This is a genomic window from Pelotomaculum propionicicum (assembly GCF_048984525.1).
Lineage (GTDB): Bacteria > Bacillota > Desulfotomaculia > Desulfotomaculales > Pelotomaculaceae > Syntrophopropionicum > Syntrophopropionicum propionicicum_A.
This window is the reverse complement of the sequence record NZ_JBMGJC010000011.1, coordinates 56290-112520: the sequence shown is the minus strand read 5'-3', so window position 1 is coordinate 112520 and position 56231 is coordinate 56290. Positions and strand designations below refer to the sequence as shown.

68 protein-coding genes and 1 other RNA gene are annotated in these 56231 nt (G+C 47.9%); 9 read left to right on the top strand and 60 right to left on the bottom strand.

Translation table 11 applies throughout. The features are described from left to right. Positions 1-6: 6 nt before the first annotated feature. The 27 genes from ACOBQJ_RS13215 to ACOBQJ_RS13085 form a co-directional block, all read right to left on the bottom strand. Positions 7-912 carry a major tail protein gene (locus ACOBQJ_RS13215; protein ID WP_421072220.1) on the bottom strand — a complete coding sequence of 302 codons (906 nt, stop codon included), beginning with the start codon at positions 910-912 and terminating at the stop codon, positions 7-9. Between the two features lie 2 nt (positions 913-914). After that, on the bottom strand, positions 915-1250 hold the full coding sequence (locus ACOBQJ_RS13210) for a hypothetical protein (RefSeq protein ID WP_421072219.1): 336 nt from the start codon (positions 1248-1250) through the stop codon (positions 915-917). 2 nt (positions 1251-1252) lie between these two features. Further along, complete coding sequence (locus tag ACOBQJ_RS13205; protein WP_421072218.1) at positions 1253-1639, bottom strand: HK97 gp10 family phage protein; 387 nt, start codon at positions 1637-1639, stop codon at positions 1253-1255. Continuing rightward, complete coding sequence (locus tag ACOBQJ_RS13200; protein WP_421072217.1) at positions 1632-1934, bottom strand: phage head-tail adapter protein; 303 nt, start codon at positions 1932-1934, stop codon at positions 1632-1634. The genes ACOBQJ_RS13205 and ACOBQJ_RS13200 overlap by 8 nt, the downstream gene beginning before the upstream one ends. Then, positions 1924-2433, bottom strand: coding sequence for a head-tail connector protein (locus ACOBQJ_RS13195; protein ID WP_421072216.1), 510 nt, complete (start codon positions 2431-2433; stop codon positions 1924-1926). Before ACOBQJ_RS13195 ends, ACOBQJ_RS13200 begins: the two co-directional genes overlap by 11 nt. Before the next feature lie 13 nt (positions 2434-2446). Continuing rightward, a complete protein-coding gene (locus tag ACOBQJ_RS13190; protein ID WP_421072215.1) occupies positions 2447-3379 on the bottom strand; it encodes a hypothetical protein in 933 nt (310 codons plus the stop codon). A 9-nt stretch (positions 3380-3388) separates the two neighbouring features. Continuing rightward, the gene (locus ACOBQJ_RS13185) at positions 3389-4549 is read right to left on the bottom strand and encodes a phage major capsid protein (RefSeq protein WP_421072214.1); all 1161 of its coding nucleotides are present in this window, start codon (positions 4547-4549) and stop codon (positions 3389-3391) included. A gap of 21 nt (positions 4550-4570) precedes the next feature. Continuing rightward, positions 4571-5179, bottom strand: coding sequence for an HK97 family phage prohead protease (locus ACOBQJ_RS13180; RefSeq protein WP_421072213.1), 609 nt, complete (start codon positions 5177-5179; stop codon positions 4571-4573). Next, positions 5130-6374 (bottom strand): phage portal protein, encoded by a 1245-nt coding sequence (locus tag ACOBQJ_RS13175; protein ID WP_421072212.1) that lies wholly within the window; start codon positions 6372-6374, stop codon positions 5130-5132. The genes ACOBQJ_RS13180 and ACOBQJ_RS13175 overlap by 50 nt, the downstream gene beginning before the upstream one ends. 13 nt (positions 6375-6387) lie before the next feature. Next, the gene (locus ACOBQJ_RS13170) at positions 6388-8052 is read right to left on the bottom strand and encodes a terminase large subunit (protein WP_421072211.1); all 1665 of its coding nucleotides are present in this window, start codon (positions 8050-8052) and stop codon (positions 6388-6390) included. Continuing rightward, on the bottom strand, positions 8049-8546 hold the full coding sequence (locus tag ACOBQJ_RS13165) for a phage terminase small subunit P27 family (protein WP_421072210.1): 498 nt from the start codon (positions 8544-8546) through the stop codon (positions 8049-8051). Before ACOBQJ_RS13165 ends, ACOBQJ_RS13170 begins: the two co-directional genes overlap by 4 nt. Positions 8547-8624: 78 nt before the next feature. Then, positions 8625-8936, bottom strand: a complete 312-nt coding sequence (locus ACOBQJ_RS13160) for a DUF6329 domain-containing protein (RefSeq protein WP_421072209.1) — start codon at positions 8934-8936, stop codon at positions 8625-8627. 293 nt (positions 8937-9229) lie between these two features. Then, on the bottom strand, positions 9230-9436 hold the full coding sequence (locus ACOBQJ_RS13155) for a gamma-glutamylcyclotransferase (protein WP_421072208.1): 207 nt from the start codon (positions 9434-9436) through the stop codon (positions 9230-9232). A gap of 18 nt (positions 9437-9454) precedes the next feature. After that, complete coding sequence (locus tag ACOBQJ_RS13150) at positions 9455-10060, bottom strand: virulence-related protein (protein WP_421072207.1); 606 nt, start codon at positions 10058-10060, stop codon at positions 9455-9457. A gap of 69 nt (positions 10061-10129) precedes the next feature. Continuing rightward, positions 10130-11365, bottom strand: coding sequence for a site-specific DNA-methyltransferase (locus tag ACOBQJ_RS13145; RefSeq protein ID WP_421072206.1), 1236 nt, complete (start codon positions 11363-11365; stop codon positions 10130-10132). Positions 11366-11438: 73 nt separating this feature from the next. Further along, a complete protein-coding gene (locus tag ACOBQJ_RS13140; RefSeq protein WP_421072205.1) occupies positions 11439-11747 on the bottom strand; it encodes an HNH endonuclease in 309 nt (102 codons plus the stop codon). A 231-nt stretch (positions 11748-11978) separates the two neighbouring features. After that, positions 11979-12395 (bottom strand): hypothetical protein, encoded by a 417-nt coding sequence (locus ACOBQJ_RS13135; RefSeq protein ID WP_421072204.1) that lies wholly within the window; start codon positions 12393-12395, stop codon positions 11979-11981. After that, on the bottom strand, positions 12385-12621 hold the full coding sequence (locus ACOBQJ_RS13130) for a hypothetical protein (RefSeq protein WP_421072203.1): 237 nt from the start codon (positions 12619-12621) through the stop codon (positions 12385-12387). Before ACOBQJ_RS13130 ends, ACOBQJ_RS13135 begins: the two co-directional genes overlap by 11 nt. A 5-nt stretch (positions 12622-12626) precedes the next feature. Continuing rightward, the gene (locus ACOBQJ_RS13125) at positions 12627-12911 is read right to left on the bottom strand and encodes a VRR-NUC domain-containing protein (protein WP_421072202.1); all 285 of its coding nucleotides are present in this window, start codon (positions 12909-12911) and stop codon (positions 12627-12629) included. 177 nt (positions 12912-13088) lie between these two features. After that, positions 13089-15635, bottom strand: a complete 2547-nt coding sequence (locus ACOBQJ_RS13120; RefSeq protein ID WP_421072201.1) for a DNA primase — start codon at positions 15633-15635, stop codon at positions 13089-13091. After that, positions 15610-16056, bottom strand: coding sequence for a DUF4406 domain-containing protein (locus ACOBQJ_RS13115; RefSeq protein ID WP_421072200.1), 447 nt, complete (start codon positions 16054-16056; stop codon positions 15610-15612). The genes ACOBQJ_RS13120 and ACOBQJ_RS13115 overlap by 26 nt, the downstream gene beginning before the upstream one ends. A gap of 3 nt (positions 16057-16059) precedes the next feature. Next, a complete protein-coding gene (locus ACOBQJ_RS13110; protein ID WP_421072199.1) occupies positions 16060-17985 on the bottom strand; it encodes a bifunctional 3'-5' exonuclease/DNA polymerase in 1926 nt (641 codons plus the stop codon). Positions 17986-18046: 61 nt separating this feature from the next. Further along, positions 18047-18799: a hypothetical protein gene (locus ACOBQJ_RS13105; protein WP_421072198.1), complete on the bottom strand. Its 753-nt coding sequence runs from the start codon at positions 18797-18799 to the stop codon at positions 18047-18049. 76 nt (positions 18800-18875) lie between these two features. Beyond that, positions 18876-19277: a hypothetical protein gene (locus tag ACOBQJ_RS13100; protein WP_421072197.1), complete on the bottom strand. Its 402-nt coding sequence runs from the start codon at positions 19275-19277 to the stop codon at positions 18876-18878. Between the two features lie 33 nt (positions 19278-19310). Next, the gene (locus tag ACOBQJ_RS13095) at positions 19311-20582 is read right to left on the bottom strand and encodes a DEAD/DEAH box helicase (protein WP_421072265.1); all 1272 of its coding nucleotides are present in this window, start codon (positions 20580-20582) and stop codon (positions 19311-19313) included. A 17-nt stretch (positions 20583-20599) separates the two neighbouring features. Next, positions 20600-20806: a hypothetical protein gene (locus ACOBQJ_RS13090; protein ID WP_421072196.1), complete on the bottom strand. Its 207-nt coding sequence runs from the start codon at positions 20804-20806 to the stop codon at positions 20600-20602. Further along, positions 20778-21056, bottom strand: coding sequence for a helix-turn-helix transcriptional regulator (locus tag ACOBQJ_RS13085; RefSeq protein WP_421072195.1), 279 nt, complete (start codon positions 21054-21056; stop codon positions 20778-20780). The genes ACOBQJ_RS13090 and ACOBQJ_RS13085 overlap by 29 nt, the downstream gene beginning before the upstream one ends. Positions 21057-21192: 136 nt before the next feature. Between ACOBQJ_RS13085 and ACOBQJ_RS13080 the strand changes: the two genes are divergently transcribed. From ACOBQJ_RS13080 to ACOBQJ_RS13050, 7 genes are all read left to right on the top strand, one after another. After that, entirely contained in the window at positions 21193-21588 is a 396-nt protein-coding gene (locus tag ACOBQJ_RS13080; protein ID WP_421072194.1) for a helix-turn-helix domain-containing protein, read from the top strand. A 28-nt stretch (positions 21589-21616) separates the two neighbouring features. Further along, positions 21617-22123, top strand: coding sequence for an ImmA/IrrE family metallo-endopeptidase (locus tag ACOBQJ_RS13075; RefSeq protein WP_421072193.1), 507 nt, complete (start codon positions 21617-21619; stop codon positions 22121-22123). Between the two features lie 51 nt (positions 22124-22174). After that, positions 22175-23242: an HNH endonuclease gene (locus tag ACOBQJ_RS13070; protein WP_421072192.1), complete on the top strand. Its 1068-nt coding sequence runs from the start codon at positions 22175-22177 to the stop codon at positions 23240-23242. Positions 23243-23438: 196 nt separating this feature from the next. Continuing rightward, entirely contained in the window at positions 23439-24155 is a 717-nt protein-coding gene (locus tag ACOBQJ_RS13065) for an HNH endonuclease (protein WP_421072191.1), read from the top strand. 115 nt (positions 24156-24270) lie between these two features. Continuing rightward, entirely contained in the window at positions 24271-24693 is a 423-nt protein-coding gene (locus tag ACOBQJ_RS13060; RefSeq protein WP_421072190.1) for a very short patch repair endonuclease, read from the top strand. Positions 24694-24930: 237 nt separating this feature from the next. Beyond that, positions 24931-26055 (top strand): DNA cytosine methyltransferase, encoded by a 1125-nt coding sequence (locus ACOBQJ_RS13055; protein ID WP_421072189.1) that lies wholly within the window; start codon positions 24931-24933, stop codon positions 26053-26055. Next, entirely contained in the window at positions 26052-27134 is a 1083-nt protein-coding gene (locus ACOBQJ_RS13050) for a hypothetical protein (RefSeq protein WP_421072188.1), read from the top strand. Before ACOBQJ_RS13055 ends, ACOBQJ_RS13050 begins: the two co-directional genes overlap by 4 nt. A 145-nt stretch (positions 27135-27279) precedes the next feature. On the opposite strand, the gene drmB is transcribed toward ACOBQJ_RS13050, so the two are convergent. From drmB to ACOBQJ_RS13025, 5 genes are read right to left on the bottom strand one after another with little or no spacing between them, the layout of a single operon-like run. Next, positions 27280-29175 (bottom strand): DrmB family protein, encoded by a 1896-nt coding sequence (gene drmB, locus ACOBQJ_RS13045; RefSeq protein WP_421072187.1) that lies wholly within the window; start codon positions 29173-29175, stop codon positions 27280-27282. After that, positions 29172-32675: a helicase-related protein gene (locus tag ACOBQJ_RS13040; protein ID WP_421072186.1), complete on the bottom strand. Its 3504-nt coding sequence runs from the start codon at positions 32673-32675 to the stop codon at positions 29172-29174. The genes drmB and ACOBQJ_RS13040 overlap by 4 nt, the downstream gene beginning before the upstream one ends. A 16-nt stretch (positions 32676-32691) precedes the next feature. Next, positions 32692-34404, bottom strand: coding sequence for an NERD domain-containing protein (locus tag ACOBQJ_RS13035; RefSeq protein WP_421072264.1), 1713 nt, complete (start codon positions 34402-34404; stop codon positions 32692-32694). Further along, positions 34401-35966: a hypothetical protein gene (locus ACOBQJ_RS13030; RefSeq protein ID WP_421072185.1), complete on the bottom strand. Its 1566-nt coding sequence runs from the start codon at positions 35964-35966 to the stop codon at positions 34401-34403. The genes ACOBQJ_RS13035 and ACOBQJ_RS13030 overlap by 4 nt, the downstream gene beginning before the upstream one ends. Positions 35967-35971: 5 nt before the next feature. Next, entirely contained in the window at positions 35972-36874 is a 903-nt protein-coding gene (locus ACOBQJ_RS13025) for a hypothetical protein (protein ID WP_421072184.1), read from the bottom strand. A gap of 343 nt (positions 36875-37217) precedes the next feature. Here ACOBQJ_RS13025 and ACOBQJ_RS13020 point away from each other — a divergent pair, with 343 nt between their 5' ends. Beyond that, positions 37218-37445 (top strand): hypothetical protein, encoded by a 228-nt coding sequence (locus ACOBQJ_RS13020; RefSeq protein WP_421072183.1) that lies wholly within the window; start codon positions 37218-37220, stop codon positions 37443-37445. A 166-nt stretch (positions 37446-37611) separates the two neighbouring features. Here the strand turns inward: ACOBQJ_RS13020 and ACOBQJ_RS13015 are convergent, their stop codons facing one another. Both ACOBQJ_RS13015 and ACOBQJ_RS13010 read right to left on the bottom strand, forming a co-directional pair. Continuing rightward, positions 37612-37818 carry a hypothetical protein gene (locus ACOBQJ_RS13015; RefSeq protein ID WP_421072182.1) on the bottom strand — a complete coding sequence of 69 codons (207 nt, stop codon included), beginning with the start codon at positions 37816-37818 and terminating at the stop codon, positions 37612-37614. Between the two features lie 24 nt (positions 37819-37842). Beyond that, positions 37843-38223 (bottom strand): hypothetical protein, encoded by a 381-nt coding sequence (locus ACOBQJ_RS13010; protein WP_421072181.1) that lies wholly within the window; start codon positions 38221-38223, stop codon positions 37843-37845. Positions 38224-38445: 222 nt separating this feature from the next. Between ACOBQJ_RS13010 and ACOBQJ_RS13005 the strand changes: the two genes are divergently transcribed. Continuing rightward, complete coding sequence (locus ACOBQJ_RS13005) at positions 38446-39093, top strand: hypothetical protein (protein WP_421072180.1); 648 nt, start codon at positions 38446-38448, stop codon at positions 39091-39093. Positions 39094-39327: 234 nt separating this feature from the next. Here the strand turns inward: ACOBQJ_RS13005 and ssrA are convergent. The 26 genes from ssrA to rpsH form a co-directional block, all read right to left on the bottom strand. After that, positions 39328-39680: a transfer-messenger RNA gene (gene ssrA, locus ACOBQJ_RS13000) on the bottom strand. A 51-nt stretch (positions 39681-39731) separates the two neighbouring features. Then, a complete protein-coding gene (smpB, locus tag ACOBQJ_RS12995) occupies positions 39732-40193 on the bottom strand; it encodes an SsrA-binding protein SmpB (RefSeq protein WP_421072179.1) in 462 nt (153 codons plus the stop codon). Positions 40194-40520: 327 nt separating this feature from the next. Further along, positions 40521-41072: an HD domain-containing protein gene (locus ACOBQJ_RS12990; RefSeq protein WP_421072178.1), complete on the bottom strand. Its 552-nt coding sequence runs from the start codon at positions 41070-41072 to the stop codon at positions 40521-40523. Next, a complete protein-coding gene (locus tag ACOBQJ_RS12985) occupies positions 41069-41503 on the bottom strand; it encodes a PaaI family thioesterase (RefSeq protein WP_421072177.1) in 435 nt (144 codons plus the stop codon). The genes ACOBQJ_RS12990 and ACOBQJ_RS12985 overlap by 4 nt, the downstream gene beginning before the upstream one ends. Positions 41504-41607: 104 nt before the next feature. Further along, positions 41608-43671 (bottom strand): sodium-translocating pyrophosphatase, encoded by a 2064-nt coding sequence (locus ACOBQJ_RS12980; protein WP_421072263.1) that lies wholly within the window; start codon positions 43669-43671, stop codon positions 41608-41610. A 40-nt stretch (positions 43672-43711) separates the two neighbouring features. Next, the gene (gene secG, locus ACOBQJ_RS12975) at positions 43712-43945 is read right to left on the bottom strand and encodes a preprotein translocase subunit SecG (protein WP_421072176.1); all 234 of its coding nucleotides are present in this window, start codon (positions 43943-43945) and stop codon (positions 43712-43714) included. A gap of 61 nt (positions 43946-44006) precedes the next feature. After that, positions 44007-44771, bottom strand: coding sequence for a tRNA pseudouridine(38-40) synthase TruA (truA, locus tag ACOBQJ_RS12970; RefSeq protein WP_421072175.1), 765 nt, complete (start codon positions 44769-44771; stop codon positions 44007-44009). Between the two features lie 233 nt (positions 44772-45004). Beyond that, positions 45005-45802: an energy-coupling factor transporter transmembrane component T family protein gene (locus tag ACOBQJ_RS12965; RefSeq protein WP_421072174.1), complete on the bottom strand. Its 798-nt coding sequence runs from the start codon at positions 45800-45802 to the stop codon at positions 45005-45007. Next, positions 45796-46623 (bottom strand): energy-coupling factor transporter ATPase, encoded by an 828-nt coding sequence (locus tag ACOBQJ_RS12960; RefSeq protein ID WP_421072262.1) that lies wholly within the window; start codon positions 46621-46623, stop codon positions 45796-45798. Before ACOBQJ_RS12960 ends, ACOBQJ_RS12965 begins: the two co-directional genes overlap by 7 nt. Positions 46624-46699: 76 nt before the next feature. Then, on the bottom strand, positions 46700-47542 hold the full coding sequence (locus ACOBQJ_RS12955; protein WP_421072261.1) for an energy-coupling factor transporter ATPase: 843 nt from the start codon (positions 47540-47542) through the stop codon (positions 46700-46702). Positions 47543-47661: 119 nt separating this feature from the next. Further along, on the bottom strand, positions 47662-48000 hold the full coding sequence (rplQ, locus tag ACOBQJ_RS12950; RefSeq protein ID WP_421072260.1) for a 50S ribosomal protein L17: 339 nt from the start codon (positions 47998-48000) through the stop codon (positions 47662-47664). A gap of 17 nt (positions 48001-48017) precedes the next feature. Further along, positions 48018-48965 carry a DNA-directed RNA polymerase subunit alpha gene (locus tag ACOBQJ_RS12945; RefSeq protein WP_421072173.1) on the bottom strand — a complete coding sequence of 316 codons (948 nt, stop codon included), beginning with the start codon at positions 48963-48965 and terminating at the stop codon, positions 48018-48020. 124 nt (positions 48966-49089) lie between these two features. Continuing rightward, entirely contained in the window at positions 49090-49716 is a 627-nt protein-coding gene (gene rpsD / locus ACOBQJ_RS12940; protein ID WP_421072172.1) for a 30S ribosomal protein S4, read from the bottom strand. Between the two features lie 15 nt (positions 49717-49731). Next, the gene (rpsK, locus tag ACOBQJ_RS12935) at positions 49732-50121 is read right to left on the bottom strand and encodes a 30S ribosomal protein S11 (RefSeq protein ID WP_421072171.1); all 390 of its coding nucleotides are present in this window, start codon (positions 50119-50121) and stop codon (positions 49732-49734) included. Positions 50122-50139: 18 nt separating this feature from the next. Further along, complete coding sequence (rpsM, locus tag ACOBQJ_RS12930; RefSeq protein ID WP_421072170.1) at positions 50140-50511, bottom strand: 30S ribosomal protein S13; 372 nt, start codon at positions 50509-50511, stop codon at positions 50140-50142. A gap of 22 nt (positions 50512-50533) precedes the next feature. Further along, positions 50534-50647 carry a 50S ribosomal protein L36 gene (gene rpmJ / locus ACOBQJ_RS12925; RefSeq protein ID WP_421072259.1) on the bottom strand — a complete coding sequence of 38 codons (114 nt, stop codon included), beginning with the start codon at positions 50645-50647 and terminating at the stop codon, positions 50534-50536. A gap of 125 nt (positions 50648-50772) precedes the next feature. After that, positions 50773-50991, bottom strand: a complete 219-nt coding sequence (gene infA / locus ACOBQJ_RS12920) for a translation initiation factor IF-1 (RefSeq protein ID WP_421072169.1) — start codon at positions 50989-50991, stop codon at positions 50773-50775. 111 nt (positions 50992-51102) lie between these two features. After that, on the bottom strand, positions 51103-51387 hold the full coding sequence (locus ACOBQJ_RS12915) for an RNA-binding protein (RefSeq protein ID WP_421072168.1): 285 nt from the start codon (positions 51385-51387) through the stop codon (positions 51103-51105). Positions 51388-51453: 66 nt separating this feature from the next. Next, a complete protein-coding gene (map, locus tag ACOBQJ_RS12910; protein WP_421072167.1) occupies positions 51454-52200 on the bottom strand; it encodes a type I methionyl aminopeptidase in 747 nt (248 codons plus the stop codon). Positions 52201-52208: 8 nt separating this feature from the next. After that, positions 52209-53468, bottom strand: coding sequence for a preprotein translocase subunit SecY (gene secY / locus ACOBQJ_RS12905; RefSeq protein ID WP_421072166.1), 1260 nt, complete (start codon positions 53466-53468; stop codon positions 52209-52211). Next, entirely contained in the window at positions 53469-53909 is a 441-nt protein-coding gene (gene rplO, locus ACOBQJ_RS12900) for a 50S ribosomal protein L15 (protein ID WP_421072165.1), read from the bottom strand. It lies immediately after the preceding gene. A gap of 14 nt (positions 53910-53923) precedes the next feature. Continuing rightward, a complete protein-coding gene (gene rpmD, locus ACOBQJ_RS12895; protein ID WP_421072164.1) occupies positions 53924-54103 on the bottom strand; it encodes a 50S ribosomal protein L30 in 180 nt (59 codons plus the stop codon). An 11-nt stretch (positions 54104-54114) separates the two neighbouring features. Further along, positions 54115-54615 carry a 30S ribosomal protein S5 gene (gene rpsE / locus ACOBQJ_RS12890; protein ID WP_421072163.1) on the bottom strand — a complete coding sequence of 167 codons (501 nt, stop codon included), beginning with the start codon at positions 54613-54615 and terminating at the stop codon, positions 54115-54117. Positions 54616-54668: 53 nt separating this feature from the next. Next, a complete protein-coding gene (gene rplR, locus ACOBQJ_RS12885) occupies positions 54669-55037 on the bottom strand; it encodes a 50S ribosomal protein L18 (RefSeq protein WP_421072162.1) in 369 nt (122 codons plus the stop codon). Between the two features lie 69 nt (positions 55038-55106). Beyond that, on the bottom strand, positions 55107-55649 hold the full coding sequence (gene rplF / locus ACOBQJ_RS12880) for a 50S ribosomal protein L6 (RefSeq protein ID WP_421072161.1): 543 nt from the start codon (positions 55647-55649) through the stop codon (positions 55107-55109). 85 nt (positions 55650-55734) lie between these two features. Further along, positions 55735-56133 carry a 30S ribosomal protein S8 gene (gene rpsH, locus ACOBQJ_RS12875; RefSeq protein WP_421072160.1) on the bottom strand — a complete coding sequence of 133 codons (399 nt, stop codon included), beginning with the start codon at positions 56131-56133 and terminating at the stop codon, positions 55735-55737. Between the last annotated feature and the right edge of the window lie 98 nt (positions 56134-56231).

Here is a 56231-nt window from a genome sequence, read left to right as displayed (position 1 = left end):
CTCCCGTTAAGCGAACGTTGGCATGTAAACAGAATCGAAGAAAGCATTGTAAGCCGCCGCGTTGGTGGAACTCAGCTCTAAGGTGCCCTTTACCACGCCCATGGTTTCTGCGTCGACAGTCATGTCAATCGGCAGGATGGTGATAGTGAGCTTATCGGCTGACGGCTCGATGGTATCCGTCTTGGTCTTGTGTTCCTTGCTGGGCCTGGCAGCCTGACAGTCATAGTACACAAAGCGCCGGTTCTTGTCATCGCCCTGCACCTGGCCCATCAGCGCGAATTTCTTCGGGGTACCGTCGTCGATTTCGATTACTGCCCCGTTGTCGTCAACCGGCCAGCCGAGCATTTCGGCCAGGACAGCATCCGGTATGAGCGCCATCTCAAGGTCTGCCTTGTAACCGTTGTTTACGGTGTAGACAAAATACGGCACGTTGTCGGCGTAGTATTTGACTTCAGAGCCTTCGGGAGACGGGGTGAAGTTTACAGCGCCCGGTATGGCTGCCGGGGCGCCGTAGCCAGTTGCGCCTGCTGTTACAGCGGTGGAAGACCCGACTGTTACCCCGGTTGCCCCAGGCGTAAAGGCGATATCCAGGGTTGCGTCATTTGCCGCGGCAACTTTGGCGGTAAGGTAGATTGTAGCCCCCACGACACTTACATTGTAGTTGGTGCTCACATCAGCATTATTTTTCAGTACGTTGGCCACAGCTGCAGCCACTTTAGCCGCGGTGCCGTGTGATTCCGTAGAAAGCGGCACTATGCATGCTTCTGAGCCGCCGGTGAGCGGCGCCCCAGTTACGGTTACAGTGATTTCACCGTCAGTGTCGCAGCCTGCTGTAACCTCTATGGACTCCTTCTGGCAGGTGCCCTGGAAAGCTATATGGACGTTTTCAAGGCCAAAGGTTACTTTATTCATTGCTATCCTCCTATCAGCTGGATTTCGTAAATCACCTGGATCAGGTCTTCAGACTCAATGAAAAACTCCCGCTTTGTGTACGGGAGCCGGTTGGTCTTAAGCATATTCTCGATGCTGGCCTCGCTGGCAGGGTCTTTTTTTTCTGTGTAGAGTTCAATGTCAAAGTTGTTAATCCCGAAGTAATTCTGGTTGTCGGCCTTGATATCATCATCGTCCTTGAACTGGTAGCAGATGAACGGCGGGGCCGGCGCTGGATTTTCTGGTATGCTTTTAAATTCCCTGTAGGCCACAGGCAGACCCAGGGTTTTCAGCGCCGTATAAAGTTCTGCCTGGGTCATACCTATCCACCGTCCCTGATGATCATTTTGACGTTCTGCTCGAACTGGGGCACGTGTTTGTCATGCGCCGGACCCATGTGCGGGTAAGCCTGCACCCTGCCGCCGCCCCGTTTGGCGTGCCCTTTTTCTAAAAGGTGCACCAGGTTGTAATATTTTTTGTTCCATATTACATACCGCCGCCTGCCCGGCAGGCTTTTATTTGTTTTGACAAACCCCTTGGTATATTTGCCGCTTCTGTCTTTGTAGGGGTGAGACTCTTTTATCTCTTTCAGCACCTTGTCGGCGGTGCTTTCGGTTTCCTCCCCGATGGCCTCGCTTACCTCTTCGGTATACTCCTTGAAAGCCTGGGTAATGGCGTCGGCCAGTTGATCAATGGATATGTCAGCCATCGGCCGCCACCCTCTCACAGGTAAGTATTGTTTTTTCGCCCCTGCCCTGGCTGCGGATAACCCTGTAGGTGGTGCTGTTGTGCCTCAGCTTGGCCTCGTCCCGGTATTCGAAGGTGTAGATTTCAAACATCTTGGCTGGGCGCAGGCCGCTTGAAGCGGCGTTGTAATACTCGCTGGTGCCGACAGAGTATTCGTTGGCAAATACCTTTCGCTCCGTGTCCGTTTCAATCTGGTTTCCTATACTATCTGCAGATATGGCAGAGCTGATCAGGTGAATAACTTCTTTATGCCGCAACCAGCACCACCTCCACCGCTTTATCGGCGTCTACATAAACGGATCCTGTCTGCGATACATAGCCAGATTTACTCACCGTAAAGCCGACATCTATGTTTTTTTCCTTGGTGCGATAGACCGCTGCGCCCAGAGAGTTGGTTTTAAGCGGATCTTCCACACCGTCAATGTAGATATATGCATCCCCTACCGGCAGGCCGCCGGACGTTACCGTAAATGTAACGCTGTAGGTGACATAATCGTCGGCCAGTGTCAGGTGGGCTTTAAGCAGGCCGTAAGACCGCTGGAGCCTGTCGGCGTCCGGGTTATCGTAGCCGAAGCCGGCCTTGCAGTATGTTATGACAGCTTGCTTTATCAGCGGATCCGTTGTGTCGCCGGCTGCCAACCCCGCCAGGTGCAGATCCGCCAGCGCCGCGTTGATGAGTCCCGTTATTTCTGTATCAAAATCCGTTGTGGTCGCCGCTATCCGCAGCGCCAGCTTTACCTCGTCAAGGATGGCCATGCCGAACACCTCCTTAGACGATTAGATAGACATCTACAGCATGGCCGTCTAAGGCGCTGTTAAGGTCGATGGTGTTGGATTCCAAGGCTGTCGCGCTGATGGCAACACTGGGAGCGGTGCCCTCTTTGACATTGTTCAGATAGGCAGCCAACACAGTATTATGGCTCAGCCTGTAAGGCAGGCCAAGGATATCGTTCCAACCCACCGACACCTTGTCGTAAGGCACACCGGTGGTCCCGTTTGTTGATGCTCCGCAGGTGACTCCGGTAGTGTCGGTATCAACAAAGCCAAAGGCCAGGGTGCCGTCGTTCGCTAGAGGTTTAAATGCTGTCAGGGTGACAACCGCGGCATTCGCAGACGCTGTAAAAGCGGCAGCCACATCCTCATTGTCGTTGAGCGCTTCGGCAATGAGTGCCGCGACAGCGCCAACGGCGTCGTCCTGCTCTACCTCAACGGCAACCGGAACAGGGTCGCCGAGCGCGGCCGCCGTGATGGTCATCGTGATTGTCCCGGCCGCATCAGCTTTATGGGTAACTTCAATTGTCTCGGTCTGCGCCGCCGGTGTATGTGTCTGCGCCGGCAGGTTTACATTTGTTATCGTCTTGAAGGCCTTGGCGCCGTTTACCGTGGTGGTTCCGTTCAGCGCCAGTGTCTCGGTGATGGTTTCGCCGCCGTAATTTGTACCTGTTAATACAACATTGCCGGTTATACCGGATACGTTGCCGACTATACTCAGAGCGCGGGGTACAGCCGGATGGGTTATGCCTGCCGAGACATCCTGTGCAGCCGCGCCCAGGTTGGTAAGCGCCAGCACCCCGGCCGCGCTCGCGGCTACAGCATCGGCCGCAGCAACCATCAGGTTCGCCAGGAAGGCGCGGTCAAGGACTATACCCGGAGCATCGGTTTTGATCCGGCCCAGCCTGGGGTCATATCCTACTCTTGCCATGCGATCACCCTACCCTTTCTTAACGCGCAAAAAGCCGTTCTTGCTGATTACGTTGCCGCCGATGAAAATGCTGCCCCGATGGGCGATCATGCCCTTTTTGAACAGGTAGTCGGTGGAACGCTGCACATCCATGTCGCTGAAAATGGTCATCAGGTAGTTGGATAGCGGCCCGTAAGCCATGCAGTACTGGCCCGCAGTGGTAGCCGCGGCCGATACTGCATAACAGGCGCTGTTGATGATAAACGGAATGCCGTCGATGGTGCCGGTGTTGCCGTTGCTTTTAACGTCGTAGATCTTCTTGCCGTCGGCGTCGCGCAGCGTGGCAAAAGCCTTAAGGTCAACCTTGTTTAAAATCAGCACGGCTGCGTCCTCAACGTTTTCATCACCGCCGAAGGTGTAAATGATCTCGTCCAGGGTGGTTTCGTCAATCTCGGTCAGCGCCAGGTCGGTAGCCGCGTCAATGGCGGTGGCCGCAGCTGAAAAGATGCCGGCCAGGCGGTTAGTCGCGCCGGTGCCGACAAGTATCTCTCGGGAAATTTTCTTTCTGGTTGCTACAGTAATGCCCTTCATCACCTCGGCGTCATAAGCGGCGGCCGGGAGCTTCTGCACTTCTTCGGTGTCCTCGGCATAGGCCGTGATTTTCGCCTTGTTGATGTCCACATAGGCAAAAGTGGCCTCGGCGCTGGCATAGTCCGCACCTTCCAGCGTATAGTCGCCGATGCCGTAGCCGTCGATATACGGCTGCTGGTAGCTCTCCCCGCCGATCAAAGGCTTGGTGCTTACCCGGTCGATAAGGCTGGACACCTCGTTGAAGGTGGGCCTGATATCTGAGGCCTGGTGCTTGGGCAGGAGTATGTTGCTGGAGCCGACGGTCACGGTCCGGTTTTCTTTAAGGTCCTGGCCGCGTTTTTCAGCCAGTTCTTTTTCCTTGTCCTCACGCGTCATAGGCGGCGCGCCGGCGGTTTCAATGATCTTGGTTTCAGCCGGCGGCTGTCCCCCTTTAAGCCTCTCCATTACCTCCAGCCGGGAGCGCAGCTGTTTTTCTTCCGTTTCCAGGCCCCTCAGTTCTTCCTCTATTTTGTCCATGTCCACCTGCTCGCTGCCTTCCAGCATGGCCCTGATCTCCAGCTTCCTGGCGCTTATCTCGGCAAATCTTTTTTCATAAGGCATGGTTTTAACCCCCTTTGGTTTTTACAAAAAAGTCCTAAGTATTAGCCGTTTCCGCAGCCAGGCGCACTCCAGCGCCTTGCGCTCTTTTTCGCTCTCCAGCTCAGCGGCCTCCGCCGCCTCAAAGTAGCTCCTAGCGGAAATGGATGTATCTGAGTATGCCGGGGTATCCACCGCCGAGACATCCCAAATCTTTTTAAACTTGTTTATGCTGCGGGTGCGGGTGTCTTTGTTGTACGACTCCTCTGCCACCGTAAAGGCAAAGGACATCTTGTCCACGTCGCCCCGCCTGATCAGCGCGTAAAGGTCCCGGCCGGAGGTGGTGTCCGCCAGGTTCGCCCTGATACTGAGGCCCTGCTCGTCGGGCGTCAGTTCCAGGGTTTTGTTGCGGGTTCTTGCCATGACCATGTGCTGATCTGAGTGGTTGTACTTAAAAGGCACGTCCGAAAGGTCTGCCCCGTCCAGGGCTCCCCGTGCAATCACCTCGTAATATTTCACGCCGCCTGCTTCCCACAAAACAGTCGGGCTGTCGTAGACAACAGCCCGTCCCTCTACAATCATTTCACTTTGTCCTTCAACCGGTTCAAGTGCCCTCAGCTGCGCTATCCGGATCTCCTTTTTGGCTGTCTCCACCCTCATCCCCCTCTCCTGTTTGATACAGGTTCTGCTTAGACGCGTCCACGTAGTTTAAGCTGACCAGGCGCTTATCCCCGCCTTCCACCGGCGCCAGGTTAAATATTTCCCGGCCTTCGTTGATGGTCAAAAGGCCCATGGGGATCAGCTTTTCCATCATGGCCACCTTGGTTTTGGTACTCGCGTAGGCCAGCCGGTTGGCCTCGAACATGATCTCGTTGCCGCGCCCGCGCTCGCCGGCAGTAAACAGCTTGCTGGTGAATTCCAGGCTCATTTGCACGGCCAGCGGCTCGATGGTGCTCTCGTAGAAGGCGTCCCAGCCCTGCTCGTCGTAGGCGCCCATGACAATATTTTCATTGACGCCGAAATACCTGTAGACGTTGTCCCGCAGCTCTTTCATCTGCTCGGCGTTGATCATTTTAGGCTCGCTGTTGAGCTCTATGTAGTCGGCCTTGGCATCCAGGGCGGCGATGCCGCCGTCGTTGTTCATTGACATGTACTCGCTGACAAACCGGTCCCGGTTAGCTTTGATGTCGGATTCCTTGAGCATGCCCTGGTATTTGATGATCCCCCGTAGATTGGCGCTGGTCTTAACCGCCTGTCCCAACCCTTCGTTGGTGGTATGGATGGCCTCTAAGGTGTTGTTGATCGGGGCGTTGCTCTCTCCGGACAGATCGCCCTTGTAAAAGTGCCGTCTTAAGTGCAGCACTTCGCTGTAGGGCAGCACCACCTGCTTGCCCATGCCGAAGCGGAACCTGATGTATATTGTTTTACTGCTGTCCTCCACAAACTCGGCCTGGGTGCAGTTGACCGGCCAGATTGCTTTCAAAGTCTGGCCTTCCCAGACAGGGTAGGCGAAGGCGTTGTTGTCGATCAGCAGGGTGGTGACCATTTTGTAGAGGAAGTCGTAAGCGCTCATGTTCGGGTTTGGCCGGACCTGCAGGACCCGCTCTGTCTGGCCGCCGGCCGGCATGATTTCTTTGCCGATTCTTTTAATGTGTTTGGGTTTCAGCTTGGCTGCGTTGCGAGCGACGGCGTCCACCGCTCCCCGGACAATGTCAGCGCTGTAAGGGTCGTTGTGCCAGGCGGTGAATACCGGGGAATACCCGTTTAAAAGCTGTAGTTGGGTCAGTCCAGCCTGCTCTTTTGGCCGCCTGCCGAAGATGATGTCAAACAGGCTACGTTTTTGTTTCAACCGGGCACCACCTCTATTCTCCTGTCAGGGCCAGGTAATCAGCGTGATTGTTCTGGTAAACCGTGTATGCTATAAGCAAAGCGACAGCCAAGTCTATGCGCTGCCGCTGGTTGTTCTTTATGGGTCTGATGTTTTCGTTTTTGTCCGGCTCAACCGAGGTGTTGGTAAGGCACCACTTGAGCACCGGGTTGTTGTTGTAGTTGATCAGCTTCGCAGCCAGGTCCGCCTTTAAGAGCTTCATGGGAGCAGACAGCGTTTTCGGCCCCATGATCACCGGCAGAAGGTTCAGCTTCAGCTTGTAGCCCAGCCTGTTTTCCATGTCTTCTGTCCAGCTGGGGCTGTTCCAGGAGTCATACCCGCACCAGTAAGCAAGTATGCCGTACTCGTCCCGCAGCTTAATGAACCAATCTGTTACATACCGGTAGTCAACCTTATGCCCAGGGCAGGCGGTGATCAGGCCTCTGTCCCGCCACTGCACATAGGGCACCTTGTCCTCAACACTGCGCGCCCCGATCGTCTCTCCCGGCATGAAGCCCTGGCAGACGGCATAGATAGTGTCGCCGCCCGGCTTTTTGACCAGCACTACAGCAGCGGTCAGGTCGGTGGTAGCGGAAAGGTCGACGCCTCCGATGCCGTAGCAGTCGCGCAGTTCCTCCAGGTCGAAGGTTTCCTCATTGTTGGCCTCCTCGAAGGTGAGCCAGGCGCCGGCCACTGTTTCACGGATATTGAAATCCTTGGTTAAAACTGTGGGTAGAAAGTTCGGGTCGTTTTTGGCGCGCTCCACATTAGCGGCCAGCTCGTCATAGCTTTTGATGGCGCCAAGTCCAGGGTTGGCCTTCTCCCAACAGCGAAAGTCAGTCCATTCGGCGCGGCTGTCCAGCTCGTAGATAAATGCAAGGAAGCGGTCGTCCTCAATCACGCCGTCCAGGACTTTGCAGGCGTAGTCGTAGATGTCGTCAAAGATACATTCACGCACAAAGCCGGCCGTGGTGATCATTGAGAGCAGCGGCTGCTCCCTGGCAGACATACTCTGCTTCATCACGTCGTACAAGTCGCGGTTCTTGATTGCGTGCAGCTCGTCCATGATCACGAAGTGGCTGTTCAGACCGTCAAGTGAGTTGGAGTCGCTGGCTAGAGGCTCGTACTTGGAAAACGTAACCGGGAAGTACAAATCGGTCTTGCGCTTTTTAACGTGTTTGGACAGGGCCGGCGACTGGCTGACCATGTTTACGGCCTCGGAAAATACTATCCGGGCCTGGTCCTTTTTGGTGGCGACGGAAAAGCACTCGCTGCCGCCTTCACCGTCACCTGCCAGCATGTATGTGCCGAGAGCGGCCATTTCGGTTGACTTTCCGTTTTTCCTGCCGACACAGGTGAATACTTCCCGGCAGCGACGCAGCCCGGTGTCTTTATGGATAAAGCCGTAAACGGCCTGCAGCTTGGCCTTTTGAAACAGCTCAAGCCGGACGGGTTTGCCGATCCACTTGCCTTTACTGTGCCGGCAAAAGGCCTCGATAAAATCAATCGGGGCATTGGCGGCATACAAATCAAAAACCCACGGGTCGCGTGGGCTGTCCAGTTCTGATATTAACTTTTTATACTGCTGGACGGTACGCCTGCAGGCTGCTATCCGACCAGACTGGATCTTCTTCCAGTATTCCCGGATGTAATTCGTCACGAACTATTTCGCTGCCGCCTTTTGATAAAGTCGATCAGCTCGTCCTTTTCCGGTTCGGCCTGTGCAGCGGTGGTCATCCTCATCCTGGCGTTCGGTGTCAGCCCGATCTCGACGCAGTATTTCTTGTACATGTCAGCGTACTTCTGGGCTACCATCACATAGGGGTTGACGACCAGGTTTTTGGCACCGTGTTTATTGGTATGCACGCCCACCAGCGTGGTGTCGTTAATCTTGTTTGTGGCGGCCATGTATTTGGAATAGCAGTCGCAGCATATTGCCAGGGAGGACTGGTCTAAGTTGGTGAGCAGGCCGATTTCTTTCAGCTCGCGCACCAGGCGCCGCCATTCTTTTTTGGCCTCGTCGTCCAGCCAGGAAGGGCAGCGGATTTTATCGGACCGGGCCTGCAAAGCCTGCTCGGCATCTAGCCGTTTTTCTCTTTCGGCTATGGTAAACCGCTTTTTATTGAATTCAACCGGGATTACTTGCTTGGCCACTTGGTTTCACCTCGATATTGGCAATTAAAAAGCCACCGGGATTTTCCGGCAGCTTGTGGTTTTTTATGCAGGCTTCTTCTATTCTTCTAAAGCGGTGTATCTCGGGTAGTCGTAGCCTTCACTGTTGACCAGCACCCGCTCTCCAGTTTTGAGGTTGATTACCCTGATGCACTTAACCTCACCGTTCTGGTTGTGCCCTCCGTCTGCCTTTTCAATCCAGGGCTGATCTTCGAGAAGGCAGTTGGCAAATTTGTTGAAGTCCGCATCGCTCAGTACAATTTCTTTAATAACTTCATAGGGCTTTCCGGTATGACCGTCATTTTTTGCTTTGGCGGTCGCCTCTTTAAGTTCTTCAAGGCTGGCCATTTTTCTGCCGAAGATTGCTTTCATTTCGTGCGCTTCTTTTCCCTGATAAATTTTCCTGTCTCTAAGAGTTCCTCAACATCGCCGGCTGAATAGATCAGGCATTCTTGCAGGTCGGTACCAACTGGTGCAAACACATAATCTCCGAGCCATTTTCCTGCGACTTCAAAGGTTTCGTTTGAGTAGTTGGTTTTAAACCGGTCCCTTTTTTAATGGTCATTACAAATAGCCTCCTGTGTTATTGGTAGTCTATATATCACTCTAAACACAGGTAATAGCAAGGTTTTTATTGGGGTTTTGGGATATTTAAATAGGGCGTTTCAGCCTTTGATGCCTTTGTAATTGTAGTTGCCCTTTTTGATCTCTTCCAGTTCAGCTTTTGCCGCCTCTTCGTAATCGCTACGGGTTTTTTCTTTTTCCTTGCAGGCCAGGCATATGCAATCAGTATTCAGCATTGACATGATTCTGCCCTGTTCCAGACTGCCACCACATCTGTCGCAAAATTTCTGTGAAAAAAATTTATCCATCGCCAAGGCTCCTTGTATTTATTCGACTTCAACTAATTCCATGCTGCCCAAAGTCTTTTTATTCGTCTCTTGCGGCTTTCTGAAAGCGCTGCTGCCCTCCAGCGAGGCGAGCATTGCCTTTCTTGAGGCTTTGTACTCGCCGCCGTTCATCCCGAGCCGGGTAAGCCAAGTCCTGAAGGCGAATTTGGGATTGTCCTCCTGGGCCGGTTTGAAGGATACATGTTTAAGTATTTTAGCGTTATTATCCATGAGCGCGGCCAGGTCCCTGAAGGCTGTTACCTTATCACTGTTAAAGCTGCCGCCGGCCAGCTTAAAGGTAAAGGTCCCGTTTTCAAAGTCGAAGGAAAGTCCCGGAGATCTGTCAGGTCCTAAATCGAGGATGGCTTTTGTAAAATCCTCTGTGGTGCAAATCACCTTCTCGTTTAAAGCCTGCGCAAAATTCTCATCCAGCAGCACCCCGTTGATGTTAAAAGCTTTAGCAATCAATTTCTGCTTGCTGGCGAGCATGTTGACCAGGTTTCGCAGGGTAGCCCCACTGTGCCCTTCAATGGGAAACTGGACCTCAAGGCTGTCAACTAAGAGATCGTCTAATCCGTCCGGTTTGGTTTTTTCGTTTTTGTCCATGTGCAATACCTCCTGTGTTTTTTGGTAGTCTATATATCGCTCCAAACACAGGAAATAGCAAGGTTTTATTTATAGTTTGGGGATATCTTTAAAAGGTATTTTCTGCCCGTCCCTTTCCAGGAACACACTGCTATCTGAGCCGGCCTGCTGGATATACCTTTTCACAATGATGTCCGTATATTTTTCATCGAGCTCTATGGTATAACAGCTGCGACCAGTCTGTTCGCAGGCAATCAATGTGCTGCCGCTGCCGCCAAACGGGTCAAGGACAATATCTCCTTCCTTGCTGGAGTTGGAGATAAAATACCCGCACAAGCCTATCGGTTTCATCGTTGGATGATCAGCGTTACGGTGCGGCTTGTCGAACCTGATCAGCGTCGTCTGCTTGCGGTCGCCATACCAGGCGTGGCTTGCCCCGTCCTTCCAGCCGTAGAGGATCGGCTCATGCTGCCACTGATAATCCTGCCGGCCGAGTACCAGGGAGTTTTTTACCCATACCAGGCACTGGCGCAGGATGTATCCTGCCTGCTTGAAAGCGGTTCTGAAGTTGTAGCCTTCGCTGTCTGCATGAAACACATAAATGGGAGCGCCCTTTTTGGAATAAGTGTTCATGTGCACAAAGGCGTCTGTAAGAAACTGCAGGAACTTTTCGTCCTGCAGCTTATCGTTTTTAATCTTCAGCTTGTCTTTGGTGCCGCCCTCATAATCTACATTATAGGGTGGATCGGTCAGAACCAGGTCAGCCTGCCTTCCGTCCATCAGCGCTTCAAAATCGCCTGCCAGCGTACTGTCCCCGCATACTAATCGGTGCCTACCGAGCTGCCAGACATCCCCCCGCCTGGCGATCGGGTTTGTAATTTTAGCAACCTCGGCGTCGGCGTCAAAGTCGTCTTCTTGCACTTTGCCTTTATCGATGAACTTGGCGAATAGCTCGTCTATCTCTTTGGCGTCAAAGCCGGTCAGCTCAGTAAGGTCACCAAGTTCTCCTAGCAGCTGGGCCAGCGCAGCCTCGTCCCACTCGCCGCTGATCTTGTTGAGCGCGATGTTGAGAGCCTTCTCCCGATCTTTGGGCAGGTCAACGACTACGCAATCCAGCTCGCTGTAGCCCTGGTCGACCAACACGTTGTAGCGCTGGTGGCCGCCGATAATGGTCATGTCTTTGTTGATGATGATCGGGTCAACGTAGCCAAACTCTTTGATGGAGCGTTCTATCTTTTGATATTCAGGGTCAGCTGGCTTCAATTTCTTACGGGGATTGTATGACGCCGGTTTTAATTTATCAGCTTTGATTTTTTGGATATCCATATATTTCTCCTCATGGCTTGATTGGGGACTGCCGGGGTTTTCGATGCTCCCCTTCCCGGTCCCCAGGCGTTTTTTAGTATTTATTGACCGGGGGGGAGGTCTTTGGAATCAGATTGCCACCTTCGTCAAACCTGGTGTCGTCACTTGTACTACTCGACCCGTGAGCCCTGTTGTGGCAGCATTGGCAGAGCAGCTCAAGGTTGTCCCAGTTCAGCGTCACAGTTGGATCGTTTATGTTCTGCGGTGTCAGAGCGGTTTTGTGGTGGACAATCACCCCGCCGGCTCCGCATTGTTCGCACAATCCATACATGCTTCTAAAGAAAGCAACCCGACAATCCTGCCAGGCTCTTGATTTGTAGAACTTCTTTGCAAATTGTTTCATGCCATCCCAGAGAAAAGCGCTTTGCTGGTAGGCCCTCTTTTTACACACTTAGGAAAGAGGCAGACCACTTTCCTTTTGTTAAGCCATCTTGCCCAGATGCAGCCCCTGCATTTATTCATTGGATCACCTGTTTTTGCACATAGAAAAAGCCCCAAAAGCGCTGTCGCCTCGGGGCTTTCTTTACCTGTCATTATAATATTAACAGAAGATAATAGTCACATTCAACCTCTTTTATTCACCACTTTTCGTAATCAAAACTTTTTCTAGAGCTTTGTCATGAAGCCTAAAAATGTACTTAGAATTGTAACCCATATCAACCGCGATTTGCTCCCAACTTTTAAAGCATAGGTATCGAAGTTCTAGAAGCATCCGGGACTTCGGGTTTTCTATCCGCTTGATGGCCGTCACAATATTGTTTTTCAAATCCAACAGGTTATCGATATCATTATTGATTTCATTCTCCAGATCAACCATCTTGCAAATTATATTCTCCATTGATAAGGTTTGGCTCTTGGGGTTGCAGGGCATATCGGACAGCGTTGACGTGACCTTGGCCGCCAGAGCTCGCAGCGAGGCGATCTGCTCCAGCTTGCTGTTGATGCGCTGGTCTATGCGGTAAGCCTGGCTCAGATACTCTCTAGCGGTCATTGCTGGCACCGCCTTCCAGCCAGGGCTTCTTGCCTCTGTAATATTTATCGGCAATGTACTGCTGGTGTTCTTTGTCCAGGCTCGCCAGCAGCTTGAGCGTTTTCCCAATATCAGTTTGGTGCTGGTACTTGGTTTTAAAGTATGAGCAGCTGTCACCGGGACATTTACGGACGACCAGGATTTCACAGCCATTTTTCCCCTTGCCGCCAAAACATTTTATATTCATAAAGGCTAATCCTCCAAACGTTCAAGTATTGTTTTAACCTCCTTGACGCTTGAAACTTTGTAGGCTTGGCCCTTTGCTTTTCGTATTCTTTGTATCGTTATTTCTTGCAGCTTTGTCAGTTTCCCCGATGGAGTCTTCACCTCAAAGGCGACGAACCTGCCGCCAATGCAGCAGATGATGTCGGGGATGCCGGCTGTGCCGTAAATACCACCATGGGTTTTCCAGGCAAAGCAGGTTGGCACAGTCTTAAGGTAATGCAGGATTGCGTTTGTGATTTCTTTCTCTGCCATATTGGCCCACCTTGTTTTGTAACCTAAACACGCAATGTAACCTCGAAACCGCCATTTCTATAGGTTCACATATTTTTACACATATACACACGCGCGCACACGTATGAAAAAAATATACTTTTTCCGCGTAGCTCTAATATAGAGGTTATAGAGGTTACATCATAAAAAAAGTTACATTTATAGAGGGTCTATTTCTGTGATCTCAAAACCGGAAACATCGCACCGCGCCTTTAGAATCGCGTAATCTATCGTCCAGGCTTTGTGAATATCGCTGCCGAATCTCTTTGGGACATTGCTTTCCAGAAAGAAGTCGGAATGCATAAGCTGCTTTTTAAACTGTGCGTAGGATAGAACCTCACCGCATATCGCATAATCCTTTCGGTATTTGGTATAACGGTCGTAAACATGGTTCATCCATAGGCTTAGGACCTTTCCATCGGCACTGATGTTGTACTCGCTTTTAGGATCAAGTCCCATCCGGGACATAATTTCAAATGTCAGCTCGACAATGCTCTTGTTGTTTGTACCCCCGTCAAGCAGGTACTCCTGTGCAGCAAACTCGAGGTAATTTTTGCAGGGATCACGGTTATACGGGAATACCTCTGCCCATGTCAGCCCGAGAGAGATGCACAGTTTTTCAACCAGACAAAGTCCTGCGTAACAGCAGGCTAGATTGTTGACGATCCTAGACGGCAGTTCTTTGGCAAAGCCAGCGTATCCTTCCTCATACCACTTATGAACTTCAGCGGGCTGTGTTTGCAGAACTGTGTCCAAAAGACTCCGTCCAAAGCAGCCAAGCAGATCCTCATTGGCGCACAGTAGATTGAAAGCCTTACGACAATCTACCGGTTTCAGATCTTTTTTGGAAAACAGAAGTTCAATACTTCGCTCGCGTACTGCCGCTTCATCCGCCGATTCCTCCCCTGCCACAATGAGCGGCGCTAAAAGTTCATAGGTCACTGCCGTTTGGTCTGCTCGTCCCCGAATACCTTCATGCCCGTCATAGGTATCACGGAAATGGTTATACAGGGCATTCAGCTTCGTCTTGTCTATTTTAGATGGTTTAAACTCGTCCATCGGCTGGGGTATAATGTTCGAAGATGCCGATTCCTTCATCAGGGTAAAAGCTGTCACCTGCGCAGCAGCCGTTACCTTGGTTCTCGAAAATATAGGGAGGATGACCCGCTCTAATGTATTGGACTTTCCGCTTCCCGCCTCACCGATGAGAAACAAATGCGGAAACTTGATGCCCTCTTTGCGTAAATGCGTCTTAATAAAACATCCCGCTGTCCAGGCGAGAATTGATACTGCTTTTGCAGGCTCGTTGTATGTCATAAGCCACTCTCCGAGCTTTTGAAGCTGCTCCTTTTTGAGCGAGCCGCAGGACAAAATTGTACTGCTGATGCTGCGGTACTTCTCAAGCTGGACGATATCCTCAACCAAAGTCCCGCCAGCTTCAATGGCCCCTTTCGAAGATACAAAAACCAACCTGCCACCGTGCTCATAGATCCCGAGCGCCTTGACACCGGTTTTCACCTGCCACTCCAGTTCGGAGATATAGCCTTTGAGTAATTCAAGATCGCCCTCCGAGCCGAGATAGCTGAGTGCAATGGTGCGGCGGTTGAGAATACCCTTGAATTTCTGCTGGTTAGAGAAATCTGTGGTCATAAAGGTCTGGCGAAGGGTTTCACCGCGCACGGTTATGAGGTCGGCCGTGAGCTGTGTTTCTTCCTCTGACACAATCATCTCCACCGGCTTAAAAAGGAAGTTGGTAATCGGATAGATATTATCGCCCTTGGTACGAAAATATCTACCCTCATGTTCGAAGATCGCCGGGGCGCCTGCAGAACTATATACGGTATCTGTGGCTTCTAAAGCTTTGTTCAGGGTTTCCTCGCCGTAGGTCGCGCCGCTGGCATGGTGCTTTTCATCCCATTTCTCACGAAACAAAGCCGACTGCCGAAAGAGCCTGTCCATCTGCTCCCTGTCCTTGCCCGACCAGAAGGCCAGCTTACAGCAAAGCGATAAATCCGCTTCAGACTGGCTTGCAAAACTGTCCTGCCACCTGCCCTCCCACAGCAAGGTGAAATTCTCGCCGCTGCCGGAGCTTTTTGCCTTTTCGAGTAGTTCTTCATCGGAGAGCGGCTCTAATGCCGCTTTTTTATTGGGCTTTCCTTTTTTCTTCGCCTTTTTGGGAGTCCGGATGAAGGTTTCGTGTATCCACCTGAGCGTACCGCTATCTTCCGAGATCGTATCAAGCGCACCGTCCAGCTTCTTGCCGGTCATGGTAAAATAGCGAACACTGTCATACATTTCCACACCCGTCGTGGTGTTCTTATTGCCGCCTTCCGGCAAGCTGCCCTTGAAAAACAGATGCACCCCTTTCCCGGAGGGAGAAAATTCCGCGTAGGTAGGCTGCCTGGAGATAATAGCCGCAGCCGTTTCGTTGAAGCTGCCGCTTGCCTGGTCATAGCAGTCATCAATGTCAACGCCGACTACACCATCCTTTTTGCTGAACATAAAGCCCAGTCCGGTAAAGCCATAGCGCTTTACCGCATCAACGGCGGTCGCATAGTCCGTCCAGGTTTCAGCCTTATTGGAGGAGGCTGGCTTACCCGTGTTTGGATTGAAGGGTACCTTTTTATCCTTGCTGCCGGCCTTGTCGGGAATCAAACGCCAACATACCCATTGCCTGCGCTCAGTAAGTTCCTTCGGGTACCCCAAAGGGCTGCACCTCCTCACATCGATCATTGAAGTATCGAATTGGAATGCCCCGCTGCACAGCTTTTTCGATTTCTACCGCCATACCAGCGGTAATTCTGCCGCCAAACACCCATAGCCCGGCACATTTGCTCATAAGCACCATGCCAAAGAATATACCGAGGTCGCGTTCCTGTTGGTTAGTATCGTCGAGGAATTGCGGGAAAAGCAGGTGCGGTGCAAGCGGGATGCAGTTTTGCTTCACTACATATCTGCTGTAACGCCGCGCGTTTTCGGTGTTCTTTACAATGTCACCGGCATAGGGAGAGCAGACAAAAACCAGAGGTCGAAAAGGATTCTTTTTGGCTTCGCGCTCTATATTACTTAGTGCTTCAAATGGCGTCGGGTCGTAATAGCCCTCGGAATTAAACTTGTTTACAGCCAATGCCTACACCTCCATTTCCTTTAAGCTGCCGAATCTGGTGCCCACCGCCGCCTCCGCAATAATCGGCACGTCAAATTCGGGGAAGGGTTGTGCTTCCATGCAGGTCTTGATGAAATTCACTGCCTCTTGCAGCTTGTCCACCGGCAGTTCAAAATTCAGCTCGTCATGCACCTGCAGTAGCGGCTTTAACCATAAGCGCTTGGAAAGCCCTTCAACGATGCGCCCGATGGCAAGCTTCAGTATGTCCGCTGCTGTACCCTGAATCGGAGTATTGAGCGCACAACGCTCGGCAAAGGAGTGTTTTCCCCAATCCTCGGAGAGCATGCCAATTAAGTACCTGCGCCTGCCAAGCCACGTTTCCGCAAAGCAGGTATTGGCGGCGTGGGCTTTCACCTCGCCCTGCCAATGAGATAAACCGGGATAACCGGCCTTGAGATTGGTGATGATTTTCGCACACTCCGAAAGCGGGGTGTTGAGCCCGGCCTTGAACTTGAGCGTCCGCTGCAGACCTCTTGGAAATAGTCCATAAAACACACCAAAGTTGCAGTTTTTGGCAATAACCCGGCGCTCCTTATATTGCTTAGCATTCTTGTCCCTGGCCTGTGAAAACGGGATCCGATAGATGACTGATGTGGTCTGGGCATGGATGTCGCCACCGCTGCGGTAGGTTTCCAACATCTTTTCATCGCGGCAGAAGAAAGCGCCAACACGCAGCTCAATCTGGGACAAGTCCAGTGATAATATCACCTTGCCGGCCGGGGCTAGAAAAAAGTTTCTCACCCCGATGGCATCACTATCTGGCCTCGGGATATTTTGACAATTTGGATTCCGGGATGCAAACCTCCCTGTCTCTGTTCCCAGAGGAAACATGTCAGGGTGGATCCTACCGGTGGCTGAATTGATATGCTCGAGGTAACCGTCAATATAGGTGCTTTTGAGCTTACCCCACTTACGGTATTCCTGCACAAGGTTAAAAAGCTGCACGAGCTCCGGTTTATTTTCATAGCACCAATCGCGCAGCAGTATAAGTGCCTGATCGTCCGCAGCTTCCTGATATTTTTCTGTGGTTTTCAAAACCGGCAAACCGAGATCGTTGTAAAGATATTTCTTGAAGGCAGATGTAGAAGCATTTGCACCAATATTTACGCCGCCGGTCATGGCGTTGATTTCCGAGCGCAGATTTTTCAGCTTTTTCTCGGCCTCCGCCTGCTTGGCGAGCATCAGGTCTTTATCTACCAAAAGCCCGTTATATTTCATCATCCCAACATACACCGCAGTCGGCGATTCAATATTCTCTACGATAAAGCGGTGTCTGGAAAGGTAGCAATCAAACCAGCCGTTGAACCGGTGATAAAGACGCAGCGTATAATCCGCGTCAGCGCAAGCGTAGTGGATGGTTTCCTCGTTCTGTGGATCCAGCTCATCGAAGTGACGACCGTTTGTCACCGTTTGGAAATCCGGCATTTCCGCGCCGAACAGCGAGGCAGCCAGCAGTTTCAAGCCGCTATCGGACAAGCTGCGATACTCCCACTTGCTTTTGAGCGTCAGCTGTGCCGCCGCGATGGTGTCGTAGACCGGAGGCTGCACAACAATTCCTTTGGCATAGAGGAACATGGCCTCAAAGCTTAAATTATGTGCAACCTTTATTACCTTGGGATTCTGAAAAACAGCCGTTTTCAAGTAAACCATTAGTTCCTTCGGTTCTTTGACATTCTCACCAGTACGATGTGATATCGGTACATAAATGGCTGTACCTTCTGCTGCAGAAAAGCTGACGCCTACAATTATCGCTTTATGAGGATCCAAAGCCGCCTTATCCTCATCACGGTATTTATCCAACGGCGAAGTTTCAAAGTCGAATGCTACTACTTTCGCACTACCCAGGTATTCTTTAATTTCTTTTATGGTTGTTACACTTTTATATTTCATATCTGCTCCATCCGCCGCGATGGGCCGAGCGGAGCTTGTCCGCCCGACCTGCGGCTGTGTTTCAAACTAATGGTTCGACTGCCTCGCCATATTCCGGCTCTGCGGCAACCTCAACATCTACAGGTTCAGCATCATAACCAATGCGGTGGCTGTAAACCTTAACCTGTTCACAGAGAGTATTGATCAGAGCATACTCATCGCTGGTCAGGCAGCGGTCAACGGCAAATTGGGCCTGCGAGAAAGCTATGCCGCTGCTGTTGACAGCCTTCTTTAATGAGAAGCGGGTCACTACTGCATTAGACTTTTTGCCCTTTGAAAGAAGGCGTTTAATGTACCGTGAGAATTCCTTCAGGGAACCGGTCGGCAGGGACAGCAGCAACGGAAAAATTTCACCCTCGCGCAGCACATAAATCCTGCGGCGGTTCTTGCAGGCCTTGCTGCCGTTATCACCAGACCCGAACTGGTTATATGGACACTTACTGCAATTACCTCCTGGATTGCCCACGCCGGTTATGCCGTCAAAGCTGCCGCAATCTGGCGGGTTGCTGCCACCGGTGTACTTGTTCTGGTAGTAGGCATAAATGGGATGATGGTAGAGAATGACCGCTGAGAACTCTTTGGCCGCGTCGGGTTCACCGGGATCTTCACCAGGAACCTCAAAAACAGTGCTGCCGGCGGATGGTATTTTAATTCTTTCAAAGCCTCCGTCCAAGCCGTCCAGTTCCTCGGCTATGGCATTTATCATGTTAAAGTCTGCCAGCTGCAGAAAGCCCTTATTTTCATTGATAGTTGCTATTCCGGTCTTTTTTGCCATGTGTTTTTACCTCCGTTAATTGATTTATATATTTATCGTTGCTCTTCGCATCGTTGTTCTTCGTAATTTGTGTGCCCTACTTGGCCGTTTTGCGGACTCCCACTGTTGTTTTGTCAAAAACATTAACCAGTCCATCCAGCCAATCAGGCAATTTATCATTGTTCTCGGTGATTTGTTCTCTGACAAAGGCGGACAGGCTGTTGGCATTCACCGTTTCATAGACCAGATCGCCAAAGCCGATCTGCTTTAGGGCATCATAGAGTTCGTCCTTCTTGCCCGCAGCCGCCGATGCTCTTGTTGTCGTAGTCAGGCAGAACATGGTGCCGCATCGGGTAAAATTCTGAGTTTCAGAGTTTGCCATCATTTCTGAAAGTTCGTAATCGACCTCTTCGATCTCAGTGTTTAGTTCCTTGACTCTCTGCTCAGCGTCTTTTTTGGCGTCACGCAGCGTTTTAAGCTTGTCGGCCAGTTCAAACATCCTCTCAGTTCTTATTGTTTTCTCACCTCCTTGTCACGCAAACGGGTTATTGCCGCTACGGTAGTCGTCAATCAGGGCTTTGGCCAGGTTGGCTTTATTTCTTAGGGCCTCCAGCACCTTTTCATCGATCGTGTCTTTGGCTATAAGATACAAATAAGTGCAGGGGTATTTCTGCCCTGCGCGGTGGATCCGCGCCCGGGTCTGCTCGAAGTTGCTCATGCTGTAATCCAGCGAATAGAACACCATTGTTGATGCTACGGTCAAAGTTATGCCAAGCCCGGCTGTGGCTATCTGCCCGACAAAGACCAGCACAACCGGATTGGTTTGAAACTGTGATACCTGCTCGTCCCTGTCTTTGACACCACCCTTGACCAGCGAGAATATAATGTTCTTTTTATTCAACAGGCGGCAGATCGCTTTTATCTCAGGAATGAACCTGGCGATAATGACCAGTTTTTTACCTTCCTGCAGGATCTCGTCAATGATGTCCTCCAGGACAGCCAGCTTGGCCTCACTAACCTTGTGTACCGTGCCACCTTCGTCATCACCAAGGAAGCCGCCGGTAAGTTGTGATAGCCGAAGCATCCGTGTCAGGATGTTGGTTACAGTCACTTCACCCCTACCCAGCTCAGCATAACTGTTTATAACCAGACCCCGGTATAGCTTCAAAGCTGCCGGTTCAAGTTGTACACGGCGGATAACATCGGTCATTTCCGGCAGGTCTAGGCACTCCGCTTTAGTAGCTCTGAAAGCAATGCTATGCAGTTTTTCGGTCATTTCTTTTTCCATCGACTTCTTCAGCACCGGAGTATGGTTGCCATAACCGACCATGTCAAAGTACCGGTTGCGGAAGGCATAGAAGCTCTTGCCGAAAATCTCCGGATTTACAAACTTGTATTGACTGAAAACATCTATTGCTTTGTTGGTGATGACCGTTCCCGTGAGAAGCATCCTGTACCGGGCCTTTGCTCCGAGCTTGTGCATGGTCTTGGCTGCCGCTATGTTGTGCGTTTTAATCTTATGGCCTTCATCTGCGATGACCAGGTCTGCATCCCAAGACAGCAAATCTTTCTCCATCCGCCAGGCGGATTCGTAATTGACCACGGCCACCTGCAGATATGGACCCTGTATATTGCGCAGCATGCCAGTTTTCTTTGCAGTGCTGCCGGTCAGAACCACCAGGTCATAATCGAAGGCTGCAAATTTCTCAAATTCTTCTTCCCAGACACCCAGGATAGAAAGCGGAGCTACGATTAAGACTCGCCTAATGCTCCCTGACTGATACAGAGCTCCGGCGACTGCTATAGTTGTGATGGTTTTACCTATGCTTTTATTAACCCATTTCCATAAGTAAAGCTGTTCCTCGACTTCTGGAAATGTTCATTTGGATCACCTCCCATGACGAGGCCAAACATCTCGCAGACATAATTAAAGGCTTCAATCTGGTGCCTGTATGGTTTAGCCTTAATCGGCATCTTTATTTTTGCAGCTGGCTTGTGTTTATTCACAGCTGCCGAATTTAGCTGCATAACAACACCTCCCATACATGCAATCCGCAGCACTTTTCTGAACATTTTGTTCTTTTGGTTCGCAAAAAAATAGCTCGTCTACAGTCACTCCAAAAAAATCTGCAATACGCTTGGCCAGGACAAACCCCGGAGTCTGGCGCCCGTTTTCGATGATATTGACGTAATCAGGCGTTATGCCGAAAACCCGTCCCAGCGCAGCCTGAGTGTACCCTCCCCTTTGTCTCAGCTCTTTAAATTTGACGTTTTTCATGTTTTACCACCTCTGAATATTTCGTTCCATTCTTATTCTAGTGAATATTTTATTCCCCGTCAACGGAACTTTTTGTTCGATATATATTGACGAATCAGAACAACTTGTTGTACTATTATCCCGGAGGTGTTCGAATATGTTGTTCGGAGATAGACTCAGAAAAATGCGGGAAGACGCGGGCATGACCCGGGTCGAGCTGGGGAATTTGATTGGTGTTTCAGATCGTGTTTTAGGTTATTATGAATCTAATGACCGCTTCCCCAAAAAACCGGAAACACTTCAGAAAATTTCCGAAGTGTTCCATGTGTCAGTTGATTCACTTATTGGCCAGGATGGAGCCTTTATTCAAAGTGCTGGAGATCAGTACGGCTACACCGGCGCCAGGCAGGCTAAAGATGTGCTGCAGGATGTCCAAGTCCTTTTTGCCGGGGGTGAACTGCCCGAGGAGGATAGAGATGAGTTTTTCCGTTTAGTCGCCGAAATGTACTTTGATGCCAAGCATAAAAATAAAAAGTACAGCCGCTTGAAATAACAACTTTACTAAGCAGGACAGGTGAAGTGTGGAAAAAATAATCAAAGAAGCTAATGCACTTGTGCGTTATTTTAAAACAAGAAACCCCTATAAGATTTCCGCTCACCTTAACATAATGGTTAAGTGGGGGGATTTTAAACATCTCAAAGGGTTTTACAACTGCATATACCGCAACAGGTTTATTGCCATAAACTCCCGTTTGGATGAGATCGAACAAATCATTACCTGTTCACATGAGCTCGGGCACGACCGCCTGCACCGCAGACAGGCAAAACTCGGCCTTATGAAGGATTACTGTATTTATAACATGAACGATAAATACGAATGTGAAGCTAACTTGTTTGCCGCCCAGCTGCTCATTTCTGACGCGGATTTTTTAGCTTTTGCTGAGAGGCAATACACCTATGCACAAATTGCCTCAGAATTGAACGTCCATGAGGAATTGGCTGTTATAAAGGGATCCATTTTGAACGGGCAGGGCTATAAGCTTAACATTCCGTATGTACCGAGGTCGAGTTATTTAGGGAGGAAATAAGATAACAGTTTTATGTATAATTTTTGGTATTACAGAGGAGGTATAGACACATTGAATTTTCCTGAACTTAAATTTAATCCTAGAGATAGAGAATATTTGAGTTACCAAGAACCCCTACGCGATAAAGTAATTTATGAGTATCTATTTAATGGCAAATCACGGCGCTGGCTTGACGATAACATTCTTGGACTAGACCCTGAGTATAGTAGAGGATGGCAATCTTTTGGAATTCTAAGCTTTGTTGGTTTAACAGATGAACACAAGGGTATCTTTAAAGGTATGTCTCTTGATGAGTCTATTGATTTCCTGGCTGATAAAAATGATAAACTCTATGCACCAATTACAACGGCACTAAAACGTTTAACCTCTACACCCGAAATTCAACCCAATAGTATGCTTGACCTTTTTACACCTTCGCCCGATGCAAAAAAACTCTTCAAGTTAGTCGGCAAATCTCAGTATACAGATGGCGTTAGAATTGATAAAGAGTTTCATAATGTTTTCAATCCTCCAGGATCCCCACTTTACGTTGGACGAGGTAAAGCAAGATCTATTAAGATTTTATTTAACAATAAAGTTTTTCCTGCTGAATATCGATTTGAGGATCAGAAAGATAAAAATATCGTATTACAAAGCATTCGATTCCGGAAAGCATTAAAAGTAGAATTTAAAAAAGTCTTTCCTGTGCCGACAGGTGAATTTTTTATACAGAACGGAATTGACCTTAATCACTTTGTTTTCAATCATTTAGCTATTAGTTTTGACGATGAAGGAGAAGAAGATATTGGTTATCCCGAAGGGAAAATTGCTTTTAGAATGCATAGAATAATTGAACGTGATCCCAGGGTAATTAAAAAAGCAAAAGACACATTTGCAAAAATTAATGGTGGTAGGTTATTCTGTGAAGCATGTGGTTTCGATTATTTTATTGTATATGGTCCCAGAGGAAATGATTTTATAGAAGGGCATCACAAGAAAAAGGTGTCGGAAATGAGAGAAGGAGCGGAAACAAAAGTTGAAGATATTAACCTTCTATGTGCCAATTGTCACCGTATGATTCACAGAAAACCATTTATAAACCTAGAACAACTATCAATATTAATAAATAATCGCAACTGAATTAAATGAAAAATGAAAATATTGCTGTGATAAAGGGGGGGCCATTCCAAATAAATAAGGGCATAAGCTCAACATACTAAATTTACCTGACTTAGCTTGTTTCGGAGGAATTAACATAAAATCCTTTAGAATACTGACAGGATTGGTAACCAAGGTTATATGGTATTAACCTTTATAGGAAAAGGAGGCAATTGGTTTGGCAATAAGAAATCCTTCTTGGAAAAGGGATGAATTAATATTAGCCCTAGATCTTTACTTTCGACACAATCCATCTCATATAAGTCCAGCGCATGATGAGGTAAAAAAGCTAAGTGACATTTTGAATACATTACCTATTCATACAGAAAGACCTATTACTGAAAAGTTCCGCAATCCAAACGGCGTTTATATGAAGCTCTGTAACTTCTTGAGATATGATCCCGATTATCATGGTGTTGGGCTCCAAAGGGGCGGTCAACTAGAGAAAGAGATTTGGAATGAATTTGCGTATAGACAAGGCTATCTTCATAGGGTTGCCTCTGTAATTGTTGACAGTATGAAGTCATCCAATAATGAAATTCATGAAGATATTGATGATGATGAAGAGAGTGAATTTCCTGAAGGGAAGATACTGTATCGGAAACATAGAATCCGTGAAAGAAACAGAAAATTAGTCTCACAAGCAAAAGCAATAGCCTTAAAAAATGTAGAGCTAAAATGCTCCATATGTGGTTTTGATTACTATGTAATATATGGTGATTTGGGGAAAGGATTCATTGAATGTCATCATACTATCCCTGTTTCCGAATACGTAGGGACAGAAAAAACAAAGGTCAAGGATCTTGCATTGGTATGTTCCAATTGTCATCGCATGTTACATAGGAGAAGGCCTTGGCTTCGTGTTAGTGAAATAAAGGACTTAATAAAAATATGAGGAAGGTACTTACCGCTAAATTTACGATTGCTTTTCTGTAAGAAATATTAATAAAGAAGTGGATCTTATAGTTTAAGAAATAAAAAAGATATGCAATATTGATGCTGAATGACAGGTGAAAGCTAAAATGGATATTTGGGCAAAAGAAAAACGCAGTAGTGTGATGTCAAAAATACGTTCCAAAAACACTAAACCAGAGATAAAAGTTCGTTCACTTCTTCACAGAATGGGGTTCCGGTTCCGTCTTCATAATCACAATCTTCCCGGAAAACCGGATATTGTGTTGCCAAAGTATAAAACAATTATTTTTGTACATGGTTGTTTCTGGCATTTGCATGATAACTGCCGGGACGGTACAATCCCTAAAACCCAACAAGAGAAATGGAAGGAAAAACTCGAAAGAAATGTGCAAAGAGATCAGGAGCACTCCACCAAATTAAAAGAACTGGGTTGGAACGTAATAGTTATCTGGGAATGTGAAATAGAAAAACATATCGATTTAGTTGAACAACGATTTATTGAGCTGAGAAAACTATAGTAAATACATATCTCTGGTGTTTATTAGGTTGAATTAGTTTTATTTAATCTTTTTCGGCAAACACGAAGCTTACTACTACTATACTCATTCTCCAGGACCTTCCATTTTTGCGCAAATAATAATATTAATATATAATTATCCAAAGGAAATGAGATTAATAAGTAGAATAGTAACTGTTTAGATTCTAACCGTCATTCGTGTAATATGGTAATGTATTTTTTAAGTGAGAGAAAAAACATGACAAACAAACCTTCTATATTTTCATTTTTCTCCGGAGCCGGCCTGTTAGATCTAGGCTTTGAAAACGCTGGCTTTAACATTGTCTTTGTAAATGAATATCATCTCCCGTTTTTGGAGTGTTACAAATATTCCAGGGAAAAACTAGGGACTACTCCTCCTGAATATGGATATCATCAAGGAGATATTGCAGAACTGACAGAAGTTGCATGGATCAGACGACTTTATGACCAGCTTTCGGAGTGTAAAAAAAATTCACAATATACAGGGTTTATAGGAGGTCCTCCCTGCCCAGATTTTTCAGTTGGTGGTAAAAACCGTGGCCGTAATGGTGATAACGGAAAACTGTCTGGAACATATGTTGATTTAATCTGTCAGCTCAAACCGGATTTTTTTCTTTTTGAAAATGTTAAAGGGCTCTGGAATACTAAAAAACATAGGGCTTTTTATGATGAACTAAAACAAAAGATACAGTCTAACGATTACATTACTCAAGAAAAGCTTATCAACGCGCTTGAATTTGGTGTACCGCAAGACAGGCAGAGAATACTTCTAATTGGTTTTAGCAGAACCCTGCTGCAAAATTTGGGATATAACTATGAACAATCTTCTGATGAATTTATGCCATGGGAAAAGTACGCCCAGTTCTCTATAAATGAAATTTTTTCATATCCATGGCCAACTCTAGCTCCCTTTAAGGAAAATTCCTCAATACCCTGCCCTATCGGTATTCCTGAAAACCTCACTGTTGAATACTGGTTTAAAAAGAACGGAGTTTATAATCACCCTAATTCCGGACAGTTTTTTAGGCCAAGGTCTGGCCTAAAAAGGTTTCAGACAATAGACGAGGGAGATGACTCCAAGAAATCCTTCAAGCGTATTCACCGCTGGCGGTATTCCCCTACAGCAGCATACGGCAACAATGAAGTGCATATTCATCCGTACAAGGCACGTAGGATTTCTGTGGCCGAAGCACTTGCCATCCAGTCAATGCCAAAGGAGTTTGTCCTCCCAGAAGATATATCCCTTACAAATGCATTCAAAACTGTGGGAAATGGTGTCCCCTACCTTGCAGCCAAGGCCATTGCAAAAAGTATAATGGATTTTTTGGAGGTATGTTCATGAAAATTACAGCAAGCGATATAGTTACTGCAATAGGGCACCTGCAAAAGGATAGAGCATATAATTACATTAATCCCAGAACCCGTACAAAAATCCATATTGTTCATATTTGTTATCCTGAAGGGCCGATTATAATAAAACGCTACAATCCTTCGAAAGGAGAAAATCTTCTGAATGCAAGAGAAGAATCAATTTCCACACAAATGATTTGGAGAGTAGCAAATGCAATAACACCAGGATATCCGGTAAACATAGACCGGATACTGGGAGCTAGTTATAACACAAGATCCGCACTTGAAACCCTTTTGGCCCATACTGCTCAGTTTTATTACTGTTATCCTGGCAGAATAGAAAATATTAATTCATCCACAGAGATTAAGCATGGACACAAACACATCATGTGGCATCCGGATGAACCTCATGAAATGGGAAGAATTCAGGAAATAGAAACGGATATTGTTATTTCCGAAATTCCAGGCAATGAAGCTATTTATGAAGCCCTAGTTCTGCCTGAAGATTGGGGATCCCCTGAAATTGATATAGACATAAAGAGAAGGCATGCACAAATTCAAGTTGCACTGATTCTTATAGGACAGCAACTCGATTTTAGAACATGGGTAGCGCAGAACGACAAAGGAATAATTTATAAAGATAAAAAAATAGGTGAAATGGATGGAGTGATATCTTCTCTGGGAAGCGAGAAACTTCTTATGGCATTTGAAGATGCTCAAAAAGCAGCCCGGCTTATTGATTGCATATGGTTTAAAAACGACAGGTTAATGCCTGCTGTTATGGAAATCGAACACAGTACAGGTGTTACAAGCGGTTTATCAAGAATGAAAACACTTCAGGATAAACTTCCGCCTTTTCCAACGAGATACGTAGTTGTTGCTGCAGATGAATACAGGGAAAAAGTCCTTTTAGAAACAACAAAGGAGCAGTTTTCCTCACTTAATACCAGATATTTTCCCTACTCAGCAGTCGAGGAATTGTACGCACTATGTCAAAAAAGAAAACTAAGAGGTATTACGGAAGAGTTTTTGGACTGTTTCATGGAACCAGTGGGCAGAATGACTAACTAAATTCTCTATTTTAAAAATATATTACCTGGTTCGGGAGATTTCACGGGAATATCTGTGTTTTGAAAAATAATTTACTCGATATATAGTTTCTTAGTTTGCACCTGTTTCAGAAAACGTCAGAGGAAATACTACCGGCATATCTCTTTTATAATTTAAAAAATCCCATACTTCGATTCGTCATACTCCCCACAAGTAACGCCCTGTCGAGAAATCTATTAAATTCCTCGCACGCTGTTTCTGGGACTAGTGCACAACAGTGACAAGCTGCCAAGTTACATGAATCAGGCCCTTGTCCACCAGCCCTACCCATTTCCATACAGACTGGATCCGCTGAACACCATTTTGCCCCTTCTAAAGCCCTTCGAACCATTGGTTCAAAATACCCTTGTTTTGCCATTCTAACTAATCCACCTAAAGTTCCTTCGGCGTCACCAGCAGCAGTATATATGAGAATACCAGCCATGGGTGCGTCTGGATTATCAGAGACATACAACCTTTCACGTAAGGCAGCTGAACTATATCCGCATTCAAAGGTAAGCCTATTTATGAGGAGATGGGCAAAAGTATGTAATAAAACAAATCGTGGACCGATCGGCCTATCCCGCAAGCGCCGACTATTTTGTATCATGTGATATCTTTGAATTAATGGTTCAAGCCTGGTATTGACAGATTCTCCGTATAAAGACATCCAATTTTGCAGATTTTCCTCTTTAACTTCAATGTAAATTCCTTCGCCAAAGACTTTATATGCTGGCAACCATTCATCACTTTGTTGCGGTTTATTTAGCCACAAAAGTGCCTTTTGTTGTTCAAGTGTCTGGTCGTTTTCTGGAAATATCCTTTGGAATCCTGCTAACGCGCGGGTTTCCATAAGTTTGTCAACTAGCATAATCTTTGAAAAGAAATGCGCCACATCCTTTTCATAATGGGTAAGGTCAGCTGGTCTTATGCGTAATTCCTTTTCATCGCGTTCGGATCTTAGTAAATTGTATTCTTCACGCCTAAAGCTAGTTTCCCAATCTTCAATAATCGAATCGGGTTCTTTTGGTATCTCTTTGGAACCCAAGACAATATTCAATGCAGCGAGAAGTTGTTCGTCACTAAATTCATGCACCAGTTGGAAATGCTGCCCTCTTAAGTATTCTGGCTTGACTACAACCCCTGAAGATGTTAGTAAGTTGACTAAAGTAGACAGCGGAGGTTGCTCTAACCTTGCTATTAACTCTTGAGGTGCAACATCGTTGCCCCTCGGTAAATAGATGGAACTTCTCACTTGAGCAAAGTAAAGGTTTGTTGCGCTTCGCAGCGATCCCCGTAAAGATCTATTACAAGTCTCTCCTTCATTTTTTCCGTGCCAAGGAAGTATTCCTTTACATAAATATGTAAAGCCTCTTTCCAGGTTTTCACTTAATTCAGTCCTGCCATCAGGCCGAGCACTAGTAATGCTAGCCAGCGACCTCTTTTCAATCCCACAATCACATGAGACAAACTGGCTCCCAAGAGTAGCACCACCGGTGCCCCGAAGTCTCAAAGGTAAGTCGCAGTCCGGATTTGAGTTCCTGTGAACCCACTCCCGCCAAGGGAAATCTTGCATATGACCATGATCGCAAACTGCAACGAAGGGAACTTGAACTAAATACCAGGTCTTGCCTCTTACAGCACAATCTGGACACTTTGCCCTACCCCGAACGGATAGAGGAAGTTCCACCAGGCGCCCACATTTTGTGCAGTAATGCCAACGTGGGAACCTCAGAAAAGGTACTGTTAAATAAGTGTTTGGTATGTTATCTTCAAACCTTCTCTTTTTCCTGTAATCCGGTGGAAGTCGTAAATGAGATACATTTAGTAGCCTTTCAAGACGCCACTCATGAAATTTGTATTCATCTGGATCAATCAAAGTCGAAGATCCGTCTTCCCTTTTGTACCAGTGATCTAACCCACAGGAAACTAGTGAAGTCCCGTCCCTGGTAACTATTAATGCTCCAACACCAAATGGTGCAATTAATTGCGATCTTCTAATCGGGCCTTTAGGCACTTTCACTCATCTCCTTCTTTTAAGTATAGCTGGGTTAATTCAACTTGACATTCTGCATCAACATTTCGCATCGAGGTTGGAGTAGCCCAAGAGATCATTTCCTTACTCTTGCTCGCATAAGCTCCAGCTTCTCTTAATAATGGCACATCTGCATCAGACCACACAGCTGACCATTTGGTTCTCTCCCAGTTCTTCCACTCATTTGCTCTTTTGTTAAATACCTTTTTTATATTATCAGCTTCCTGTTCATCTACTGTTTTGATACGCTCTAGCATAATATCTCTAAACTGTTCAATTGCCTGTTCAGGATATGGGTATGGACTATTTGCAATAGTTGGATCGCCTGTCTGCCGGACATAGGATACTAGTACTGCGTGCAGAGCTCTATCAATCGCTGGTGGTGAAAACGGTGTTACACTAGTTGGTTCAACTTGTGCATAAAGACGCTCATGATAACTTTTAAACTTTTCAAAATGAGAACGATCCCTTGGTTTGGAAGCACCATATAGTGTTACAATTAACCCCGGACGTTCCGACCATCTACGTCCAACCCTGCCGGTAACCTGTATGTACTGAGAAGTAGTTTTAGGCTGGCCAACGATGGCCATCAGTGAAAGACGGTCGATGTCTATACCAACCTCAATGATGTTAGAAGCCAAACATATATCAACAGGTGTATCTTTTGTATTAGTACATTTTTTCTCTAATTTCTCAATCGCCTCTGGTACTTTGTCGCTTTGAAGACGACCTGTTAATTCCAGAAGATGTCCTAGATATCGCATATCTCCATAGCTTAATCCAAACCTTGATTGTAATACTTTGAGGTAACCGGGTATATCTGATTGAAATAACGATAGCGTTGTTCCAAGTTCCCTTAAACTATTGAAAAACAATAACAATGTCCACCAAGGATCCCTTTCCTCAGCAGTCATATTTATAGGCGCTTGCAATAATGCCGTGAATGTCCTTACCTGTGCCGTTTGCATTGACCTCAACCCAGGTGCATGCACCCCAATATATTTGCGACCTGCACGCAATTTCCCCTCGCTATCCTTAGCATAACAAGAAAAAAATGAATCACTTGCATCCAGGCCAGGAGGGGGAAATAACATGACATCTTTTCTTGCATAAATAGCTTTTATTTGTTCAGCGTATCTTCTAATAGTAGCAGTTGAACAAACGATTTTAGGGGGTATCGGTTCCTCCCCACGCCTATCAGTACATAGTTCTTCAATTGCAGTCTCATAGATACCACACATCGAACCAAGCGGACCTGATATTAAATGAAGTTCATCCTGTATAATCAATCCAGGTGGCGAAACTACATGTAATCCACTAGAACCAATTCCAAAAAGGGATCTGGCATCGGGTCGCCATGCGAGCATTGCAAACTTATCAACCGTCCCTATAACAAGAGATGGTCGTTTCTCGTATATGTCTTCGTCTATTACATAAATCGGTAGACCAGTTTTAAACTCACACCTGCTATCAATGCATCTAAAAGAAACCGTGTTACCAATTTGTTCATATCCAAGAACTCTAGGAACCATGCTCTTTTTAGGAATATCACCCTCAAATTTGCCCATCTGAGCCCCGCACCAAGGACAACACCGCAGAATAAAAGGGTTATCAGTGGTTTTGTTCTTTTGCATGCCCCTCAAAGCACTAATTGCTTCGGTTCTTCTATTCGGCGTTGTAGTCCCACCTAGCCAAATTCCAATTGAAAACATCCCGTCACCTAATAAATCACTAAACTTCCTGCGCAAATATTCCATCGCACACAGCAATCCTGAAGCACGTTGAAATTGCTGGGCTGTTAGTAATCGCAAGGTATACCTCATTAATACATTTACACCTTCATCAGCCCGGTTTTCTATGCGCCTCATGAACATTGAAAATGCAGCCAATCCTAAATATGCTTCAGTTTTTCCACCACCTGTTGGAAACCATATCAAATCCACGGTATTTCTATGTGGCGCTGCACCATCAACGGCAGACTGAAGCGACATTAACAAAAAAGCTATTTGGAAGGCTCTCCACTTCCCCCGGTTGGAGCCTGGATTTAATACATCTGGTTCAACATAATCCCCGAGAAACTTAAATCGTTTCTCGGATGCGTCAAATTTAACCTTACGTACTACCTGTCCACTTCTAATTTGTTGAAGCAATATAGCATGGTTTGCAAGTTGGAATGCAAGTAGTCCCTTTTTGTTATTGTCATTTTTTAGATAGTTCAAGCCACCGCGCATTCTACTTACTGCCTTTTTGCATTCTTCCATATGTTTACGAGCCGCAACAACGTATTTTTCTTCAAATTTTACGATCAATTTAGTTTTGTCTTCAATCCATTTCTCATATAGTGACACAACCCTATCGAGCGAAGAAAAACCATCGTTACCTTCTATTAGACCAGCAAGCTCAGCCATTGACACTTCAATTGGTGTATTATCATTTTCTTTAATATCAGACGTAATGCTAGGGATTTCACATTCAGGAAGGCATTCTGCACTAACCCTCCAAACTGCTTGTCCCGTCGATGGGTGTTCCCAGTCAGCAGCACAACCGTGCCCCACCGCATATGTCTCAAAGTTGCGATATAACAACGCTATAGATTGTTCTTCATCATCGGGCTTTTCTAGTTTGTTTTTTGGATAAGGTTGAATAAATTGATGACCTTTTTCCTTGCCCTCGGATTCAATCAAAGCAATAAAATGAGATTGAAACAAACATGCTTCGTCTAGCTGGGAGGGCACAGTCCTGTTAATCAAACAAACAGTGATTAATCTTGTGCTCTTTTCTTCATGCGGGCGGGAATAAACTTCGACTCTAAGATCCAACCCATCGCCGTTTTGAATATCGTGTTTGCTTGGAGGCGGATTCACTTCCCCGGTTGAATTTAGCACTTCATAATCATATTCCGCTTTGACGGTAACTGGGCTTCGCAGCCACCAAATTCTTTCCTTTTCATTAATAGAAACCTTTAGTCTTTTATAACGCCCGCCTGTCGCTTGAACCACTAGCTTGCACCCATCAGGTACCTTTGCAAGAAAACTAATTCCCATGCTACCGGGTCTATATAAATTCGCTGATGCCAAGTCAAATTCTTCTGTTTCAGTTTCGCTTTTTCCACTGTACTTGGATCGTTCAAAAATATCATCCAAGTCCTTAGATCCTTGCTTTGTTAAGGGCTCATACTCAGATTCCTGGGTTTTATCTTCACCTATGCTTCCTGCAAGACTCTCAAGCTCAGGTGCACCAGTCAGCTCATTATCCTCTACTGGAGTTCCAACAGGGTACAGGACTCCTACGCCGTAACGAACTGTTGGGGGATCACGCTGAAGAATTTCCTGACCGCTATCCATTTGCTTGTATGGTTGAAACGCCTCTTCGCCCTTTAAAGCAATCGGCATATTACAATTAATCTCTTTTCCCTGGGGCCACGGGCCCACTAATTCGGCCTTCAATGTTTTAATAATCTCATCCCTATCTTCAATGTGTGTACTCATTTCTTCACCTCCGCTACTAGTGATTTAATCCTATTAGTGTTGAAACAATATCTTTTCTGGCTGATTCATTCGCTAGAATTACTAATCGGTTTAGTGCCCTGGTAACAGCAATATAGAAGAGAGAAACTGAAGCTTTGCCATACACATGTTCAATATCAGTAACAATTATTATTGGAGCTTCCATTCCTTTAAAAGAATGAATTGAGCTGAATCTTATATGTCCTGTACCTGCTAAATCATAAGGTCTTATCCTGTCTCTCCAAGGCTGTATTGTTAAAAGAGAAGCACAGGACCCTTCAGCTTTGGGAGATAATATTACGATTTCGTTCCCTTTAAATCCTTCGTCATATAATTCTTTCAAGGTATTTGAAAGGATCTGTTCTTGAGATTCATAATTTTGGTAGTATTTTAAATTAGGTTCAACATTATCGTCAGGGCGCAAAATCTTAGTATAGCCTGGATTTAGTCCTCCCAATAAATGAACAAGGTGAGCAATACGAGGGGTATTCCTGCAATTGATTCGTAATGAATACGATGGTGAGTTACCGGCTCTGAGATTAAAGAACTTTTCCAGGGATAACTTGGCGGAACCGTAAATTGCCTGTTTCTCAAAATCACCAAACAGGAACCATCTTCCTGTAGCTAGCCCTCCTTTTAAGCAAAGATCAAGAAAATCTAAATAAGATTCTCTAAGGATATCCTGCGCCTCGTCAATTACAAGTACATCGAATGGTGAAAAATCCCCTTCTAGTAACCTATCTATAGCTAATAAAGGAAGTTCATTTCCCCAAAACTCTGAGCCATGACTTGGTATGTCAGGAACTCCAGCAGCTGAGAGCATAAATTTGTGAAGAGTTCCTAAAACTACATTGCCACAATCGCTCATTTGGTCTTCTAGCCATTTTCCTAAAATCCTGTTAAAGCAAAGGAACAGTATCCTTTGTCCAGCAACTTGATTTCTTCTGGTCGCTTCCATTGCGAGGACAGTTTTTCCAGTCCCGGCTGGGCCAGCAAATACCACTCTTGGGTTCATTGACATTGCGTCAAGTGCCGAATACTGCTCTTCCGTGAAATATTTTACTTCATCTTCAATTCTATGTGCCCTTGATTTAGGAGTTTCAAAACACTCGAAATTAGGGCGTAAAATTTCAGCGATAGTTTCGCACTGTTCAAGGTTTGGTTCTTGTGATTCTGAATAAAACCAAGGTGCATTTGGACATTCTTTCATGAATTTTCTTGCCCTATTTATGACAATCAATAAAAGATGACTCAAGGGCTTAGAGCGAAAAGCGCGGTTATCAATAACCTGCCAGGGATGCCATTCCACTGCTTCCTCATAGAATTCAATATAAGGAAAAATTACAGCAGACCAAAACACAATTCTTGAAAGGTCCGGTCGCCGTTTAACGAGTTTTTTGCGCAGGCTATGCATAGCATCAGATGCCTGTTTAAAAGGTCCCCGCTTGTCAGGGCTTGTATTGTTTCCGTAATACCATAGTCCAGCATCTCTATGTAACTTTGAACAGGCCTTCACTTCGAGGCAAAGAACTCCTTTGGACGGTATAATAATTACGAAATCAATTTCTCCACTAACTTGACTTCTATGTTCTGGTATATCGAGTGAATGTAGCACTACCCAATCCTTAGTTGAAGGATCTTCTTTTAATCTTCGAAAGATCTCCTGTTCACCAGGACTTGGACAGCCAGAATAAATCACCGAAGGAATCATTCTAGCCACAAGCAATCATCCCTTTCTAATAGGCGCCCAATACGAGCAGTAGGTACTAAATAAGTTTCGTGAGAAATTTCTTCTACCCTGAAAGCTGTTAAGGATCCTCCGTCTAATCCTGTAAGCTCAAAATCCATTCTACCAACCCTTTCGAGTTCATCAAGGCTAGCTGATACTATCAATTTCAATAACATCTTTCCGATGCGAAGGCCAGCTATCCTGTGAGCAGTTTCTAAAGTCCTTGCAATTTGCCAATATTCCTCAGTCTTGTAAGGTAGTTTTATTAAATTCATAATTGCTTTAAAGTCTGCTGGATTCTTTGGACTAATATTACGTTCTGACATCCAGTTACGTATATTTGGTTCATTGGCAATTACTGAACCCAATGAAAGCAGCTCGGAAATAATTTTATGTATTCCTTTACTTTCAACTGCTTTACGAAGCAAGGATTTCCATGTTAGTTGCGCATTTTTAATTTGGTCCAGCTTATCTCCAAGCATCTGTTCAGCAAGAGTTATCATATAGTCACCCCCGCCAGCAGTACGTAATATTAAGAACATTCCCTGCCGTATCTCTAATGTTGGAATTCTCTTAACCTTAGACGATGATTCATCGTCTAAGTCTATTGTCCAGACACGCTCCTCCTCCTTTGATTCCAAAAAAGCAACTTGGCCTCCATCCAACAGTATAGGAAAAGCTTGAACCCCTTCGGTATATGATTCTGAAACTTCCGAAGAAAATACCTCTCTTACCTTAACCCAGTCTATCGATTGTAATAATTCCCCAACTTCTAAGCACCACTGGTTTTCTTGAACAGGTGCTTTATCTGTTGTGTTTTCCACCTCCTTTGTTGCCTTTCTGATTTTAATTTTCAAATTCATTCCGTCAGAACCAAGAAAGAAACTGTCGTTTTCCCATCTGTCTCTTATCCATTCATAGTGCAGGATATCAACTTCTTTTGCCCTTGGTGAATTCAAGATGCTTGGAGGAAACAAATAGGATGGACCCACTAAAATTAAACGATCGTAGCAATCCATACCTTTCAAATAGTTCGAGGTAACCAGCTTTATATTTCCTAATCTCTGCCTTGAGCAAAGTTCCGCTTCGATTAATGAAATTATCCTGGAGTCTTTAAGTAAAATAGCTACTTTTTCTTGTGGATTAGTTAAAGCTTCAATTTTGTCCATGGGGGGATTTTGTTTAAGTTGCACCATTTGATTTAAAGTATCTAATAATGGTTCAAGTATTACTTCATAAGTTGGGTAAACGTGTATATATCTCTGTTTGTACCAGTTCACAGTTTCAAAGAAACCTACTGGATACATTTCCGTTCTGTCAAAGGAAATAGGAGTGGTTGAAAATGAAAACCTTAAGCGTTTTAAAACTCTCAATAAAGAACTCCAATAATCTTCTCCTTCAACTGCACTTGCTCGGCGATCAAATTGTTGTAGTAATTTACAGAAGCTTTGAAATAATGGGTGTTTTAGTGGATACCAACATGCACTACAGGCTGCAGCACAATCATAAATCTTGACTGCTTTATTGAGAGTAATTGAATTCACCTTATTCACTCCCTAAAAGTTACTAGTTCAACACCAAGTGTAGGGCGTGGCAATTGGATTTGAGGTGCGTCATCGACCCGGTTGTGGATATACATATTGTTGAGTTCACTGACAGCTTTTTCAAAAACAGGTTCAGTGCGATCTAACAGTACAACAATTTGAGCCTCACTCCATAAGTGCCTCCACTTTAAAAAGGCAAGCCCCCCATCAAATATTACAAATTTTGGCTGATCCTTTTTTTCGTTTTTGTATCTTCGAGTTTTCGTTGGGAAAATGTCCGCACGATAGCTCTCATTCAACCTTTTAACTCGTACTATGTCTTGAAGTGTTCCCTTAAACAGATCAGTCCCCTTTTTAACAGCAAATTCTGTATTAACAAGCTCGTCTGTTAATAACTTTGAGTTACCTACGATCAAAACTTCAAGGACAGAGTTTAAAACAAATTCCGTGATGTTAATCTCGTTTAAAAAGCCGGAAATAAATCGTTCATTGAAATCAATTTCTTTTCCCTTCTGTGCGTTTTTAGGCAACTTAATTTCAGCAATATCTGTAATAAAAAGCTTGTCCACTTCTAAAGGTCCTAAAAAAGTTATGGGTGCTCTTGAACTCCCCTCGAACTTAATCCTAATTCTAGGCTCTCCCCCAAAAGAATCCGGTCCATCAAACAGTGCTTTCTTCTTTGTTTTCCCGCTTATGAAGATTAATGGGGTTCCAACAGGAAGAGCTCTTATTTTCGAAAAACGTTCGGCCATGTTAACCTTGGTTGTTCGTTCTATTATTGATGCAACAATACCTAAAGCTACAAAACAGGCCGCAAATGCCCTTGTTGGCATTGAAATTCCAACCACTACCCTGTTTAAAGAATTGTTAGCTTGTGCAAGTGATTCACCGCAGCTAATATAAAACAAGCACCAACTAGGAAGTGGTACCCACTGTTGACTGTCATAAAAGCTAATGCCACTTAAATTCATAGACGTCACCAACTTACTAGGTTTATTCCCATTGCCAGGTGGAAGTTACATTCTTTAAATGTTTTCTCTAAATGTTTACAAACTCCTACTATATAATCTTTGTGTTGTACCTTGTTACCATTATTCTCCACGGCAACAGATATATCCTACCAATTGAGGAGGACTTTCCCGAAAATTATCGAAATAAGGAAAAAGCAAAAAAGACCCCCTGAAAAATAGGTGGTCATTATGGTTGGGTTTAAATAGTTAGTAAAATAACAAATGGATTGGGGGCTTTTAAATGGATGTGAACTCTTTTTTGCAAAAGGAACTTATTAGGAGAAGCCTTAATAGAGTTAATGCCGTAGAAGCAGCTAGATGGCTTGATGAGGCTGGCATCCTTAATGATTCCATTCATCGCAGAGGAAAACCCTTAAGAAATTTACTTAGAGAAGGAAAAATATTGGGTTCGGTGCAGGAACCGCCAAGACCTAATGGAAGGTGGTTTATTGAAAGGGTGAAATCATAAGTCCAAGGATATTTCAACACTTGACACGAACCTCTGGCTGCCAAGCACTTACTTTTAACGATTTGACCTCTGGGGTTGTGCATCTTTTAACGATTTGCCATGTAATCGTTAAAAGATAGTATTACGGCAAAAAAACAGCCCACCCGAAGGTGAGCCGTGAAGGGTGTTATTTCTTTTTGTGGTCACTGACGGAACTTACTTTAACACCAAGGACATCTGAAATAGCCGCCGCTCGGCGGTCTAACAAGTCACCAAGTGTATCTTTTTCTTCTTCGCTAAGTTTGCCCTTGTGAACTTTTACGAAATCTTTTACAGCCTTATCAGCATCGTATAAGTCACTATTGTCGGTGTAAATGGTAGGTTGCTTTTTCATAAGATTTCTCCTTTTAGATTTAAATCAGGCGCAGTTCTTTAAGTAGTTTTCGACCCATGTCTGGTGTGTGCCAAGTGTAAAGCCGTGTTCTGATGCCAGAGCAGTTTTCATCGCTGAAGCATTCCGTCCCTTCGGAAGATTTCGAAGGTGTTCGCAAACTCCGAATGCCTCACCGTGATTGATAATTTTATTGACCACTTCTGTTGGGTTTTCTGGAAGTACATCCATAACTGGCATAGCAACCTTAACAGATGCCTGTGGGTTGTTGATAGCAATAGGCTCAGACTTGATGCCTTTGAATATTGCAGTTAGAGGGTCCCAATTCTTATAGACCACATAACCCGCTCCAATAGCAGCGATAGCGCCTCCGGCAATGAGGATACCTGTTTTGTGTTTTTTACCCAAGAGATGAAACTGTGTTCATGATTATCGATGTTCTTTTTTTCTTTGTTCATAAACAACCTCCATATGTATTGATTTTTAGTTTGGCTTATGATACCTTAATATGTGCGGACATTAATTCCTCGTATCATCATTATTATAGGATTTTAATGTATGAATGTCAATGGAATCAGATAAGAGCGGGTGCGGTCACTTATTGATGTTTTGTCCGCAGTTGGAGGAAATATGGGTAACAAAGAAAAAAACAAAGTTTCTATTGATCGAAAGTGCTTTGAAGAAGCATTAAAACTGCGTAACAGCAGTATCAGAAAATTGGGAGTAGTGACTGGTGGTGTTGGCTGGTCTGAAAAAACAATCCGCCGTGCTCTTATCGATGGACAGATTTCATCAGAATTACTTGATGATATTGCTCAACATCTTGATATAGATCCGAAATACTTATCCGGCAAGTATCACCGAAATGCGGAAAAGTATGAAGACCCATATATTCGAGCATTGGCATTGTATAATCTAAAAGCTGAACGATATCCGTACCTCCTAAAACAACAAAGAGATAAAATTGATGATCATTTTCTTTATGATCGTTATTTGGAAAATATCCTCATAATACATAACTTGTCACTCAAGCAGTTCAATAATCTACCTTTTGAAATTAGAAAGAAGATGCAACTTGAACTGGAGGAATCTATTTGCAGAGTTCTGACAAAATACTTTGACAAGGATGCATTTGGAAAGGAATTATATCCGGATATTTATAAGCTGCATAATGATATAGACAATTATGACCCCGACTTTAAAGAGCCGCCACCAGAGTTTTTTGAAGAAATGATGAGAGAGGGCGACAATCCATTTGCGGATACTCCCATAAAATAGCCTATTGTGACTACTCACTTTGCATTAAAATTTAGGCTAAATTTTAAACCTTTTAACGTTTCCTATACTTTTTAATTAAAGGTCGTAATTGCCCTTCAGGGGGGTGCATATTTTAACGAAAGGGTGCAAAAACAAAAAAGCACCGCCTTAAACGATGCTTAATTTAACCTCAAAATCTCCAACAATCCCAGTATTGCTGGGCTTTTTCTTTGTATCAATTATTGAGTTTAAATTTGGTGGAGGCGGGGGGAATTGAACCCACCGTCCGGAAGACCGACCACAGGAGTTTCTCCGAGCGCAGGCTGCAGTTTAGGTTTCGCTCCGCGGGCGCCTACAGCCGGGCTCCCTTGGAACTATCTCGATAGATCTTACTTAAGCCCTCCGAGAATTGGACTCAAGCCAGCCCGTTTAAATGACCCCCTGGCCCGGGCCACGGGCCCAGCGCGGGTAGGAGGTTAGACAGCAATTAAGCTGCTAAAGCGTATTCGTTATTGGCAATTAATGTTTTTCCACCGTTTTGCGGGCTGATGGACACCCCGGCTCGCTCCTCCTGCCACCGCTTCCCCCGTCGAAACCTTGACGCCCCCATATATTATCGGGTTTATTCGACCCAAGGATTAAACGTGACAGTAAATATATTAATATGTTTTCATTCTTTCCTTGACCGCCCGGTCCATTTCCCTCCTCGCGTCCCTCTCGGCGGCGTCTTCCCTGCGGTCATAGAGCTTTTTGCCTTTGGCCAGGGCCAGCTCGACCTTGGCCAGGCCGTTTTTGAAGTAAACCTTAAGCGGGATCAGGGACAGTCCCTTTTCCCTGGTCTTGCCCAAAAGCCGCATGATCTCCTGCTTGTGCATCAGCAGCCTGCGGGTGCGCTTGGGCTCGTGGTTAAACCTGTTCCCCTGCTCGTAGGGGCTTATATGCATATTATACAGCATCAGCTCTGCGTTTTCAACGCGGGCATAGCTATCCTGCAGGTTGGCCTTGCCGGCGCGCAGGGACTTGACCTCGGTCCCGGTAAGGGCTATGCCGGCCTCGTATGTCTCCAGGATGTGATATTCATGCCTGGCCTTTCGGTTTTCGGTAACGGTCTTAACAGCCATAGGGCCCTCTCCTGAAAAATAAACCCTTTTCCGGTCAACGACTGGAATAAGGGGTTTTGTGACACTCATCTCAAATGCAATATTAATTATAGCAGTGCCCTGCTTTTTGTCAAGGTGTTTAAGGAGCACATATGTCTGTGTGACGTCTGTCGTTTAATGAGGCTCGACATGGGAACGGGGACACACCTCTATTTTATGCAACCTATATCGTTTAATGTTACCAGACAGTGGAATGGGGACACATCTCTCTAATAAGCATTCCTTTGCGGTCGGAGAAATGTCCCCGATCGGAATGGCTGAGGAATGTCCCCGATGGAATGTCCCCGATTACAGCTTCAATTCTTTGGCGATACCCTGCATGGCTTCCAGCCCCAGCCCCATGAATTCCTCCAGGGTAAGGCCGGTTTCCGAGCAGGCTTTAATCGTTTCCCTGTTGGCGCCGCGGGCGAAGCTTTTCTCGCTAAAGCGGTTTAACAGAAAAGGCACGTCTATTGCAGCCAGTTTCTTCTCCGGGCGGATCAGCGCTCCCGCCACGATCAGGCCGGTCAGCGGGTCGGTGGCGTAAAGAGCCTTGTCCATCAGGGAAATTCTCGGCAGGCCGTGGCGGGAGTTATGCACCTTCACCGCGTACACGATGTCGTCGGGCAGCCCGAGCCCGGCCAGGATTTCCGCTCCCTCCATGCTGTGCCTCGCAGGGTCGTCCTTGGTCCGGTCATAGTCGATGTCGTGCAACAGGCCGGCCAGGCCCCATTTCTCCACATCCTCGTTAAAATGCTCCGCCAGCCTGCGCATAACAGCCTCAACGGCCAGGGAATGATTGAAAAGGTTTTTATTGGTCAGGTTTTTTTTGAGAAGAGCAAGCGCCTCGTCTCTGTTCAATCTTCTTCCTCCTTCCGCGGCATCGCTGCCGGCGTAACTTCGAGAAACTTTGCTTTAGCCCGTGCGGCCACCGTCCCGTCCGGCAAGGTAATGCTGGCGGCCATCTCAATCAGCTTGCGTTTTTGTGAAACCATATAACTTTCAATAGTAAGCGTTGCCCCTACAGGAACCACGGCGCTGTAGCGAATGGTCATTTCCGCTGTCATAGCCGTAAGCCCATGCTCCCAGAGCCACTTGCCCATCGCTTCATCCATCATGGTCGCGAGCAGCCCGCCGTGCACCACGTCGTTCCAGCTCTGGTGTTCCCGGGCGGGTGTGAAACGCGAGCGACAGACGTCCCCGTACATCTCAAATCCCATCTTCAGACCGATGGGGTTATTGGGGCTGCAACCAAAGCAGATATTGTTTTCGTCTTTCAGCGGCCTGGTCAAAACATCCACTTCCTTCCGCTAAAAATCAACCGCATAATTCACAAAACAATGCGGTTAAAACTATTTATAAAAAAATGCCGGGTCCTCCCGGCATTTTTATTATCCTAGTGGAACAGGACCGAGCCGATAATCAGCGAAATGGTGCCGGCGACTTTGATCAGGGGGTTCATAGCCGGACCGGATGTGTCCTTGCAGGGGTCACCGACAGTGTCGCCGATAACCGCTGCCTGGTGCACCGGGTTTGGCTGCCCGTCGATCTTTTTGCCGCCCAGGTTACCTGCTTCAATCCACTTCTTGGCGTTGTCCCATGCGCCACCGGCGTTAGACAGGAACAGGGCCATCAGGACGCCTGTCGCCGTAAGGCCGGCCAGGTAACCGGCCAGTGCCAGGGCGCCCAGGCCAAATCCCACAATCAGGGGCATAGCAACAGCCACAAGGCCCGGGAAGATCATTTTTTGGATCGCGGCGCCGGTGGCAATGTTGACGCAGCGGGCGTAATCCGGTTTTGCTGTTCCGTCCATAATACCTTTGATTTCACGGAACTGGCGGCGCACTTCGTTTACCATGCCGAAAGCCGCGTCACCCACGGCGCGCATGGTGGAAGAACCGATTACGAAAGGAATCGAGGCGCCAATCAGGAGTCCCACCAGGACCGTGGGATCGTTCAGGTTAATTACCAGTTTTCCGTTTGTAAGCAGGTGCTGCAGTTTGGGGTTCCTCACTATTTCATCGGCAAAGGCCTGAAACAGCGCCAGCGCGGTCAGCGCGGCAGACCCGATAGCAAAACCTTTGGCAATAGCCGCAGTGGTGTTGCCTACCGCGTCGAGCTTGTCGGTTATTTGTCGGACTTCAGGCGGCAGCTCGGCCATCTCGGCAATCCCGCCGGCGTTGTCGGCGACAGGTCCGAAGGAGTCCATAGCCACCACTATACCAGCGGTAGAGAGCATGCCCATGGCCGCCATGGCGATGCCATAAATGGCGTGGCCCGGCACAATCCATCCGGCTACCCAGAAGGCGAAGTAGATGGCCGCGGCAAAGAACACCATCGGGAAAAACACAGACTCCATGCCCACTGCCAGGCCGTGGATGACGTTCGTAGCCGGGCCGGTCTTGGAGGCCTCGGCGATCCGCAGGCAGGGGGGTTTATTGTTGGCGGTATAGTACTCGGTCAGGGCGCCGATGGCCACGTTGACGATCAGTCCGGCGACGACGGCCAGGAAAATGCCCAATCCCTCGCTGCCGAAAGTCCAGCTGGCCAGGAAATAGACGCCTATTGCTGTCATCACGTTGGTTGACCACAGGCCCACATTAAGCGCCGCCTGCGGGTTGCCGCCCTCACCGGTGCGGACAAAGAAGGTGCCCACTATTGAAGCGATAATACCGATAGCGCCGACCACCAGCGGGAAGAGCGCTCCTTTTACTCCAAAAATCGTGTTGCCGATAATCATGGCCGCGATTGTCGTGGCCGCGTATGACTCAAACAGGTCGGCGCCCATGCCGGCGGTGTCGCCCACGTTGTCGCCCACGTTGTCGGCGATGGTGGCCGGGTTGCGCGGGTCGTCCTCGGGGATGCCCGCCTCGACCTTGCCGACCAGGTCTGCGCCCACATCAGCGGCCTTGGTGTAGATACCGCCGCCGACCCTGGCGAAGAAAGCGATGGCACTGGCGCCGAAAGCAAAGCTGTTGATGACCACGGGGTCTTTATAAATCAAAAATAATACTGAAACTCCCAGCAGGCCGAGTCCCGCCACGGAAAGGCCCATAACCGCGCCGGCGCGGAAAGATACCTTAAGCGCCTTGCCCAGGCCTACGCTCCGGGCGGCTTCAGCCGTGCGGGCATTGGACTTGGTGGTGCTGTTCATGCCTATGTATCCGGCGATAGCCGAGCTGATCGCGCCTACCAGGAATGATACGGCGAGGGCGCCGCCCTGCACGCGCGGGTCCAGCCGCGGCAGTACCAGGACCAGTAAAATAGCGATAACAATGGTGAAAGGAATTAACGTTTTATACTGACGGTTCAGGTAAGCCATGGCGCCTTCCTGGACAGCCTCGGAAATTTCCTTCATCTTTGGCGTGCCCATGGACTCTTTGAGAATGCTGGCAAAAGTCACAAGAGCGAAGAGCAGGGCTACCGCCCCGACAACTGCTCCGATTGCCGCTAGTGTCATTGATTCCTGCACTGGTTCATTTCCTCCTCGTTAAAAACTTTTACTCCCATATTACTAATAACAGACATAGAGCTCCGAATAAAACGGCTACTACGACAGTGACCTTGCCCAGAAGCTCGTCCAATCCCTTTTTCTTGCCAAACAGTGTCTCCGCTCCGCCGGAAATAACTCCGGAGAGGCCGGCGCTCCTGCCCGACTGAAGGACAACTGCGGCAATAAGGGCTATAGAAAGAAGCACTTGAATAACAGTCACTACAATTTTAAGAACGTCCACTAGGGTCCCCTCCTTAACATTGGAAAAATACCAGAAAATATTATATCATAATGTGAAAAATCTAACAATCCAAGGTATTGTCCGGGTATTCTACTCTTTCCAAAAACAACCCTCGCGCCGGAGCTGCCGGCCCCCCTTTCAGACTGTCGCGGCTGGCCAGGATGTCCGCCACATCCCGCGGACCAAGCTTGCCCAGGCCAACCCGGATCAGCGTCCCGGTAATCATCCGGGCCATGTGATATAAAAATCCATCCGCCCGTATATCAATATAAACCAGTTCACTTTCCCTGCTCACCTGTATCCCGAAGAGGTTTCGCACAGTGGTTTTAACCGGCGTCCCCAGCGCCCTGAAAGCGCTGAAATCCTGCTTCCCCACCAGGTGCCGCGCACCTTCTTGCATAGCCTCCGTATCCAGGTCGCGGGGAATATGATAGCTGTATAGCCTGAGAAAAGGAGAAGGCTTTTTCCCGTTATTAATAACATACCGGTAGGTCTTGGACGCCGCCGAAAAACGCGAATGAAACGAGTCCGGTGCTTCTGCCGCCTCCAGGGCGACAATATCCGTCGGAAGCATGCTGTTCAGGGCGTATGCGAGCCTCTCCGGGGGAATTCGCAGATCGCCGGATGCAAAATTAACCACTTGTCCGCGGGCGTGCACCCCAGCGTCCGTCCTGCCCGCTCCAATAACCCTGATTTCTCTTTTAGCCAGCCTGGACAGACTTTCTTCAAAAACCCCCTGGACAGTCAGGAAGCCTGTGCCGCGCTGTTCCTGAAAACCGTGATAATTTGTGCCGTCATAAGCTATGGTAACCTTTATGTTAGCCATGAAGCCCTCAAGTAATCAAACGTTTTCACAAGATTATAAGATTATTTCAAGATATAAAATATTTATTTCACAAGATTTACAAGATTATCAAGATTAACAGGATTGAAGAATAGGAATTATTTAATTAAAATACTTATTATACCTTTTGAATCCTTAAATTTAATATAAATCTTGTAAATCTTTAAAATCTTGTTAACCCTGTGATATATATTTGTTAATCCTGTGATACTTATTTATAAATACCGCAATGCAACAGCCGCTGCCAGCACGGCCAGCGACACGCCGATTACCGCGTAATCCGGGGCGCTGAATTTCAGCGTCCGCATCCTGGTCCGGTTGGCGCCGCCCCGGTAACAGCGGGCTTCCATGGCGACCGCCAGGTCGTCCGCCCGCCGCAGCGAACCCGCAAAGAGTGGAACGAATAGCGGAAGCAGGCTCTTTGCCCATTTGGCCGGGCTGCCGGTGGTAAAACCCGCTCCCCTCGACCGCTGGGCGCTGACCACAACCTCTGCCTCCTGCAGCAGGGTAGGTATAAAGCGCAGGGCCAGGGTCATCATCATGGCTATTTCATGCGCCGGCACTCCCAGCCGCTTTAAGGGAGATATTATGCTTTCCAGCCCTGCCGTAAGCTTGATCGGAGGGGTCGTCAGTGTCGGCAGAAAGGCTGTCAAAATCAGCAGCGACAGGCGCAGGGCCATCTCGCCGCCGGCGACGGCGCCCTCCCGTGAAATCCTCAGCGGCCCCAGTCCGGCCAGTGCTGTCCCGGGCGTTAAAAAGGCCTGGAGCAGAAAAGTAATGGCTAGAAGTATCCAGAGCGATTTGAGGCTTCCTAATAAGATACCCGGAGGCAGCTTCGAGGCCGATAAAGCTACCAGAGCCAGCAGCGCGGCCAGTACGAAGCCCTGCCAGTTGGAGGCGGCCAGGATCGTCGCGGCGGCAGCCAGGACACCGATTACCTTGGTCCTGGGGTCCAGGCGGTGCAGCGGCGAATCTCCGGGGATATACTGGCCTAAAGGAATGCCGCCTAACACGGCGCTTCTCCCAGCAGGCCGGCAATTTCATCCTCAGCCTCGGCGGCAGTCAGCACGTCGGTACGGACCGCTTTGCCCAGCGACCGGAGCTTGTGCATCAGCCGGGCCGGGGCGGGCACGTCCAGCCCTATCGCAGTCAATTCCGCCGCCCGGTTGAAAATCTCCCGTGGTTTGCCTTCCATAACAAGCCGGCCCCTGTCGAGCACCCCCACACGTTCTGCCATAAGAGCCACTTCTTCCATGTCGTGTGTAACCAGGATAATGGTAGCGCCTTCCCGGCGCCGGAACTCCTCGACATGATCCATCAGCTGCCGCCTTCCCTGCGGGTCGAGGCCCGAGGTGGGCTCGTCCAGGACCAGCACTTCCGGCTTCAGCGCCAGGACTCCGGCGATAGCAGCTTTTCTGCGCATGCCCCCGCTCAGGCGAAACGGCGACATCCTGCCTGCTGCGAGCGGGTCAATCCCAACCAGCCGCAGCGCCTCATGCACGCGCTCAGTTACCTCATCCTCGGCGAGGCCCATATTCCTGGGCCCAAAGGCAACGTCACTAAAAACCGTTTCTTCAAAGAGCTGCTGTTCAGGCTGCTGAAAAACCAGCCCCACGCTGCGCCAGAGGTCTCTCCGCCGCTTTTTGTCCGAAGTGTCGATCCCGCATACCCGCACCTTTCCGCCGGTGGGTGTCAGGAGCCCGTTAAAATGCCGGACCAGGGTTGATTTGCCGGAACCGGTGGAGCCGATAATTGCGAAAAAAACGCCCTTTTCTATATCCAGGGAAATACTGTCTAAGGAAGTAACCTGGAACGGCGTACCTGTCGAGTATATATGTGTTAGATTTTCAATCTCAATAATCGGTGAAATAAGAGGCGCCCCCTTCCATAAGTCAGGGTTCCCCCTTAAACTATCCAGGGCTGAAACTGTTCTTTAAATAAGAGACCATATCATCAATAGTAAGGATTCCCGCGGGCAGCGAAAAACCCCGCTTTCTCAAATTGTGCGCTATTTCAGCCGCCGCCGGGAGCTTCAGTCCAAGGCCTTCCAATAGTTCAACCTCTGCAAATACACTTGCGGGCGGACCAGACAGCGCAACTCTGCCGTCCGACAATATAACGACCCTGTCCGCCAAAACTGCTTCCTCCATGAAGTGGGTAACCAGTACCACAGTTACTTTCATGGCCCGGTTCAGGCTGATCAGCGTTTTCATCAGCTCAGCCCGCCCCACGGGGTCGAGCATGGAGCTGGGCTCGTCCAGGACCAGGCACGAGGGACGCATGACCAGCACACCGGCAATAGCCAGTTTTTGCTTCTGCCCGCCTGAAAGCAGGTGGGGGGCATGTCTTGCGTATTGAGACAGGCCGGTCAAACGCAGGGTCTCTTCCACCCTCTTCTGTACTTCTTCAGAAGGCAGGCCCAGGTTTTCAGCGCCGAAAGCGGCGTCTTCCTCAACAAGAGAACTCACAATCTGGTTGTCAGGGTTTTGAAAAACCATGCCCACCCGGCGTCGTATCTCCCAAACATTTTCCGGAGCCGCGGTGTCCATCCCGCCGACAATAACATGGCCGGCCGACGGCTTTAACATGGCGTTAAAATGCCTGGCCAGAGTGGACTTGCCCGACCCGTTGGGACCGACGACCGCGATAAACTCTCCCGCTTTAACATTGAGGTTTACGCCGGACAGAGCCATGTGCTCGCCGGATTTGCCGTGGTTGTACGTATAGGTGAGATCTTTGACTTCAATAAATATTTCTTCCCTGTCATGGGCCGTGAGCTGCGAGTCTTTTGATTCCGGGCCGCCCCTTACATATCCTGCAACATTAGACACCGTCATCTTATCTCACATCCCACGCCCCAATTAAGATCTCTCTACACTAATTCCAAAATCACCATTTCCGCGGCATCGCCACGGCGGTGGCCTACCTTGATTAAACGGGTATAACCGCCGGAACGGTCGGCATACTTCGGCGCAATTGTATCGAATAGCTTTTTGACTACTTCTTCTTCGTACAAATAAGCAAGCGCCTGGCGGCGGGCCGCGAGATCTCCCTGTTTGGCGGTCGTGACCAGCTTTTCGGCAATGCTTTTTACTTCCTTGGCCCTAGTTTCAGTTGTATTGATCCGTTCATCCCGGAAGAGGGATGTGACCAGGTTGCGGAGCATGGCCTTGCGGTGGCCTGTATTAATACCTAATTTCTGGTATCCCACTTTCAAAAAGCCCTCCCTTACTCGTCGTCCTTCCTCAGCGAGAGGCCCAGTTCTTCCAGCTTGTTAATGACTTCTTCCAGGGATTTTTTCCCCAGGTTCCTTACTTTCATCATGTCTTCTTCGTTGCGCTGGATTAGTTCCTCTACAGTATTTATTCCGGCCCGTTTCAGGCAGTTATATGAACGCACTGAAAGGTCCAGTTCCTCAATTGTCATTTCCAGGAGCTTGTCTTTTTGCTCCTCTTCCTTTTCCACCATAATCTCAACGTCGCTTACGCTTTCGGTAAGTCCGATGAAAAGGCGCAGGTGGTCGTTCAATATTTTAGCTGAGAGGCTTGTAGCCTCATCAGGCCTGATGCTGCCGTTGGTCCATACTTCAAGGGACAGTTTATCATAGTCGGTAATCTGGCCGACCCTGGTGTTTTCCACGGTGTAATTTACTTTTTTCACCGGTGTGAAGGCCGAGTCAATCGGTATAACCCCTATGATATGGTCGCCCTTTTTGTTGCGCTCGGCAGTGACATAGCCCCGTCCCTTTGATACTGTTATCTCCATGACCAGCCTGGAGTTCTCGGACAGGGTGGCGATAACGAGCTCCGGGTTAAGGATTTCGACATCCGCGTCGTGGATGATGTCACCCGCCGTTATTTCACCCTCGGTTATCGCTTCAATCCTCAGTATCTTCTCGTCTTCCCCGTAGATCTTTAAACAAAGGCTTTTAAGGTTTAAAATGATGTCTGTGACATCCTCGACAACACCGGGTATGGTTGAAAACTCGTGCAGCACACCGTCTATCTTAACGGATGTTACCGCCGCGCCGGGCAGAGAAGAAAGCAGGATACGGCGCAGAGAATTACCCAGGGTAATTCCGTAACCCCTTTCCAGAGGTTCCACCACAAATTTCCCATAGGTATTATCTTCGTTCATTTCAACGATTTCAATTTTTGGTTTCTCGATTTCGAGCATTAAGGTTCCCTCCTAAGATGGTGCCTGGCAATCAGCGGTCAGCGGCTGGTATAAACGGAAACCACCGCAGCGATATCCGGCAATCAATCCAACAACCAACAACCAACAACCAACAACCAAAATCCTATCTGGAGTACAGCTCTACGATCAGGTGCTCCTGCACCGTGGCATCGATCTGATCCCGCGTTGGCAGATCCACCACTCTGGCCGTGGCCTGTTCAGCCTCTAGTTCCAGCCATGCGGGTGGCGTACGGTCGCCTGCTCGCTCCAACAATTCCTTTAATTTGGGTGATTCCTTGCTTTTTTCCCGGACGGTTATTACATCGCCGACCCTGATTAAGTAAGAGGGGATGTTCACCTTACGGCCGTTCACCATGAAGTGGCCATGGCGGACAAGCTGCCTGGCTTCACTGCGCGATGAACCCAGTCCCAGGCGGTAGATAACGTTGTCCAGGCGCCTTTCCAGAAGGCGAAGCAGGTTTTCGCCGGTGACACCGGGCTGCCGTTCAGCTTTTTCAAAGTACCTTCTGAACTGGTTTTCCAGAATGCCGTAAATCCTGCGGGCTTTTTGCTTTTCTCTCAGCTGCAGCCCGTACTCGGAAACTTTTTTGCGCCCCTGTCCATGCTGTCCGGGAGGATAAGCCCGGCGCTCAATGGCGCATTTCGGAGCGAAGCACCTGTCTCCTTTTAGATAAAGCTTCAGGCCTTCCCGGCGGCACAGCCGGCAGACCGATCCTGTATATTTTGCCAAAAATAGTGCACCTCCTTAAACTCTCCGGCGCTTGGGCGGCCGGCATCCGTTATGAGGAATAGGTGTTACGTCTTTGATCATATTTACTTCCAGGCCGGCTGCCTGCAGGGAGCGAATGGCGGCTTCCCGGCCGGCTCCAGGCCCCTTGACCATAACTTCTACTTCTTTCAGGCCGTGTTCCATGGCCTCCTTGGCAGCGTTCTCGGCTGCCTGCTGGGCGGCGTACGGGGTGCTTTTTCTGGATCCCTTGAATCCTACTCCACCGGCGCTGGCCCAGGAAAGAGTATTGCCTTTGGTATCGGTAATGGTAACTACGGTGTTATTGAAAGTGGACTTGATGTGAGCAATTCCATTTTCTATGTTTTTGCGTTCACGTTTTTTAGTCCTGGCTACGCGACGCGCCATTGAACAACCTCCTCTAACTTATTTTTTTCTGCGGACACCGACTGTCTTCTTTGGTCCTTTGCGGGTTCTGGCATTGGTTTTTGTCCGCTGGCCGCGCACGGGCATACCGCGGCGGTGCCGCAGGCCCCGGTAGCAGCCGATTTCGATTAGTCGCTTGATATTTAGAGCGATTTCCCTGCGAAGATCTCCCTCTACCTTAAGGTTCTTCTCAATAACATCCCGCAACCTGTTTATTTCTTCCTCTGTAAGGTTCTTCACCCTGGTATCCGGGTTAACGCCGGTCTGGGTTAAGATCTGTTGGGACGTGGGCTTGCCAATGCCAAAAATATAGGTCAGGGCTATCTCCACCCTTTTATCTCTGGGCAAGTCGACGCCAGCAATACGTGCCATATTCTATTCAACACCTCCTGTTTTACCCTTGTGTCTGTTTGTGTTTTGGGTTTTCACAGATTATCATAACCTTACCGTTCCTGCGAATAATTTTGCATTTTTCGCACATAGGTTTAACCGATGGCCTGACTTTCACCATCAATCCCTCCTTAAATCGGTTGTCAGTCGTCAGACGTCGGACGTCGGATTGCTTGTTGGAATTCTCTAAAGCGAATTCCTTCTTAAATCTGACTGCCCGCTACTGACTACTTACTACTGATTTCACTTGTAGCGGTAAACTATTCTACCGCGTGATAAGTCATAAGGGGAAAGTTCCACCATTACCCGGTCTCCTGACAGGATCCGGATAAAGTTCATCCTGATTTTCCCCGATACGTGCGCCAAAACCTTGTGACCGTTTTGCAGCTGAACGCGGAACATCGCGTTCGGCAGCGGTTCGATCACGGTTCCTTCAACCTCGATCACATCTTGCTTTGACATCAGAGATACAGTAAACCTCCTTATATTAAAATGGACACTATGTTTACCGCCATCTGTAAAAAGGCTGAATTTCCAAAGCATTTGTCGATATTTACCGCCCTGTCAACGTTTTTACAGTGGCAGTTGACTGACAAGACTCTTTAGTTCCTTCCGGACATCCTCGTTGGTAACCCTTTTGCCGATTTGCGCCTTCTCAAAAATATTACCTGCGACAGTATTATAAAATTTCAAGTGTTTAATATTTTTATTTTTAGGCTTTTCCACTTTTCGCCCTTCACCATCTGCAACCCGGACCCTGGTTTCGTTTTCAATCTGGACTACCAGGTAGAACATACCGCTGTCCCTGCCCTGTATTGAAGAAACCAGCTGCCCGATCCGCACCTCATTCTCTGACATGTTCCATCCTCCTGAGACGCGGTTTTTGAGCCGCTATGATATATTCCACGTCTTACGTGTAATGTCTCACGTCTTTGTAAGTATCTCCGGTTGATCGTCGGTGATTGCAATCGTATGTTCGAAATGGGCTGAAAGTTTTGCGTCTAAAGTTACCACAGTCCAGTTGTTTGAAAGAGTTCGCACTTCATAAGTGCCCATATTGATCATCGGTTCTATCGCTAATGTCATTCCCGCCTTTAACCTGGGGCCTCTCCCGGGCTTCCCAAAGTTTGGCACCTGCGGGTCCTCGTGCGGCTTTTTGCCGATCCCGTGGCCTACATAATCACGGACCACGAAAAACCCGTAACCCTCCGCACAGGTCTGCACGGCATGAGAAATATCTGACAGCCTGTTTCCCGCCTTGGCCATGGCGATCCCTTTATACAGGGATTCTTCCGTAGCTTTTAACAGTTTTAAAACTTCAGGGCTGACATCTCCCACCGGGTAAGTGGCGGCACTGTCACCGAAATAACCATTTATTTCCGCCCCGATGTCAATACTGATAATATCACCGTTTTCCAATTTTCTTAAACTCGGGAACCCGTGCACTACCTCCTCGTTCACGGATGCGCAGATCGTGTACGGAAACCCGTAAAGCCCTTTAAAAGCGGGCTTGGCGCCCTCTTTAACAATAATCTCCTCTGCCAGCCTGTTCAGCTCCAGAGTTGTCATCCCCACCCGGATTACCCTGGCCAGTGCGGCGTGTGTTTTAGCCACCACCCGCCCGGCCTCACGCATATAAGAAAGTTCCCTCTCGGATTTACAGCTTATCATGTCGGCACCTACTTAATAAAGCCCTGGTAGCTGCGCATCAGAAGGTGTGATTCAACCTGTTTCATGGTATCAAGAGCGACACCCACGACAATCAGGAGGGACGTGCCTCCAAAGTAGACGTTGGGTATTTTGGTGGCCAGCAGCACAAAGTTCGGCAGGATCGCGATCAAAGCCAGGAATAAAGCCCCGGACAGGGTAACCCTGCTCATGATCCTGCTGATATATTCAGCGGTGGGCCGTCCAGGGCGCAGACCCGGAATAAATCCACCGTACTTTTTAATGTTGTCTGCCACATCGTTCGGGTTCATAACTACCGCGGTATAAAAATAAGTAAAGCCAATGATCAGCAGCGCATAGATTATTGTGTGCACGGCAGTTCCCCAACCCAGGTACGTACCGTAAAAATTCGCCACCGCGCTGCCCTGGAACATCTTAATGATGGTCTCCGGGAACATCAGCAGGGATGAGGCAAAAATGATAGGCATAACGCCGGCCTGGTTTACTTTTAACGGCAGGTGTGTAGTCTGCCCCCCGTATACCCTGCGGCCTACTACTCTTTTCGCGTAACGCACCGGGATGCGGCGCTGCCCTTCCTGCACCGCTACCACGCCCGCTATTACCAGCGCCGCGATGACTGCAAGGAGTATAAGGCTGATAATGTTTATCGTTCCAGCGTTAAGGTATTCGCCAAGCCTGGCCGCGCCCTGCGGTACCCTGGAAACAATTCCGGCGAAGATTAAGAGTGAAATGCCGTTGCCGATACCTCTTTCAGTTATCTGCTCGCCCATCCACATCAGGAAAGTGGTCCCGGCTGTGATGGTAAGCGCGGTCATGGCATAAGCCAGCGGACCGGGGTTCTGCAGCGACCCGCTGACGCCCACAACCATACCGATACCCTGGATGTAAGCAAGGATAACGGTAAGGTAACGGGTATACTGGGTAATCTTTTTACGTCCTTCCTCGCCTTCTTTTTTAAGCCGCTCCAGGTGCGGTATTACCACCGTCAGCAGCTGCAGGATAATGGACGCGTTGATGTAGGGCATGATACCCATGGCAAATACGGAGAAGTTCTTTAAAGCGCCGCCGGATATGATATCAAAAAAACCGAAAATGACACCGCTGTTAACCAGGTCGGCGAACCGTTCCGGATTAACCCCCGGTACCGGTATGTGCGCACCCAGCCTGAATATAAAGATCATACCAAGCGTATAAAGAAGCTTTGTCCTTAATTCAGAGACCTTAAACGCAGTCTTGAAACTTCCCAGCAATTAAATCACCTCAGTTTTGCCACCGGCTGCCGCAATCTTTTCTTCAGCCGACTTACTAAATGCCTGGGCTTTAACTGTAAGGGATTTTTCCAGGTTGCCTTTACCCAGTATTTTTACGCCATCGGCTGTTTTCTTGATTACCCGGGCGGCGAGCAGTGTTTCTGGAGTCACCACATCTCCGTCTTCGAATCGATTCAATTGGCTTATATTAATCGCTATAATTTCTTTAGAAAAAGGATTATAGAACCCGCGCTTGGGCATGCGGCGCTGCAGCGGCATCTGTCCGCCTTCAAAACCGGGTCGCACACCGCCGCCGGAGCGGGAATTTTGCCCCTTGTGACCCCTGCCGGCCGTTTTGCCCAGGCCTGAACCGATACCCTGACCCTTGCGGGTCGGCTTTGTCCTTGCTCCGGGAGCCGGCCTTAAATCATGCAGTTTCACTTGTCCCACCTCCCTTATGCTTCCTCAACCTTAAGCAAATGGCTGACTTTATTTATCGCGCCCCTGATTTGGGGTGTGTCTTCCTGTATGACGAAACGGTTTGTTTTGGTCAGGCCCAGGGTGCGCACAGTGACCCGCTGGTCTTCCGGGCGGCCGATCAGGCTTTTGACCAGGGTTATCTTCAACTTAGCCACAATCTTCCCTCCTAGCCTAACAACTCTTCTACAGTCTTTCCTCTTAACCGGGCAACATCTTCAATAGTCTTTAAACTCGCTAATCCGACCATGGTCGCGCGGACCATATTATTGGCGTTATTTGATCCAAGTGACTTGGTGAGTATGTCGCGTATCCCGGCCAGTTCCAGAATAGCCCGCACCGGGCCGCCGGCGATAACACCGGTACCGGGGGCGGCAGGTTTTAAGAGAACTTTGCCCGCGCCAAATACTCCAGTAACTTCATGGGGAATGGTCGTGCCGGTAATAGGAACTTCTATCATTGATTTTTTTGCGTCTTCAATACCTTTGCGGATAGCTTCCGGAACTTCCCCTGCCTTGCCGAGTCCGTAACCGACGTGACCATTGCCGTCTCCGACCACCATCAGAGCTGAAAAGCTGAATCTCCGTCCGCCCTTGACCACTTTGGCCACACGGTTGATATAAACCACTTTTTCTGTCGTTTCCAGTTTGCTGGCGTCAATTCTCGCCATCTATTTCCCTCCTTTTCACCGTAATCCAGGAATATCTACCTGTAAGGGACCTTTTAAAATTCCAACCCGCCGGCCCGGGCAGCGTCCGCCAGGGCTTTGATCCGGCCGTGGTAAACATATCCGGCGCGGTCAAATACAACCTGTTTGATCCCGGCTTCCACCGCTTTTTGCGCCAGCAGCTGGCCGACCGCCGCCGCCGCCGCGGAATTGCTGCTGGAAGGCAGCTTTCCTTTTAATTCAGGCGCCAGGGTCGATATCGACACCAGTGTTCTCCCGTTTTCATCATCAATGATTTGAGCGTAAATATTTTGAAGGCTGCGGAACACGTTTAGCCTGGGCCGCTCGGCAGTGCCCTGGATTTTCTTGCGGACCCTTTCGCGCCGGATTCCCCGCAGCTCCTTTCGGCTGGTTTTGTTCAGCATGTTATGATTCACTCCCTTCAGGCCATATGCAAAAGCCTTTATGAATTCGGACCATATAAGTCCTAATTCTTACCTTTTGGCTCCGGCCTTGCCGGCTTTGCGCCTGATTTTTTCACCCTCGTATTTAATACCCTTACCTTTATACGGTTCGGGTTCCCGGACTGAGCGCACCTTTGCCGCCAGCGCGCCGACTTTTTCCTTGTCAGTGCCCTTGATACTAATCTTGGTCGGCACGGGGACTTCGATTTCCAGGCCTGCTTCCGGTTCAATTTCAACCGGGTGAGAATAACCTACTGCCAGCACCAGTTTATTGCCCTGCTTGGAGGCGCGGTAGCCGACACCGACCAGTTCCAGGTTTTTGTGGAAGCCGGCGGTAACACCCACCACCATGTTGCTGAGCAGGGTACGGGTTAAACCGTGCAGCGACCTGTGCAGTTTATTGTCAGACGGCCGTTCTACAACCAGCTGTCCTTCCTCTTGTTTAATAACCATATCACGGTGCAGTTCTCTTTCCAGCTCACCCTTGGGGCCTTTGATCCTGACCTTCGTCCCTTCAATTTTTACGTCAACGCCAGGGGGCACTGGAATAGGCTGCTTGCCAATTCTGGACATCCATTACACCTCCCAATTCAGCCTTCATTCGCTTAAATTACGCGTCGGGCTGCTTATGGAACTTGCTGCGCAAATCCCTTTAAGATTACCAAACGTAGCAGATTACCTCGCCGCCAAGCCCTTCCTTGCGGGCTCTCTTGTCAGTCATAATACCTTTAGAAGTGGATATTATCGCGATACCAAGGCCGCCTAAGACCTTCGGCACATCGTCTTTTCTGGCATAGACCCTCAGGCCCGGCTTCGATATGCGCTTTAATCCGGTAATCACACGCCCTTTATTGGCGCCATATTTCAGATAAACCCTGATAATTCCCTGCTTTCCGTCGTCGATATACTCATATTCCTTGACGAAACCTTCATCCCGCAGAATGGCGGCAATAGCCTTTTTCATCCTGGAGGCAGGAGCTTCCACTTTATCATGATAAACCGTGTTGGCGTTGCGAATACGGGTTAAGAAGTCTGCAATCGGATCAGTCATAACCATGCAACTAACCTCCTTCCTTAATACAGAAGCCTTTAATACCGATAAACTCAAAGGAAATTTCCCCAAGTATTCTCAAGGCCTCTTACTACTGGTCCCCT

Coding starts and splice junctions, on each gene's coding strand:
- ACOBQJ_RS13055 (WP_421072189.1), top strand. CDS start 24,931: ATGACAAACAAACCTTCTATATTTTCATTTTTCTCCGGAGCCGGCCTG.
- ACOBQJ_RS13160 (WP_421072209.1), bottom strand. CDS start 8,936: ATGAAAGCAATCTTCGGCAGAAAAATGGCCAGCCTTGAAGAACTTAAA.
- ACOBQJ_RS13195 (WP_421072216.1), bottom strand. CDS start 2,433: ATGGCCATCCTTGACGAGGTAAAGCTGGCGCTGCGGATAGCGGCGACC.
- rpsH (WP_421072160.1), bottom strand. CDS start 56,133: ATGGTTATGACTGATCCGATTGCAGACTTCTTAACCCGTATTCGCAAC.
- ACOBQJ_RS13125 (WP_421072202.1), bottom strand. CDS start 12,911: ATGGCAGAGAAAGAAATCACAAACGCAATCCTGCATTACCTTAAGACT.
- ACOBQJ_RS13085 (WP_421072195.1), bottom strand. CDS start 21,056: ATGAAAAACGTCAAATTTAAAGAGCTGAGACAAAGGGGAGGGTACACT.
- ACOBQJ_RS13015 (WP_421072182.1), bottom strand. CDS start 37,818: ATGAAAAAGCAACCTACCATTTACACCGACAATAGTGACTTATACGAT.
- ACOBQJ_RS13040 (WP_421072186.1), bottom strand. CDS start 32,675: ATGAGTACACACATTGAAGATAGGGATGAGATTATTAAAACATTGAAG.
- ACOBQJ_RS13100 (WP_421072197.1), bottom strand. CDS start 19,277: ATGTTTGAACTGGCCGACAAGCTTAAAACGCTGCGTGACGCCAAAAAA.
- ACOBQJ_RS13110 (WP_421072199.1), bottom strand. CDS start 17,985: ATGAAATATAAAAGTGTAACAACCATAAAAGAAATTAAAGAATACCTG.
- rpsE (WP_421072163.1), bottom strand. CDS start 54,615: ATGGCGAGAATTGACGCCAGCAAACTGGAAACGACAGAAAAAGTGGTT.
- ACOBQJ_RS13210 (WP_421072219.1), bottom strand. CDS start 1,250: ATGACCCAGGCAGAACTTTATACGGCGCTGAAAACCCTGGGTCTGCCT.
- rplR (WP_421072162.1), bottom strand. CDS start 55,037: ATGCTGAACAAAACCAGCCGAAAGGAGCTGCGGGGAATCCGGCGCGAA.
- ACOBQJ_RS13140 (WP_421072205.1), bottom strand. CDS start 11,747: ATGAAACAATTTGCAAAGAAGTTCTACAAATCAAGAGCCTGGCAGGAT.
- ACOBQJ_RS12945 (WP_421072173.1), bottom strand. CDS start 48,965: ATGCTCGAAATCGAGAAACCAAAAATTGAAATCGTTGAAATGAACGAA.
- ACOBQJ_RS13145 (WP_421072206.1), bottom strand. CDS start 11,365: ATGGATATCCAAAAAATCAAAGCTGATAAATTAAAACCGGCGTCATAC.
- ACOBQJ_RS13080 (WP_421072194.1), top strand. CDS start 21,193: ATGTTGTTCGGAGATAGACTCAGAAAAATGCGGGAAGACGCGGGCATG.
- rpsM (WP_421072170.1), bottom strand. CDS start 50,511: ATGGCACGTATTGCTGGCGTCGACTTGCCCAGAGATAAAAGGGTGGAG.
- ACOBQJ_RS13205 (WP_421072218.1), bottom strand. CDS start 1,639: ATGGCTGACATATCCATTGATCAACTGGCCGACGCCATTACCCAGGCT.
- rplF (WP_421072161.1), bottom strand. CDS start 55,649: ATGTCCAGAATTGGCAAGCAGCCTATTCCAGTGCCCCCTGGCGTTGAC.
- ACOBQJ_RS13090 (WP_421072196.1), bottom strand. CDS start 20,806: ATGCAGCTAAATTCGGCAGCTGTGAATAAACACAAGCCAGCTGCAAAA.
- ACOBQJ_RS13155 (WP_421072208.1), bottom strand. CDS start 9,436: ATGGATAAATTTTTTTCACAGAAATTTTGCGACAGATGTGGTGGCAGT.
- ACOBQJ_RS13050 (WP_421072188.1), top strand. CDS start 26,052: ATGAAAATTACAGCAAGCGATATAGTTACTGCAATAGGGCACCTGCAA.
- ACOBQJ_RS13135 (WP_421072204.1), bottom strand. CDS start 12,395: ATGACCGCTAGAGAGTATCTGAGCCAGGCTTACCGCATAGACCAGCGC.
- ACOBQJ_RS13035 (WP_421072264.1), bottom strand. CDS start 34,404: ATGATTCCTTCGGTGATTTATTCTGGCTGTCCAAGTCCTGGTGAACAG.
- ACOBQJ_RS13150 (WP_421072207.1), bottom strand. CDS start 10,060: ATGGACAAAAACGAAAAAACCAAACCGGACGGATTAGACGATCTCTTA.
- infA (WP_421072169.1), bottom strand. CDS start 50,991: ATGTCAAAGCAAGATGTGATCGAGGTTGAAGGAACCGTGATCGAACCG.
- ACOBQJ_RS12980 (WP_421072263.1), bottom strand. CDS start 43,671: ATGACACTAGCGGCAATCGGAGCAGTTGTCGGGGCGGTAGCCCTGCTC.
- ACOBQJ_RS13020 (WP_421072183.1), top strand. CDS start 37,218: ATGGATGTGAACTCTTTTTTGCAAAAGGAACTTATTAGGAGAAGCCTT.
- smpB (WP_421072179.1), bottom strand. CDS start 40,193: ATGGCTGTTAAGACCGTTACCGAAAACCGAAAGGCCAGGCATGAATAT.
- ACOBQJ_RS13215 (WP_421072220.1), bottom strand. CDS start 912: ATGAATAAAGTAACCTTTGGCCTTGAAAACGTCCATATAGCTTTCCAG.
- ACOBQJ_RS12915 (WP_421072168.1), bottom strand. CDS start 51,387: ATGTCAGAGAATGAGGTGCGGATCGGGCAGCTGGTTTCTTCAATACAG.
- ACOBQJ_RS13190 (WP_421072215.1), bottom strand. CDS start 3,379: ATGGCAAGAGTAGGATATGACCCCAGGCTGGGCCGGATCAAAACCGAT.
- ACOBQJ_RS13130 (WP_421072203.1), bottom strand. CDS start 12,621: ATGAATATAAAATGTTTTGGCGGCAAGGGGAAAAATGGCTGTGAAATC.
- map (WP_421072167.1), bottom strand. CDS start 52,200: ATGATAAGCTGTAAATCCGAGAGGGAACTTTCTTATATGCGTGAGGCC.
- rpsK (WP_421072171.1), bottom strand. CDS start 50,121: ATGGCGCGTCGCGTAGCCAGGACTAAAAAACGTGAACGCAAAAACATA.
- truA (WP_421072175.1), bottom strand. CDS start 44,771: ATGGCTAACATAAAGGTTACCATAGCTTATGACGGCACAAATTATCAC.
- ACOBQJ_RS13185 (WP_421072214.1), bottom strand. CDS start 4,549: ATGCCTTATGAAAAAAGATTTGCCGAGATAAGCGCCAGGAAGCTGGAG.
- ACOBQJ_RS13105 (WP_421072198.1), bottom strand. CDS start 18,799: ATGGCAAAAAAGACCGGAATAGCAACTATCAATGAAAATAAGGGCTTT.
- ACOBQJ_RS13005 (WP_421072180.1), top strand. CDS start 38,446: ATGGGTAACAAAGAAAAAAACAAAGTTTCTATTGATCGAAAGTGCTTT.